The organism is Ilyobacter polytropus DSM 2926 (genome assembly GCF_000165505.1).
Lineage (GTDB): Bacteria > Fusobacteriota > Fusobacteriia > Fusobacteriales > Fusobacteriaceae > Ilyobacter > Ilyobacter polytropus.
In genome coordinates, this window is the sequence record NC_014632.1 from 922,743 (window position 1) to 980,413 (window position 57,671).

A 57,671-nucleotide genomic window follows, 5' to 3' on the forward strand; every position below is an offset into this window, starting at 1 on the left:
GTTTTTTGGAGGCCGTTATTTCCGAAAAGAAAGTTTTAAACTGAAAGAAAAAGACTCAGGAATTAAGAATTATCAGATAGTATACAAGGCTGTACCTGGAGAAAAAGTCTACTGGGACGGTGGGGATGTTCTGAATAAATATGAGCCTATCTTAGACAAGGAAATCTTAAATAGAATTAGTTCAAGGAATAGAAAAAATATTTTCCAAATAACACTGGATAAATCTCAAGGGGAAAACATGGGTAGTTATGGTCCTAGAGGATTTGGACGAACGCAGTTCCCGGCCCCAGCAGAACTATTTATAAATGGGATCCCGCAAACTATTGCAAGGTGGCCTAATAACGGAAGAGTACCCCTTGGTCAAGTTGTAGATACAGGAAGTACACCACGATGGGGAGATTCAACTTATAGAGGAGCAGTTTTCAAATATGAGATTTTTCGACCTGAATTATGGACTAAAGCCAAAGACATGTATATAGGAGGAATCTTCAGTGAGAGTTACGCAGATGACTCAATAAAGGTTTCTGAAATAGATATAAATAAAAAGACTATCAAAATGTCAGAACCGCATCTCTATGGATTTAACAACAAACCATATACAAGCTGGTATGCTTCAAATCTTCTTGAGGAGATAGATATTCCCAGAGAATATTATATAGATAAAGAAGCTAAAAAAATATATTTTTATCCTATTTCGGGTGATATTAAATTAATTCAACTTTCTCAGTTGGAAACCCCTTTGGTTGTTATGGAAAATGCATCATATATCAAGTTTGAAAATATTATTTTTGAAAATTCTAGAGGAAATGGAATAGAAATAAAAAACGGAAGAAATAATACAATAGCAGGATGTATCATAAGACAAATAGGGGGAATCGGTGCAGATGTATCCGGAGGGATGAATCACTCGATTATTAGCAGTGATATCTATTATACAGGAGCCGGAGGAGTATCTCTTTCAGGAGGAGACCGTAAATCTCTCACACCATCTAACCATATGGTAAAAAACAGTGATATTCATAATGTTAATAGATGGTATAAAACTTACAGACCTTGTGTGAATTTAAAAGGAGTAGGACAAAAAGTAATAAACAATCACCTACATGATGTTCCAGGCCAGGCAATTCTGTTTTATGGGAATGATCATTTGATAGAGTACAATGAGATAGATAACTGTGTGACAGATATGTCAGATATGGCTGCGATTTATACAGGAAGAGATCCGAGCGTAATGGGACATGTTATCAGGTATAATTTTTTCCATCATTTAGAGAATAAATTAGGATCAGGACACGGAGTCCAAGCTATATATTTTGATGATGATGACTTATACACAGGTATAATTTTCGGAAATGTTTTTTACAAAGCCGGAAGTAATGCAGTTATTCACTTTAACGGTGGTGGTAGTTCATCCATAGGAAACAATATTTTTATTGATTGTCCAAAAGTTATATGGGGAGGAGAGCGTGAACGGGTGCTTTCTGCCATCAGAAAGATGCATGATACAAGGTACAAAAATGTTCAAAAGAGAATATTTGAAAATGTAGATATAAGAAAAGAGCCTTTTAAAAGCAGATATCCTTACCTCTTGAAATCTTATGAAAGTGAATACAATATAGGAACCCCAATGTGGAATAATGTTGTGATATCAAGTGAAGAAAAAGAAAAGATGAGTCAGTTTGTAAATCCTGAAAAAATGAATTTCAAACTGAAGAAAAATTCTGAAATTTTAAAATTAAGATCAGAAAAAGTAGTAGATCCTGTTTATGGACTTGATAATGAGAAAATTAAATTTAAAGATATTCCTTTTGAAAAAATCGGGATCTATAAAGACAGGTATAGGGGTGCATTTATTTATTAGATTTATATCAATAACTTGTATATGTAAATTTTAAATCATTATAAAATTGAGAGGCTTGATTTGTTTCATTTGGTTTTAAAAACTTCGATGAATCTAAGCCTCTTTTTATATTATTTTATCAAAAGTTAGTAGTTTTAATTTTTTGGATATAAATCTGAATATTATTATAGAAGGATTTTAAAAAGAAAATTGGTAAGTTATCATTAAGTAATAATTTAAAAAAAATTGCTGAAGGTGATGTGAAATGCAAGATAATAATAAGAAAGAAAGAGAAAAAAATGAAATAAGAAAAGAAATTGACATGGTCGAGCTGTTTATGATTGTTAAACAAAACTGGAAAGTTCTTTTCAGGACAATTTTTATAATGGTGGCCTTGGGCTTTACCTATTCTTACTATAAGGCGGATACTTATAAGGCAGAAGTTATACTTATGGTTTCAGGTAGTAATCTTATATCACCAGATAGGTTGGAAAATTCTCAAGTTTCTTTGAATCAAAAGCTTGTTTCAACTTATACAGAAATTGCCCAGAGTTCTAGTATAATGCGTGATGTTGTACAAAAGTTAGATTTGAAAAATTCTCCAGAGTCTTTGGCAAGGAAAGTCGAAGTTGCGCCAGTGGGGATGACAGAATTGATAAAGATCAGCTATGAAGACGAAAATCCACAGAAGGCTGCTCTTATTGTAAATCATGTTTCAGAAGAGTTTATGATAAAAATCAAGTCAGTTATGCGTTTTGATAACCTAAAAATCATAGAAAGTTCTCGAGTTCCAGTAAATCCAGAGTCTAAAAAAACTAAATTGATAATTGCAATTTCAATGATTATAGGTATTCTTCTAGGAATTTTTGAAGTAATGTGGGGAGAATATTATCAAAATAAAATAAAAAATCCAGAAGATATAGAGAGGCTTTTGGATTGTCAGGTACTCGCAAATGTTCCAGATTATTCTACAGTAAAATTAGATAAAAAATCCAATGAATTAAAAAAAGTCAAAAAACGTTAAAATCAGGAGTTGAGTAAAATAACTTCTTGATTATTTACTAGATAGGAGGTTTTCCAATGAGGAGAAGAAAACTAGTATTTTTTGATAGAGATAAAGAACATATTGCAGAAGCAATTAGAATACTTAGAACCAACTTATATTTTACAGAATCTAAAGACAGAAAAGTAGTACTGGTGACAAGCTCTATACCAAAAGAGGGGAAAAGTACTATAGCAGCAAATTATGCCCTGAGTGTAGCCATAAGCGGCGAGAAAGTGATTTTAGTGGATTGTGATATAAGAAGACCAAGAGTAGTTGACAGTTTTGGGATAAAAGCCAATTATGGTCTTGAAGAGGTTTTAAGGGGAAAGAAAAATTTAGAAGATGTTATTTTACATAATGTGGAACGGAATTTAGATCTCCTCCCAGCAACAAGTTTTGGTGAGAATGTTACGGAACTATTTCTGGGGAAAAAAATAGTAGAGATTTTGGATGGACTAAAGGAAAAATACAATCTTATAGTTCTGGATACGCCTCCTCTTACTGTGGCAACTGACGCCGCACTTTTATCAACATATGCAGATGGAGTAGTATATGTAGTTGGCTATGATATGGTTTTTAAAAAAGAACTTCTAAGCGGAAAAAAATTACTTGAAAAAGCAGGAGCAAATATATACGGGGTAGTAGTAAATAAAGTAAGTATAAACGGTTATTCAATGGGAAACTATGGACACTATAGTTCTAATTACAAATATTATGACGAATATAAAAAGCGCTGAAATTAATTTTTTAATTGTTTAAAAAGAATATATTTTAATTTTACTTCAATAAAAGGATGTTTTTAACTGGGGAGTTTAAGGTAAGTTTAACTAACTTAAGGGAGGTAGGTATAATGAATAAAAAGAAATTTATTGTCGCAGCTCTACTTGCTGTTTTTGCAAGAGGTTACGCTGAAGATATGACTTTGAATGATGTGCTAGATAGATTAGAGAAAAGTAATCGAGAGATAATGGTACAGGATATGGAAATCGAATCATTAGATTTGCAGAAGAAAAAGCAGTTTAAAAATATGCTTCCAAGTGCTTCAATTGATTGGTCAAATGATTTTGTAGACGTTACCGATGAAGATCAGAATGACTTTGGAAGTGGGGATAGTACCTCTGAGGTAGGTGTCAGCATTCCGTTATTTCGAGGAGGAACTTTATACAATCAATATAAAAAATCAACTTTGGACAAAGAAAACTCCAAGTATGAAAGAAATCTTGTAAGTTATGAAGTTCAAGAAACTGCAATTGCTACTTATTTTGAAGTTTTGAATAAGAGAAAACAGGCGGAAATAAGCCGTATGGTACAAAATTCTCTAAGTAAACAAGAGGAAAGACTAAGATCTCTTTATAAAAGTAATAAAATGATTCCTAAATCTGAACTTTTAAAAGTTCAGGCAGATTTGATATTGACTAAATCTGAATTAACCAGAGAAATAAAAGAGCAAAGATCTGCTGAAGAGACTTTGTTAGTGTTGCTTGATATGCCATTTAATTCAGATGTTACTTTTACAGAGGATTTGTCTGAAGAGCTAAAAATAGATATGTTTGATATTGATGTAGACTTGGAAAGAGCCTTGAAATATGGAAGTAAAATAAAGCAAGAGGACATTATATTGGAGAATTCTGGTATTGATGTAAAAATAGCAAAAGGAGAGCTTTATCCTACCTTGGACGCTTCTGCTAGTTTTAGATTGGATAGCGTTGATGATGATGAGAGTGAATATCAAGTATCTCTTAGCGCCTCTTGGGAGATTTTTTCCTGGGGAAGTACTTTAGATGACATAAAACAAAAGAAAATCAATTATAATCAAGCAATGACTAACTATAAAAATGCAGTGGATACTATTGCATTAGAGGTTAGAAATCAATATAGGGAAATGGAAATATTAAGTGAGGAAGTTTATTCTCAAAAGATTAATTTGCAGTTGGAAGAGGAAAATATGAGAATCGATAAATTAAGATATGAGAATGGAATAATAAGTACATATGATTATTTAGATTCGGTAAGCGGACTTAGTACAGCTCAGGAAAGATATTATTCTCTACAGAGAGACCTGTTGCTGGCTATAAGAATATATGAAAATTTATTAAGATAGGGGAAGAGTTGTATGAAGAGGAAAAATTGGATAATACTCATAATAATTTTAATAATTCTTGCCACCAGGAATATGGATTTTGTAAAAGATATTAAAAATCTGAGTTTTCGTAAAAAAGATGATAAAAATATTGCTCCTGTTGTAAGAATAGAAAAATTAAAAAAAGGAAGTATGAATGGAGACCTCTTATTTCAAGGTGTCGTTGTGCCAAAAGAGACAATTCCTCTTTATGTTAATGTGCCTGTAACAGTTGAAAATATTTTAGTTAAAAGTGGTAGTCTTGTAAATTCAGGTGATTCGTTACTAGAATTCAGTGCTTCTATTAAAAGTGAGCTAGAAAGAAGTCTGGAAGAAGTAAATTTGGATTTGAACAACATAGATCTTGAATTAAGAGACTTGACATCGGGATCACTCAAATTGGAATTAGAAAATAAAACTTTAGAGATAAGAAGTTTGAAGGCAGAGATCAATGCCATGGAAAGAGCTCTTAAAGTTTTAAAATTTGAGTCGAGAACACTGAGAGAACAGGCAGATGCTAAGATGAGATTGTTTGAAAACGACGGAATATCATCAATAGAGGCAAATGCTGCGGAAACCAATGCAGATAAAAAAGAAGCCGAGTTTACAGATCAAATCTCTAGTCTTGATATTTCAAGACAACAATATGAACTTCTACTTTTGAGCTACGAAAGGCTTAAAAGAGAGTTGAATCTTAAAAGAATAACGCTTAAAAGTAGAAGAAGGAAAATTTTACTTGAAAAAAGGGACTTAGAGGCTAAATTAAATAATGTAAATGAACCTTTAAAGTCTCCAATCAATGGTTTAGTAGCTGAAATTTTTGTAGAAGAGGGAATTCCTGTTGCAAGAGGGAAAAAACTGATTTCAGTAGTACCAGAAGGCAGCTACATGATAAAAGTTGATGTGCCATTGTATATAGCCTCGATGATAGAAAAAGGACAAAAAGCTAAAGTGACCCTGAGTGACAATAAAAGTGATCAATCCTACGAAGGAGTAGTAGAAAAGGTTGCACAAGGAGCTAGTGTAGTTGAGACTAAAAACTATGAAGATAAAGTTGTGGAAGTTTATGTAGATGTAGAAAAAACTGAAGGATTAAAATTGGGTTATTATACTACAGTGAGTATAGAGGAAGGAAAGTCTGGAGATTTATTAACACTTAATTCTTTTTCAGTTTTAGAAGATGAAGGAAAACCTTTTGTATATATTTTTGAAGATGGAATGGCTAAAAAAAGATATATAAAAACAGGAAAAGTAGATTCTTTTAGAATTGAAGTTCTAGATTTACCAGAAGGGACGCCTATAGTGGTAAATCCCTTTGAAGTGTATGACAATAAAAAAATTGTTGCTGAAAATTAAGAGTTTATTTACAAGTTTAATATTTTTATTTATAAATAGATCCTTGGGATAATGTTTCTTTTGAAGGCATTAAACCAAGGGTCTATATTCTATAAATACAGCTTTTTGTTTGTACAATTTTGAGAGTAATATTTTTTGTTTTGAATATTCTCTTTGCATTGGGGTGAAAACAATGAAAAAATTATCTATAAATTATAATGCAAATAAAAGAATGGTTTTATTGTTGATCGTATTAATTATAACCAATTACTCTTTTAATCTAATATTTAATTACACATATCTTTTACCACTAAATTTGTTTATTTTAATGTTATTTTATATTTCAATGCATTTTTTATTTCCACATAAGTTTCAATTATTAAGGGAAGATATGTGTATGTTTGCAATAATTATATTTTGTTTAGCACATTCTATTATTTTCGAAACATATGATTATACTTTCCTGGTTTTGGGAATGTCTTTTATTCCATACTTTTTTTCAAGATTTATTGTATTAGAGGATAGAGACGTAGATTTTATCATCAAGATGTTATATGTTATAGGAATAATACTTTTAGGAGTATACTATCACTATGTTGGTTTACATGCTGTAGAAAATAGGTTTAGAGTCGACGGAAGACACCCTGTGGCTATTGCAGCAGATTTTGGATTAGCGGCCATTATTTTTTCATATGTTTTATTTACAACTAAAAATTTCTTTGTTAAGTTACTTAGTTTTTGTCTTTTAATTTCAACTTTTTACCTAACTGTATTTGTGCTAGCAACAAGAGGAGCCAGCTTTACAGGATTGATGGCTATAACCCTACTTTATTTTATGCTTAGCGACAAAAGTATTAAAGACAGGTTGAAAAGTATAATAATAATAGCAATAGTCATAGGATGTTTTATCTATACTATAAATCACGAGGCCTTTATAAAACAGTACCCTATGTTAGAAAGATTTACTTTAGAAGGAATGCTCAAAGACCCTTCACTTGTAGGAAGTAGAAGATATACAGGGAGAACAGATTTGATGGTTAAAAGCCTTAGGATGATAATGGAAAAACCATTCTTAGGGTACGGTCTAGGTTCAGTTTATTCCCATAACATTATTTTGGAATGGACGGCATCTTTAGGTTTAATTGGATTGTTTCCATTTCTTCTTTTTATTTTTTCAATATTTAGTAAATTATTTAGACGAATTAAATATAATCCCAGGTTTGCACTGTTTTTCACCTTAATGATTTACGTTTTTGTGCTTAGAATGGTCAGTTTTGCCATGGTTTCTCATAAAGCATTTTTTGCACTGGCAGGAGTTTTCTTGTCTTATCATGATACACCAAAAGAATAGTACGAGTAATCGTAAGATGAAAAATATTCTGAAGTGAATATAGTTTGAGAAAAGATGGCTTAATTAAGGAGGAATTTATATGAGTGACCTTTTAAAATATGAAAACAATTTTTCAAAAATAAATCATTTTGATTTAAAGTTATCTCATGGTGATTTAAATTATAATAAAACTCCATTGGTAACTATAGCAATTCCAACATATAAAAGGGCAAATCTTTTGAAACAAGCTTTAGATAGTGCCTTAAATCAAAAAGGTTTTTCAGATTATGAGGTTATCGTAATTGATGATGAAAATGATCCTGGTAATGAGACAGAAACTCAAAAACTTATTAAAAAATATAATGATCCTAAACTTTTATACTATAGATACGAAGGAAAGAGCACTCTTGGAATGGCAGGGGCTTGGAATAAGTGTCTTGAAATGGCAAGGGGTAAATGGTATTCAATGCTTCACGATGATGATCTACTTAAAGAAAACTTTTTAGATGAGATGATGCAGATTTTAAATTCCAACCCAAATATTTCTTTTTTAAAAGCTCAGCATGACCATATTGATGAAAGAGACTTGTCTGATTTGAATTATGAATACCGATCTGGCACTGTTGAGAAAATGTTTGAAAAAAAAGTGGAAAAATTTTCTGAGATAGACTACATTCTTTTGAATCCAATAGGAGGACCTGTTGGAATAATCTTAGATAGAGAAAAAGCTATTAAACTAGGTGGATTCAATGAAAAAACATATCCAGCAATTGATTATGCTTTTTTTACAAAATACTGTCTAGAATATGATACATATTATTATCATAAAAATCTTTGTTCATATAGAATAGCTCAAAATATCTCTTTAAAAAATGGAGTTTTGATGAATTGTGCAAAAATACATTATGATATAATAAATGATTTAATGTCAAAAAATATCCCAAGAAAAATATTTTTTAAAAAATATCCTGCATATTACTACCTGAAGGCAGCAAAGCATATAAAAGAATTTTGGGGAGTAGAAGTCACAGAAGAAGAGATTAAATTTTTAGAAAAAGACAAAAATTTGAGTATATTTTGGATGGGAACATATGGTGTTTTTAAAAGGTTGTGGAGGATAAAAAAAATGATCTTTAGCAAATACCCTGTTCAAGAAGTATGAGTTTTTATATTTATAATTTTGAATAATTAAATAAATAATTCCTTCTATAATGATTATTAGATATTTTTTTAATAAGATCAATAGAAGGAATTTTTTTATTGGTTGGTAAAATTTTGAGTTAATTCAAAAAATGATAAAATAATTTTTGAAAAAAATAACGTTAAAACTGCATATTTTGGTGGTTTTAAATCATCTTTAAAAAATAGAAAGAATAATTTTCTTCAAAAATTATTGACTTTGAATTTTTTTCTATGTAAAATATAAGTAGAAGGTAATATGATTACATTAAAATCAAAGCTGATAATTTATAAATCAAGATTGTTTCTTTTGTGTTATAGGAGGTAATAAAATGGGAAAATTAAAAATAACTGAGACCTGTCTGAGAGATGGACACCAGTCACTTATAGCTACAAGATTAAAAACATCAGAGATGCTACCGATATTAGAGAAAATGGATAAAGTAGGATATTATGCCCTTGAAATGTGGGGTGGAGCTACTTTTGACGCATGTATTAGATTTCTGAATGAGGATCCGTGGGAAAGACTAAGAGAGATCAGAAAAAGGGTTAAAAATACAAAGCTTCAGATGCTTCTTCGTGGTCAAAACCTTTTGGGCTATAGACACTATTCAGACGATGTGGTGGATAAGTTTATAGAAAAATCAATTAAAAACGGGATAGACATAATAAGAGTATTTGATGCCTTAAATGATTATAGAAATCTAGAGCAATCCATAAAATCAATAAACAAATATGGTGGTCACTGCCAAGGAGCGATAGCTTACACAACAAGTAAGATTCATACAGTAGAATATTATGTAGAGAAGGTAAAGGAACTTGAAAATCTAGGTGCTCATTCTATATGTATAAAAGATATGGCTGGAGTTCTACTCCCGGACGTTGCTTATGAACTTGTAGTGAAAATAAAGGAAGTTACAGACCTTCCTTTAGAACTGCATACACACTGTACGAGTGGGATAGCGTCTATGATGTACATGAAAGCTATAGAGGCAGGAGTGGATATAATAGATACGGCAATATCTCCGTTTTCAGGGGGAACAAGTCAGCCTGCAACAGAGGTTTTTTCGCATATTTTAAAAGGGGATAAGAGAGACCCTGAGCTTGATATGCAGCTTCTTTCAGAAATAGCAGATTATTTTAAACCAATCAAAGAAAAATACCGTTCAGAGGGAATACTGAAAGCCAAGGTAATGGATGTAGAACCTAAAACTTTAATTTATCAGGTACCAGGTGGAATGCTTTCAAATCTATTATCCCAGTTGGAGAGTCAAGGAGCAGCTCATAAGTATGATGAAGTATTAGCTGAAGTTCCAAAAGTAAGGGAAGATTTAGGATTTCCTCCGCTTGTAACTCCACTTTCCCAAATGGTTGGAACACAGGCAGTATTTAATGTACTTTTAGGAGAAAGATATAAAATAATTCCTACTGAAATAAAGAATTATGTGAAAGGGTTATATGGGCAGTCACCAGCCCCTATATCCAAAGAGATGCAGGAAAAAATTATAGGGGATATTGCTCCTATCACATATAGGCCTGCAGATGATATTTCTCCTGAATTTGACAAAATAAAAAAAGAGATAGGTAGTCTTGCAAAGTCTGATGAAGATGTGCTTATGTATGCACTTTTCCCAGAGAATGCGAAAAAATTCCTTCAGAATAGAGCAGAGGATGATATGGAAGATTGGACTATAGCTATTTAACTTTTAAATCATATTTAATGCCCCTGGAAACAGGGGTTTTTAAATTTATACTTTTCAAATTGTTAAAAAGATGGTTTAATAAGTAAAGTTTATTAGATATAAGGGGGGAAATAATGTTTAAAACCAATGATTATTTTGACGGGAAGGTAAAATCAGTAGCATTTGAATCAGAGAAAGGTCCTGCGACTATAGGGGTTATGGCAGTAGGAGAATATGCATTTGGTACTTCAAAAAAGGAATATATGACGGTGACAAGTGGGAAACTAACTGTAAAACTTCCAGGAAGTCAAGAATGGAAAGAGTATATGCCAAAAGAGACTTTTATTGTGGAAGCCAATCAAAAGTTTTTTGTAAAAACTGATGTGGAAAGTTCTTACCTTTGCATATATGAATAGTATTTTTTAAATAAAAATAAGAATTGAAATAAAAAGTCTCCTGAATTAATTTATTCAGGAGGCTTTTATGATATTTATAAATTATCAACTTCTTTTTACAAATATATTATTTTCATTGGCAAATTTCTCAAATCTTTGTAAATATTTTTCTGTTTTTTCTTTATCTTTATAAGAAAGAGAAAATATAATAGCGTTAATAAGGCACATAACAGCTGCTAAGTGGTCTACAAAAAATGACTTTCTCACAGGTATAATCAGTAAAATATCTGCAAATTCTGCAAGTGGTGATACTACACTGTCAGTTATAACAATAATTTTACAATTTTTTTCTTTTAGTATATTAGCGATAGTGACTACATTTTTTGGGTATCTAGGAAATCCAAAAAGTAGTGCCGTTGTATTTTCGTTTAGATCATTTAGGTAGTTGAACCATCTTTCATTCCATTCATCTACGATCTGTACATTCGAATGTATTTTACTTAAATTATATCCTGCATAACTCGAAAGACAAAAAGAACCTTTGAACCCGACAGTAAGTATGCTGTCTTTTTCGTAAAGGGCGTCCACTGCGGCATCGAAGGATTTTGCAGATATCTCATTTAGAGTGCTGTTTATGATCTCCACTTCAGATTCAAATATTTTTTCATAGGCAGTTCCATGACTGTCTACTTTTTCAATGGAAAATTTTTCCAAGGTAGAAAGTTCTATTTTGAGGAAGTCCCTAAGATCTTTTTGAAAGGCCGGGTATCCTTTGTAACCTAAAGACGAAGCAAATCTAATAACAGTAGATTCACTAACTTTAGCTGCGGATCCAAGAGCTGTAGATGTCATAAAGGCACACTGCTTTTGATTTTTTAGAATATAGTCTGCCAATTTTTTTTGTTTTGGAGGTAGCTCATTAACAATGTTCATTATTTTTTTAGTCAGATCAAAATCTGCTATTTTCATACTATTCACCTTCACAATATTAAACTTTATTCGTCGTATTAGGATATAATTTTTACAGACCTTTGTCAAGTATAGAAAGAAAACAAGGGAGTAAAATGGATGTCATATTTTTGAATTTCAAATGAAAGCAGAGTTTAAAGATTGTGAAAATGTTTTTTTAACCAAATTTTTAAAGAATTATTGTCGTCTATATAATTAAAAATAAGAGTACCTATGTTTTCGTTTACCTCTGAAGAGGTGAGAAAGATAATTATTCCCTCTATGGCAGATATGAATGATATACCGATTGTAAAATAAAAAAGAGTTTTGCTATAAATTCCTATAAAAAATGCATGTACAAGAAATAAATAAAGAATTACAGTAGAAAGTTTTGACAGATATAGATGTAGATTTGCAAATCGACCAAATTTTATGAAACCGATTAATAAAAAAGTTATGTATGCTCCTAATGTGATTAGAAAGACAAGTTTGTTGTCTGTAAAAATTTCAGGCATAAGCATTACTGTCCAGATGATTCCTGAAATAAGTAAAAAATTGTCAGCCCATGAATCTAAACGACTTCCTATTTCAGTGATTTGATTGAGTTTTCTAGCAAGAAATCCGTCTAAAAAATCTGTGATTCCGCATAATATAAGTCCAAAAGCCAAATAATAAGTGGGTTTTTCCTGAAAAACTCCAAGCCACATGAGAAACAAAAATAAAAATCTTAAAAGTGTTATTTGATTTGAAATTTTCTTGAGATCACTCCACATATATTTCACCTCTCTGTAAAAACTATAATCTGACTTATATATTATTATGGTCTGTTACTTAGTAAGATACCATTTTTTTTATAAAATCCTAGTAAACCAAGGGTAAAAATATTAGAATATATGAGAATCTACAAAAAATAAAACAGACTTACAGAGAGGAAACAAGGAATTAAAGAAAATTTGAGAATAATTAATTGGTAATTTGAATTTTTACAAATGAGTATAGAGGTGATAGATTGAATGTTATTATTACAGGGGCTAGCAGTGGGATAGGAAGAGAGCTCCTAAAAATTTTTGTTGATAACGGTCATTTTGTAATAGCCGTCGCAAGGCGTAAGGAAAAACTAGAGAAGATAAAAAAAGAATTTGATGAAAAAGTTGAAATTATTTGTACAGATATATCCAAGCTTGAAAATATAAGAGAACTTCATGAAGAAATAAAAAAAATGAATATAGATGTGGATCTTCTCATAAACAATGCGGGAACAGGGGAATACGGTTTTTTTTATGAGACTGATATAAAATCTCATATAAAAACATTGGATTTAAACATAAGAGGATTAACTTACCTGACCAGAATTTTTGCAGAGGAGATGTTTAAAAAAGGAAGTGGTGGAATAATAAATGTAGCCTCTACAGCATCGTTTCAGAGCGGGGGGCCTTTAATGGGAGTGTACTACGCCTCTAAAGCTTATGTATTGTCCTTTACAGAGGCTTTAGTCGAGGAGATGGAGTATAGGGGGGTAAGGATAATGGCTCTTTGTCCTGGGCCTACCTCTACGGATTTCAAAGGGATTAGTTCTGAAAGAAAAGGAATGGAAAAGTTTTATGTGACAACTCCGAGACAGGTAGCCGAAAGCTGCTATAAAGATTACTTTAATGATAAAAACATTTGTATACCAGGGATATTAAATAAAATTCTAGTCTTTATAACTAGGTTTATTCCAAGAAAAGTTCAGAGAAAAATAGTCAGAAAAATTCAGGAAAAGAAAAAGAGGCTTTTATGAGCCTCATTTGATTTTTTTTGAAAGTCTCCATCTGTCGTGAAACCACATCCATTGCTCTGGATATTGGGAGATAACTTTCTCCATCTTATTTATTAAAAGTTGTGTGTTGGCTTGGACATCTTTTTTGAAATTTCCAGTTTTTATCATCTGGACTTCTTCTACTATTTTTGTTGTACATGAGTTGTCAGGATTTAGAATATTAAATCCCCAGATAAGTGGAACATCATTTCTAAGAGCTAAAAATACTGCACCAGTTGGAGAGATAGTTGTTTCGCCAAAGAAATTTACAGTTGCTCCTTTGTCTCTGTGGTCACTAAATAGGGCTATTATATTTTTTTTCTTTATAGATTCCATGAGTTCTCGGGAAGTTCTTTTACTCTTTTTCAAAAGGGTTATATTTACTCTTTCCCTGTTTTTGGTTATAAGTTTATCTAAATAAGGATTTCTCTGTTTTTTAGCTACGGTGACTATATGATATTTTTGAGCAACCTTGAGGGAAGCTTCCATGTTTCCCATATGAATACATGCAACTATCACACCTTTTCCTTTAGAGTAAGCTTTGTCTAAGATCTCCATGTTTTCAACAGTCACTTTACCTTCTTCGTTTAAGTAATCTTCAAACCAAAGTGATGACAAAAAAGCCTTAGACATTATTTTATAAGAATCCAGAGCTATTCTTTCAATTTCTTCCTGTGGTTTATCAGGGAAAGCCATTTTTAAGTTAGCTAGGGTGATAGTTCTTCTTTTTTTTATAAATTTATAGCCAGCTACAGCAAAAAATTCAGCAATTTTAAATCTTGTTTTTTCAGGTAAAATACAGAGAATTTTTATAAAAAAAAGTATAATTAAGTATTCGAGTTTGTGTTTCATAGAACCTCCAAAAATTTTAGATTTAATTCAAGTAAAATGATATGTTTCCAAATTATTCTATCATATGACTATGTATAGAACAAGAAAATATAGTGATGTACAATAATAGTTAATAAAATTAAAAAGAATTTGACAGAACATAAAAAATACTATATAAAAATAAAAAAGTATTATAGGGAGAGAAGATACTTATGAGAGATTTGGATTATTTAAAACTTTTATCGAAACAGTACCCTAGCGTTGCAGATGTAGCAAATGAGATTATAAACCTTAAGGCGATACTAAATTTGCCTAAGGGGACAGAACATTTCCTAACAGATATGCACGGAGAATATGAGGCATTTTCATATCATCTAAGAAGTGCTTCAGGTGTTTTAAAATTTAAGATAGATGATATTTTTGGACATACACTGACTATGGATGAAAAAAAGAATCTGGCAACTTTGATAATATATCCTGAAAAGCGTCTTAAATATGTTAAAACTTCTTACAGCGGTTCTATGACTGAATGGTATAAGGTAACTATTTACAGACTTATTACTATCTGCAAAGTTGTCTCATCAAAATATACTCGTTCTAAAGTAAAAAAAGCCTTACCCTCTGATTTTAATTATATTCTTGATGAACTTCTTAATATTGAAAGTAAACAACTGAATAAGGAAAAATACTATAATGAAATAGTTGACACGATAGTAGAATTAGAGAGAGCCGACAGGTTTATAGTGGCTATATGTGGATTGGTACAGAAGTTAGCAGTAGATATACTTCATATCATGGGAGATATATATGACAGAGGTCCCGGTCCCCATCTTATAATGGATGAGCTTATGAAGCATTCAAATGTCGACATTCAATGGGGAAACCATGATATTTTATGGATGGGAGCCGCTTTAGGACACCAGACAATGATAGCAGAGGTCTTGAGAATAGCTCTTAGATACAGCAATGTAGAATGTTTAGAGGAGGGGTACGGAATAAATCTCCTTCCTTTGGGCTCTTTGGCTATGACAGTATATAAAGATGATCCCTGCAAAGAATTCATGCCAAAGGTAAGCAACGAACAGTTTTACGAAGAAAAGGACAAGCTTTTGATTGCTAGAATGCATAAAGCGATAGCAATAATACAATTTAAGCTAGAGGGACAGTTAATCAAGAGAAAAGAAGAATTTAAGAGGACAGACAGGCTACTTTTGGACATGGTAGACTATGAACGTGGAGTTCTAACAATAGACGGGGTCGAGTACCCTCTAACTAGCTGTAATTTTCCTACAATTGATTCTAATAATCCATATGTACTTACAAAATATGAAAAAGAAGTAATTGATAAGTTGTCTTCTTATTTTAAAAACAGTGAAAAACTGCAAAAACACATATATTATTTTTATACAAATGGAAGTCTTTACTTGAAATATAACGGGAATTTATTGTATCACGGGTGTATACTCTTAGATGAAAAAGGAGACTACCTCAATGCTTTTATAGAGGGTAAAAAGTATAAAGGTGTGGAACTTTTAGATAAATATGAAGAGTTGGCCAGAAGGGCATATTTTACAAGAAAAGAAAGTGATATAGACTGGTTGTGGTATTTATGGACTGGTAGAAAGTCGCCTATGTTCGCCAAGGAAAAAATGGCAACTTTTGAAAGGTATTTTACTACAGACAAAAAACTTCATGAAGAAAAACTAAATCCATATTTCAAATACAGAGAAGATGAATCCATCTGCAGAAAAATACTTGAAAGTTTTGATCTCGATCCTGATAGTGGACATATAATAACTGGTCATACTCCTGTGAAGGTGAAAAAAGGAGAGAGCCCTCTAAAGGCTAATGGAAAACTTTTGGTTATAGATGGTGGTATGTCTAGAGCATACCAAAATACCACGGGAATCGCTGGGTATACTCTGATGTATAATTCTTGGGGACTGAGACTGGTATCCCATCACCCTTTCACATCTGAAGATGAAATAGTAAGAGAAGGGGTAAAAATTAATTCTAATATCGATGTTTTACAAAAGACAAATAGAAAAACAGTGGGAGACACTGATATAGGTAGAAAATTACTTTCTCAGATTGATGATCTAAAAGAACTTATGACGGTATACAGAAGTGGTCAGATACAAGAGCGAAGAAAAAAGTTATAAAGCCGCTGTTTTCAGCGGTTTTTTTCTTTTATGATTAAAAGTAAGAATCCGATTTCAGAAGGAATATTCATTTCCAGCTTTAATATAAATATGATGGAGGTGAATTGTAATGAAAATAAAAGTCGCCTATTATACAGGTATAGGAAACACAAGGGAAAATAATGAAGATTCAATATTAATCTATGACAATGTATATTCAGAATCAAATTTTGAGGATTTCAAATTAAGAGAGATAGACGTGGACGAAGGATTTTTCTCTGTTGCAGATGGTCTCGGTGGCCATGCAGGGGGGGAGATAGCAAGTGCTAGTGTACTCAAATGTTTAAAAAACTGCAGAGTTGGAGGAAATAAAGAACTAAAAAAAATATTTAAAATGGCCAATGACAAACTAGGGAATCTGGCAAATAAAACAATAGAACTTTACGGTATGGGGACTGTCTTGACGGGGGTTTACTTAAAAAGAGATAAAGCTATTATTTTTAATATAGGAGATAGCAGGACTTATTTTATGAGAAAGAATCTCATAAGGATGACAGATGACCATTCTCTAGTGTGGGAACTAGCTAAAAAAGAGGAGTTTGAAAATGAGGCCGAAATGCACAACTGGATAAGAAAACACCCTAGGAAAAATATTGTCACTTCTGCATTGATTGCTGGTTCAGATGAATTTGAATCTTCTGTCGAAGAGTTAGAGATAAAAAAAAGAGATAAATTTTTTATCTCAAGTGACGGTGTGTGGGAGGAGTTGTCATTTAATGAAATTGAAGATTTTCTTTCTGAGGAGTTGAACACAGCAGCAGAGCTTATACTGGAAAAATGTAAAATAAGGGGAAAAGACAATATCTCCTTTGTAATAGTTGAAATTATTTATGTTTAGGAGTAAACTATGGAAAGTAATAAAAATATTGGGAGGTATGAATTGATTATATTAAAGAGCGAAAAAGAGATTGAAATCATGAGAGAGGCAGGAAGAATAGTAGCTGAATGCCACGGACTAATCAAAAAAATGATAAAACCTGGGGTTACAACCCTTGAAATAGATGAAATGGTTGAAAAATATATAAGGGAAAAAGGAGCTATCCCAAGTTTTAAAGGTTACCACGGATTTCCTTTTTCCACCTGTGCAGCTCCTAACGATGTAATATGTCACGGGATGCCAAATAACGTGCCTCTAAAAGAAGGGGACGTTATAACCATTGATATAGGGGCTTTGTACAATGGTTTTCACGGAGATTCGGCATGGTCTTATGCTGTTGGAGAAGTCAGACAAGAGATAAAGGACCTTATGGAGACAACCTTAGAGGCACTTCACAAAGGTATTGAACAGGCTGTAGAGGGGAATTGTATAGGGGATATAGGAAATGCAATTGAGAAATATGTGAGACCTAAAGGTTATGGTATAGTAGTTGGATTTGCAGGGCATGGAGTTGGAAGTACTCTTTGGGAAGAGCCTGAAATACTACATGTGGGAGAAGCAAAAACAGGTCCTAAATTAAAAAACGGGATGACTATAGCAATAGAACCGATGATTACCTTAGGACATTGGAAGGCTAAAATAGATTCTGATGGATGGACTGCTAGAACAATAGATGGAAGTGTATGTGTACAGTATGAACACTCTATAGCAATTACTCCTGAGGGTCCAAAGATACTGACAACTTTATAGAAAAATTAGGCAAATAAAAAAACCGGATATCCGGTTTTTTTATTTGCTTAAAATGAAAAACTATTTTTAAGTTCCACTTTTTCTTTTTTAAATAGAAGGTCTATTGCCTTAAACATAGCGGATTTTCTAGAACTTACATCATAGGAACTGGCCGATGCAGTTTTACTTATGATATATGAATCCATCTCTTTATTTTGTGCAGTTATAGATAGATTAATAAAGGCTTCAAATCTCTCTTTGGTAATAGGTTTGTTGTTATATAAAATAGGTTCCTTTTTGTCGATAACATATGAGTTAACATTAATGTTGAAAATTGTATTTACATTTTCATCCATATCATTTACTATGGCAAGTTTTTTTGACGAGGTTTGAAAAATTTCTGTTATCAGATCATCGGCTTTGTTTTTTATATAGTCATAAGATTCGCTGGGAAAGTCTCCTGTAATAGATACAAAAACTATTCTAGGGGCATCTAATATGTTGTTTACATTGTTAAGTTGATTTCTTAACTGGGCCTTTGTGTACTGAATGGAAAATACTTTTTCACTTCCAAGTATAGAGGCCATATTTTTATAATTATCATATAGTTCAAAATCAGAGATGCTTTTTTCTAAAAGTTCCTTTTTTTGAAGTAGGCTGTCAGTTTTTTCAACTTTTGATATATTTAAATATATCTCATTTTTGAGAGCAGATACTTTATTTTCATATAATGGAAGTTTTTTATCACTTATAGATGCACGTACTCTATATTTTTTTCTTAGGAAATATTTTTTAACCTTATATTCAACTCCTAAAAGTTCATTTTTAGAAAAAAGATTTACATTGTTTTTTAGATTTTTTTCCATTTCTCCATTTTTTAATGTTTTTTCACTGGAGTAGTTGCTTTCTACTGTAACCCTTATCTGTTGAGAAAGATTGTTTAGAGCGTTTTCCCTGGCTTCTTTTTCAGTAGAACCATATCCTGTGCCGACTATGTCACTAGCTAAAGCTAGAGTAAATAAGGCTATGCTAAAAATAAAAATTAAAATTTTTTTCATTGGAATCATCCTTTCAGATAAATTAAATTGATATTTGTAGGGCTTAATTATTAAAAGGGCCTAACGGCCCCTATACTAATTGAAAAAGTTTTCTAATTCTTGATGTAGTCTGTCTCCAGCTTCATCAGCCTTTAATTTTATAAGTTCCGGATTTGTGGAGGTATCAATATTATTTACAGCTTTTTCAGCTGATCGTATTATATCTTCATTGTCAACGACCATCAATACATAGAGTTCTCCTTGAGGATTTTCCCAAGCCTCGATAATCCGTGAATTGAAAAGGTCTTGACTAACAATATCCTCATAAACTTCTTCTACCATCTTATCAATTGCGGCATTGTCGCCTATCCCGGCCTTGGTAGTATAAGATTTTAAAGTAGAATTAACTTTGAGTCCTATCTGCTTGGCAAGATCAGCCCTTGCATTAGCCATAGCTTCCTTTCTGGCAAAATCAAATCCTAACTCTGTGATCTTAGATGAACCTACACCGGCAATTCCTTTTTTGTAGCTTGGTCTAAGCACCCAATCTGGATATTTCTTGTTTTCAGAATAATCCACACTAGAACATGCAACAGCAAGAAAAAGTATGGCTATCGAAAAAATAAGTTTTTTCATAAGACTCTCCTCCCTTCTTATGGGAAGTATACTTTTTACCAAATACAAAGTCAATAAAATCCCCATAATAATTGCTTAAAGGTATGGTATATGTTATACTTTTTTTGAAAAATTCTGTTGAAAAACAATGAAATTTAGAAGAAAAAAATTAAGAAAACGGAGGAAAAAAATTGATCGGAATAATAGGAGCAATGAACGAAGAGATTATAGAATTAAAAGAAGTTATGGAAAATATTCAGGAGGAAAAAAAAGTAAATCTGACTTTTTATAGAGGTAAATTAAAAGGTAAAGATGTAGTGCTTGTAGAATGCGGAATAGGAAAGGTAAATGCTGCAATCTGTACCACTCTTCTTATAGACCACTATAAGGTTGATAAAATAATATTTACAGGTGTTGCCGGAGGAGTCAATCCTGATATAGAGGTGGGAGATATAGTAGTTTCTACAGAACTCATTCAGCATGACTTTGACACCACAGCCTTTGGAACTGACCATGGAGTTATACCTAGAATGGAAAATTCTGTTTTCACGGCAGATGTGACTCTTAAAAACATTGCTGAAGAGGTAGCCGTTCAGAAATTTGGAAAAGAAAAAGTGTGGACAGGAAGAATTCTGAGCGGAGATCAGTTTGTTGCTTCTATAGACAAGATCAAGTGGCTTAGAGATACTTTCAACGGAGAATGTACCGAGATGGAAGGAGCAGCTGTGGCACATGTGTGTTATTTATTTAATACTCCTTTTTTGATTTTAAGATCTATTTCAGATAAGGCAAATCATGATGCAGATGTTGATTTCGCTGAATTTGTACATTTAGCTGCAAAGAACTCAAAGGAGATTTTAGAAGGGATACTAGAAAGGATCTAAAGGAAGGGAAATTATGGATACAAATAAAATACTCGACGAACTTTATTCCTATTCAATGTTTGGCATAAAGCTCGGACTTGAAAACATCGAGAGAATGTGTGAGGCTCTCGGAAACCCACAGGACAAATACAGGGTCATACACATAGCAGGTACAAATGGGAAAGGCTCTACAGCGACAACTATAGAGGCAGGGCTTATAGAAGCAGGATACAGAGTAGGGAAGTTTACCTCACCTCATATAATACGGTTCAATGAAAGAATACAGTTTGGTGGGAATGAAATAGAGGATCAAGAGATTTGCAGTTACTACCTTAAGGTAAAAGAGGTTGTAGAAGAAAAAAGGATTAAGGCGACTTTTTTTGAAATGACAACCGCTATGATGTTTTTGTATTTTGCAGATAAAAAAGCTGAATTTGTAGTTTTAGAAACAGGAATGGGCGGAAGATATGATGCCACCAATGTTGTAAATTCTGAAATAGCTGTCATTACAAATGTAAGCTTAGACCATGTAGGTTTTTTAGGGGATAATATATATGATATTTCCAAAGAAAAAGCAGGGATAATTAAGAAGAAGTGCATAGTTGTGGTAGGAGATGACAATTTAGATTTTATAAAAGCCATAAGAAATGAGACAGAGAACTTTGTGAATATAAAGAGTAAGTATAAAAATATAGAGTATACTCTTGATAAGGAAAATTTTCTTACAGAGATAAATATAGAAAATAAAAAATACTCTTTTTCTCTATTTGGAGAGTACCAGGTGGGGAATTTTTTATGTGCCTATGAAACATTAAAAATATTGGGCATAGAAAGTGAAGTAATACAAAGGGCTGCAGCAAAAGTAAGGTGGCCTGGAAGATTTGAAGTTTATAGCAAAACTCCTTTGGTAATACTAGATGGAGCTCACAATGCTGATGCTGCTGAAAAGCTGAGAGAAAATTTAAATCTTTCATTTTCTCCTGAAGAGGTTGTAGCGGTAGTTTCAGTTTTAGACGATAAGGATATTCCAAATATAATGAGAGAGATTAGAGGTTTTTCTGATACTATTATCCTTACTTCTCTTGAGATGTTTAAAAGAGGTCTGAAAGGAGAGGAACTTTCTGTATATACAGATTCCTTTAAATTATCCCTCATAGAAAATGATATAAAAGAAGCCTATAAAAAGGCATTTTTTATGGATAAAAAAGTAATAGTAATATGCGGCTCTTTTTATCTTTTAAGCAGATTTAAGCAGGAGGCTTAATTTTGAAGAAAAGAATAGTTTTTTTTAGACTTATGTTGTTGCTATTTTTGATAGCTGCTCCGTTGTATCTATTTAGGATAGTTTATTTTCATTGCAAGGTTCATGTTTTAGAGCGGTCAGTTAGAAAAGAGAATTTGATCAGTAAAATACGAGAAAACTCTCTGACAAGAAATGAAGATTTTTTGGAAAATAAAAACTATAGAATTGCCCTTGAAAAATTAGAAAAAGAAAAACTACAAGTGGAAGGAGTTGTGATAGTTGAACAATAGAATAATTACTCATAAATCGATATCTATAAGAGAGATTATATCAGAATTCGATCTAGAAGTTGTATGTGAGGGAAATCTAGACTATGAAATGACAACCCCAAATATAAATAGGTCAGGCCCTGAATTAACTGGTTTTTTTGATGAGAATTCAGATATTTTAGACTCATATATTCAGGTTTTCGGGAATGAAGAAATGACTTATTTAAAAAGATTAGAGGTCGATAAAAGAGTTGAAATTTTAAATAAATATTTTTCTTATGCTTTTCCAGCAATAATACTGTGTGACATAGATACAATCGATGAAAAATTTCTTGAAATAGCTGAAAAAAACAATAAAAGTCTTCTCAGAAAAAAACAAAGAGCCAGTGTATTTATAAGGGATATCAAATACTTTCTCCAGAAAAAACTTGCTTCAGAGATGATGCTAAATGATCATATACTCTTAGAGATTTTTGGTATCGGAATTCTGATCACAGGAGATGTAGATGCAAAACAAGGTGTTACCATAGAGCTTATCGAAAGAGGGCATAAATTTATAACAGATAATAATGCTATTCTGAAAAAAACTGGAGATGACAAACTTGTAGGTGAAAACAGGTTTGATAAATCATCAGATTCTGAACACTTTTTTTTAGTTCATAAAGGTGGTGGGAAGATAGATCTAACTGATACCTTTGGATTGGGATCCACAAGAAAGGAAAAGCAGATAAACCTTCTTGTAAATCTTGAAAGATGGAATGAGAGAAAATTTTATGACAGACTTGGTTTAGATCAGGTTTTTGAAGATTTTCTAGGGATAAAAATTCAAAGGCTGACTCTTCCTGTACGTAAGGGAAGAAATCTGGCGGTTATTTTGGAAACAGCTGCAATAAATCACAGGTTGAAAAAATCTGGAGTTAATTCAGCAGAGTATTTTTTAAATGAAACTAAGAAATTAATATTAGAAAATAAAATGAGAAATCAGGGAGAAGAAGGTATGAAAAACCATATATCTTTATCAGTCAATGATTTAAAGAAAAAGTTTAATTTAGAAGTATTATGTGGCGAGGACAAGTTAGAATCTGCTTTTATTTATAAAACCAGTATTCATCGACCTGCTCTGGCTCTGTCAGGATATTATGACATGATAGATGAGGATGGATCGGATAGGCTGCAGGTTTTTTCTGAAGGAGAGTTTAGATACTTAGAAAGTTTGGATGAAGAAACAAGAAAGAAAAATCTCGAGACTTATTTAGATTACAATTTTCCAGCTATAATTCTTTCTAAAATAGATGATATACCAAAATATTTTATAGATGCCATAAAGGAAAAAGGAAGAATACTTCTCAGATATAATAAGAGCAAAACCAGTCAGATTATAGCCGATTTCAACTCGTTTCTTGAGACTTATTTTGCACCTTCTATTACACTACACGGTGTATTTGTAGAGATGTACGGTTTTGGGGTCTTACTAACAGGTAAAAGTGGAATAGGTAAAAGTGAAACTGCTCTTGAGCTTATACACAGGGGACACAGGCTTATAGCAGACGACATGGTTAAGTTTATAAAGCACCCTAGTGGAGATATTTTGGGAAGAGCGGCTAAACTACCTCATTTCATGGAAATAAGAGGACTCGGTATTATTGACATAAAGGCTCTTTATGGTTTGGGGTCCGTGAGACTTACAAAAAGACTAGATGCCATACTGGAATTGAGGGAGTTAAAATCTGATGAATACCTTACTTCTACGAAGTACTCTGGAGGATCAATAGAACTCCTTGAAAGTTCAGTACATAAGGCAGAATTATATATTTCATCAGGACGTAATGCTGCCGCTATGGTTGAGGTAGCGACTATGAATCTAATGGCAAAAAAATTGGGGCATGATCCTGAGAAAGCTTATGAAGAGAGTTACGGTAGATTTACAGAGGAAGAAAAAAGAATCCTGGATTTTCAGGAAAATTAAAGGTTAAATCAGAAAGGGAAAATAATGAAAAGAAAGAGAAAAAGAAAAAGTATTTTCTTAGATTATTTTATAGTTAATCTAGGTTCTTTGATTACAGCAGCCGGCATAGCTTTTTTTCTAGCACCAGCGAGGATAGCTCCAGGAGGTGTCTCGGGACTTGCAATTATAATAAATTCTATATGGGGAACTTCTGTAGGTGTAACCATGCTTTTTTTGAATGTACCTATATTTCTTATAGGACTTAAGATATTTGGAAAAGCTTATGGGTTTAAAACCTTCTTAGGAACTGTATTACTCTCTATTTATGTGGATCTTCTAAATTATTTATTTCCGAATATAGATACACTTATCGATTTTGCAAAGGGCGGAAACCTGTTTTTGGCAACAATATATGGTGGCCTTCTTGTGGGACTCGGTGTGGGTATGATAATGAAATTTGGTGGGAGTACAGGAGGAACAGATATCCTGGCTCAGGTTATTAATAAATATTTAAAACTTTCAATGGGATATTCCATGATGGTTGTTGATTTTATTATTGTTTCGATCGCAGCATTAGTTTTTGGTTTTGAAAAGGCTCTTTACGCCATAATAACTCTTTATGCTATTGGAGTGGTAATTAACAAGGTATTTGAAGGTGTAAGTTACAGTAAGATGGTATACATAATTAGCGATAAATATGAAGAGATAAGGAATATAATAATAACAGAATTAGATAGTACAGGAAACGGCTTGGATATAGAGGGGTTATATACAAGTAAAGAGAGAAAAATGATAATGACTGTAATGAGAAATAAGAAGATACATGATTTGAGAGAACATATAAAAGCAGTAGACCCTGAAGCCTTTGTTATAATATCAGAAGTATATGAAGTTTTGGGTGAGGGATTTACTCCAATAAAATAATGGAAGTGGTAAGATGGATAAAATAATAATAAAAAATATGGCTTTTTACGGATATCACGGAGTTTTATCAGAAGAGACGACCCTGGGTCAAAAGTTTTTTATTGACATGGAGATAAGTAAACCTTTGAAAGAAGCCGGAATTACAGATGACCTCACGAAAAGTGTAAGCTATGCAGATATTTATGAGAGGGTAGAGAATATTGCCAGGGGAAAAAGTTATAAGCTTATAGAGGCACTGGCAGAAGCTGTCGCTGGGGATATTCTAAAGAACTTTGATATAAATAAGATAAAAGTAAGAATAAAAAAACCAGAAGCCCCTATACCTGGTCATTTTGATTATGTAGGTGTAGAAATAGAGAGAAGTAAAAATGACTAAAGAAAGGCTGGCCTACCTCAGCCTCGGCTCTAATATGGGAAATAAACTTTATTATATTGTTTCTGCGATTCAAAGGATAAATATCACTAATGGAGTAAAAGTAAGTAAAATATCCTCTTTTTATGAGACAGCTCCCTGGGGAGTAACAGAACAGGATAGTTTTTACAATATAGCCTTGGAGATAAAAACAACGCTTCTTCCCTTTGAGCTTTTGAGAAATCTGCAGAGGATAGAAATAGAGCTTAGCAGAATAAGAGAACTGAGGTGGGGTCCTAGGACGATAGATATAGATATAATTTTTTATGATGATTTAAAGATTGATATACAAGAATTAACTATCCCACATCCTAGGTACATAGACAGAAATTTTGTATTAAAGCCTATGTATGAAATTCATCCTCATAATGAACTTCTCCTAAAATACATGAAAAGGGACAATTCAGAAATCAAAAAAATTAATCCTAAAATTCTTGTAAGCTCATGTCTTTTAGGTGAAAACTGTAATTATAAGGGCGGCAACAATAAAAGTAGTTTGCTAGAAAAACTTGAAAACAGCGTGTTATATATAAAAATTTGTCCAGAAGTAATGGGTGGCTTAGAAACTCCTAGAGTTCCAGCAGAGATAAAAAATAACAGAGTAATAAACAAAGAAAATACAGATGTAACAGAGAAATTTAATAAAGGAGCTTATTTGGCTCTTGAAAAAGCATTAGCAAACAACTGCTCACTTGCCCTAATGAAAGGGAAAAGCCCATCCTGTGGCTATGGTAAAATTTACAGTGGTGATTTCACAGGCAAATTGGTAGAAGGTGACGGTGTTACAGCAAAACTTTTAATAAAAAACAAAATAGATATTATACCAATTTAGGGGTTGTTATCCCAAAAATTTAGGAGGATAAATGAGTAATTATACCGAAATAATTGACAAAATAAAAAATTCTGAAAGAATTCTTCTGACGTCTCATATAAATCCAGATGGAGATGCCCTAGGATCTGGACTTGCACTTTTTCTGGCATTGAACAGATATAATAGGATTCAAAGTCAGTTAGATGAGAACTATATGGACAAAGTTGTGAGATTTGTATTAGAAGACAATGTTCCAGGGAATCTTAAATTTCTCAAAGGAACCGAAATGATTGAAAATATAAAAAATGTTAATAGCAAATATAATTTTGATCTCGTTATCTGTCTTGATTCTGCCAACAAGGAGAGGATAGGGAGTGTAGAAAAACTTATAGGGGATGACAGTTTCGTTATAAATATAGATCATCATACAAGCAATACCAGATATGGAGATATAGACTGCATAGAAAATATATCTTCGACTTCTGAGATAATGTATAAATTTATTAAAGAAATGGGAATAGAAATAGATACACTTATAGGCGAGGCAATTTATACAGGAGTTGTAAATGACACTGGAAATTTTGCCCACTCAAATGTTACAACAAATACATTCTTACTAGCAAGTGATCTATTAGAAAAGGGAGTAGATAATTCTAAAATTGTAAGGGAGTTTTATAACAGCAAAAGCATGTCAACTCTTAGGTTAATGGGAAAAGCTTTGGAAGATATGGTGTATGTTCCTGAAAAAAAACTTGTTCATCTGTTTATATCTATCGAAACTCTCAAAGAGCTAGATGCTAAAAAAGAGGAATCAGAAGGTCTGGTGGAATTAATCAATTCCTATGAAGGTTCTGAAGTATCTCTGTTCTTAAGGGAAGAGGAAAAAGGTAAGATAAAAGGAAGTATGAGAAGTAAGCATGACAAAGATGTTAATGCCATTGCAAAATTATTTGGTGGCGGAGGACATATAAAGGCGGCAGGTTTCACAAGTAGTTTATCAGCAGAGGAGATAATAGAAAAAGTAAAAGCAATGCTTTAAGGGGGAAAAATCATGAAAAAAATATTTGCGTTTTTTCTAATATTACTTACAATAACAGCTTGCAGTAAGACTACAAGTACTGTAAAAAAGGATGACAAAATTCAAAAGCTAAGGGAGTATGATGAATCTAAGGAACAGGCTGGACCTAAGAGAAAGATAGTCATAGGCAAAGTCAAAAATGAAACAAGATTTGGAAATAAAAGACTTGGAGATATAGCAAAGGATGTTTTGATAGCTGAATTTTCCAAGACCAATAAGTTTATCGTTTTGGAAAGAGAAGATCTTGATGCTGTAATGGAGGAAACCGAGTTTTCCAATGCACTTGGACAGGGTATTATTTCCGGTCAGCAGCAGTTTTTAGATGCGGAATATGTAATTGTCGGTTCAATTACAAAATATGCAGTAAATACGACAGGTTCAAGTAAAATAATTTCTAAATCAAAGGAACAGAGAGCAGAAGTGGCAATTGATATCAAAGTTATTGATGTTAGAACTGGTAAAGTTTGGAGTGAACTTGGAGAAGGTTATTCTACTGTAAAATATGGAACAACTTTTGGTGTAGGAACTTCAGGAGGGTATGATGAAAGTCTTGAGCAGGAGGCTTTTAGAGCTGCCACGATTGATTCTATGGAAAATATTATCGAGAGAATTGATAAGACACCGTGGAGTGCAAAAGTAGCAAAAGCATATTCAAATAAAATAATAATTAACTCAGGGAAAATAAGTAATCTAAAATTAGGGACTAAGCTAGATGTTTTTAAACAGGGAGAAAAAATAGAATTTGAAGGAGAATTTTTAGGGTATATAGAAGAAAAGAAGGGAACAGCCAAAATAATTGATTATATGGGTGAAGACGCAGCCATTGCAGTTTTTGACGGTGAAAAATTTGACCTTCCGGCAGTAGTAAAAATTAAAAGATAGGGTGTTTTTATGAGAAGAGGAGTAATAACAACTATCCTTCTCCTGATTTTTTTTACAGGATGCAGCAGCAGAAGAATGGTGCGACAGAGTGAGACAAATGTTTCTCCTGCAAAACTTGCTATTTTACCTATAGACAACCTGACAAATGATGTATCAGGGGCAGAGGTTCTAAGGGAGGTTATCTATGCAGCTTTTATTGAAAATCCCAAAGGCTACGAGGTTCAGCCTATGCAAAAGACAGATGAACTTTTGCTCAATGAGGGTATAACTGATGGGGGGCAGCTTTCACTTGTTCATCCTATAGAACTTTCTGAAATTTTAGGAACAGACGGACTTCTTTATATAAAACTCGAAGAACTTTCTCTTATAACTTTGCCTTTTTATCATGTTCGAAAAATAGATATGACTTACAGAATGTATAATATGGGAAAGCTTTACATCGAAGAACCTCTTGTTGTTGCCAATAGATTTTTAGATATAAACGGTATTTTAAAAACTATAGATGATCCTTCAAACGGACTAGCTTATGCTGGACAAGGGATTGCTATACACCAAGGTCTTAGATTTATAACAGCAGGTCTAGGAAAGCATGAGTTAAGACCTGAGATGGGAATGATCTCATTAAAATTATTAAAAACACTGCCTATTGGTTTAGCAGGCAGTGAAGAATATATACAAGAGGTTGAAAAAGAGATATTGAAACTCAGGGAGAAATTTAAGAATAATGAAAATATTCTTCCTGATAATCTGGAAAATGAATATATTGAGAAAAAAATCATAGAAGATGGTATTCAATTAATAAATTAAATTATGTCTTCCCTTGTATTTTCCCAATAAAAATATTAATATATAAAATAAGAACTATGTATTAAAAGGAGACAGCCTATGAATTTCGATATAGTATTTCTAAAACCAGAAAAATTTGAGGAATGTATGAGTATAGTAGAGCACATTAAAAAAGAGAGAATAGTTCATATTAACCTTTCAAAATTGGATGCAAAAAATTCTCAGAGAGTATTGGACTTTGTCAGTGGAGCAGTTTATATTCAAGAAGCACAGATAATCCAGCCTGGAGAACAAGTATTTTGCTCAGTCCCAAAAGGCAAGAGCTATTTTATGGATGGGAAAGAAAAGGCCCTTAAAGGTGATACAGAACTTATTGATCTTAGATATGATGAAGAAGAGGAGATAAAGCCCAAGTTTGGTTGATAAAATTTTAATAGGATTGACAAAAAACAGCTGTTTGGATAATGCTGTTTTTTTATTTTTGAAGAAAAAATAAGAGGATTTTTTCAATCTGCATCATAAAACATATATATGAATGTACTTATAATTAATAGTCATATTTTGGTCTAGATTTTGCATATAATCTATTTTTGATGGAAAGCTTATCGACTGTAAATTATAAAGGAGGAGAAAATCCATGGAATTAATTGAAATGTTGACAAGTCAATTGGGGGTAACTGAAGAGCAAGCAAAAGGTGGTTCAGGTCTTATATTTAAAATGGCAAAGGACAAACTCCAGGGAGAAGAATTTAGTCAGGTAGCTGATGCAGTCCCTGATATAGAGGGGATGATTTCATCAGCTCCAAAAGCTGGAGTTATAGGTGGATTGACTTCTTTGCTAGGTGGTAAAGCGGGACATCTTGCAGGTCTAGCTAGTGGATTTAAACACCTTGATCTAGGTGGAGATATGGTAGGTAAATTTGTTCCTGTTATACTCTCTTTTGTACAGTCAAAAGGTGGAGAAGGGGTAAAAAACATACTTGAAAAAGTTATGAAATAGGTAAAAAGTAATAAAAAGAGGGACTCTAATAAATAAGAGCCCCTCTTTTTATTATAGTTATCTTGTCACTCGAGTTTAGAAAAACTTCTGCTTTCTTCAATCTCTTCCACCAATTCCCCTATACTTATCCCTGGACAATTGGCAGACATTGCCACAAGAGCCCCCTCCACTATAGGTGCATCTGCTATTACTATTTTATCTTGCTGTTCAGGTTCTAAAAATTCTAAAGACATCTGAGCATTCATAACAGCACTTCCTAGATCGCATAGAATTACCGCTCCATCACCCTCATCAGCTTCTTTAATAGCCTCAAGGATGATATTTGGTTCAGTTCCATAGTAGTCCCCTGAAGTACCGCTTCCATTCACAACTTTAAATGGATAACTTTTCATTTCAGAAGTCAAGTTGATTATTTCTTCTCCTAAATTTCTATTGTGGGATACAATGATGAGTCCTATCATGAATTCCTCCTAATTATAAAACTTCTAAGATCGCCTCTAAAATCAATTTGGTAGATGTAGCACCAGGATCAGCATGCCCAATACTTCTGTCTCCTAAGTAACTTGCTCTTCCCTTGGTAGCTTTAATAGTCTTTGTATACTCCACTCCGTCTCTTGCAGCTATTACTGCCTGCTCTAAAGCCTTTGTTCCAGACTCTTCATCACTGAGGGATTTCTCATAGGCTTCATATGCAGGGATAAGAGAATCGAGTATTGTTTTTTCACCTTTTACGGCTTTTCCCCTCATTTGGATGCCGTCTATAGAAGCTTTGAGTATGCTCAAAAAAGCTTTGGAGTCGATGGATTCCATTCCTTTTACTGCAGCGGCACTTTTCATAAAAGCTGTTCCATACAGAGGTCCAGAAGCTCCTCCGACTGTTGAAATAAGAGTCATAGCGACAGTATTTAAAATTGTAGTACAGTCTTTACCTTCGAGGTCCTTTAGTTTATCTTTTACATTTGTAAAACCTCTTGACATATTAATGCCGTGGTCTCCGTCTCCAATCGCAGTATCGAGGTCATTCAAAACCATTTTATTTTCTATTATACGATCCCCTATATTATTAAGAACATCTAAAAGTTTTTTGTTGTCAATCATAGTATTATCTCCTTTAGAATTGTTTGAATGCAGGTGTATCAGCTTTTGCATTTAAAAGTTTTTTAAGTTCGTCGTCTAATTTAAGGATGCTTATAGAGAATCCAGGCATCTCAAGAGAGGTCATAAAATTACCGACAAAAGTGTTTGCTATTTTGATTTCTTTTGCTTTCATAATTTCTGCTACTTTTCTGTTTACAATGTAAAGTTCCATGAGAGGAGTAGCCCCTAGACCGTTTACCATTACAGCTACCTCTTCTCCCTTTTCTATTTGGATATCCTCTAATATTTTATTCATAAGTTCTTCAGTATGTTCATCTGCAGTTTTTATTTTTTCTTTAGAAACTCCAGGTTCTCCGTGAATTCCAAGACCTATCTCCACTTCGTCTGCTTCTAATATAAAACCTTTTTTACCAGCAGCAGGAACGATACATGCATCTAGTGACATTCCCATACTTCTCACATTTTCTATTACTTTCTCAGCAACTTTTTTTACCTCAGAAAGGTCTCTTCCCTCTTCAGCTGCTGCCCCGGCTATTTTATGGATAAATACTGTTCCGGCGACTCCTCTTCTACCAGCAGTATATGTACTGTTTTCTACTGCAACATCATCATTGACAACAACTTTTTCTACTTTTATGTTGTCCATGGCAGCCATTTCAGCAGCCATCTCAAAATTCATTACATCTCCTGTATAATTTTTAATAACAAGAAGAACTCCTTTTCCTCCATCTACAGCTTTTATAGCTTCAAGGACCTGATCTGGAGTAGGTGATGTAAAGACCTCTCCTGCTACGGCACCATTTAGCATACCTGTACCTACATATCCTCCGTGTGAAGGTTCGTGTCCACTCCCTCCTCCACTTACGAGAGCTACCTTCCCTTTGATTGGTGAATCTTTTCTAACAAGGACATGAAACCCATCTAATTTTTTCAGGTATTCAGGGTGTGCTTCTACAACACCCTCTAACATTTCAGTTACTACATTTTCAGGGTTATTGATTATTTTTTTCATACATCTCCTCCTCGATTATTTTTATGTTAAAATCAAATTTCAACTCTAATTAATATTTTAGAAAAACTTATGTATATTTCCTTTATTGTTTTAATATTTACATATGCTGTAAACAAAAAAGGAAACCCAAAGATTGGCAGCCAGATAGCTGTCTGTCTTGTGTAGTCTCTCTAATTCTCCGCTACATATTTTAAGTTTTAAAATCATTTATAAATCTTTTTGTGCTTATTTACTACAATTTAATGATATTTCATTTTTAAAACAAAGTCAACAAAGGTATACTATATTTGTTTTCACATTTTGTTAAAAGGAAGAGCTTAAAATTTCAGAAAACTAAATTGAGGTTAGATATGTTTATAAAAAGAATTTAAGAATACTTTTTATTACGAGAGGTTACAGGTGAATTTATTAGAAAAATTTTAGGAGGGGAAAATTGAAGATATTTGGACACAGAGGAGCATCAGGTTATGCACCACAAAATACTATATCGTCAGTAAGACTGGCTTTAGATCAGGGAAGTGACGGGGTAGAAATTGATGTACAGCTTACTAAAGACAATGAGGTTGTGGTTTGTCATGATTGGATTATAGATAATGTCTCTGATGGAAAGGGTAAAGTTAGTGATTTTGCATTGGTTGAGATCAAAAAAAATGACTTTGGATCTTATTTTTTAGAGGATTTTAAAGGGGAAAAAATTCCGACTTTAAGTGAAGTTTTAGAATTTTTTCCAAAAGATATTATTCTAAATATAGAGCTCAAAATCAAAGGAAAAAGCAGGGATCTTGTTGCTGAAAAAGTGGCAGATTTATTGCTGTTTCATGAAAGAATTGAAAACACCATTGTATCTTCATTTAATCATTCTTCACTGAAAAAAATTAAAAAATTAATTCCGGAAATTAAAATAGCATTTCTATACAAAAGATGTATTTCTACTATTAATAAAGATATATCCGACTTTGGAATGGATATATACAGTATTCACATTAATGCAAAGTGTGCAAACAAGGAAATTATAAAAGAGATCCATAATCATAATAAGAAGGTATATGTATGGAATTCTAATGATATTGAGACTACGAAAAAATTATACGACATGGAAGCTGATGGTATTATGACTGATTTTCCAATTGATATGAAAAATGCCCTTTGGAAATATATAACAAATAAATCTAAAAATTAAATTTTTAAAAAGCAAAAAAAAATAAAAAAAAGCTGTCTTTTAAGACAGCTTTAATTATTTAATTAAACAGTTTTGATGTTAGAAGCTTGAGGACCTTTTTGCCCTTGAGTGATTTCAAAAGTTACTTGCTCTCCCTCTTCTAAAGTTTTGAATCCGTCTTTTTGAATTTCAGAGAAATGTGCGAATACATCTGTTCCCTCTTCAGAAGTGATGAATCCGAATCCTTTTTCTCCATTAAACCATTTTACAGTTCCCTTTACCATTTGTAATACCTCCATAAATTTTGTTTTGAAATTTAGAACAATTTTTAACTACATCATCACAAAACTTATAAAGTATTGAACGAAAATTAGAAATAAATTTTATTCTTAATAACTGAGTACAGTCTAACATATATAACAAAAATAGTAAAGGAAATATTTTAAAGACAATTCTTTCTTGTAGATTTAATATCTTATCTAGGACATAAAATTATATGTATTAATGAAATTTAATGAGGTTTTAGTGTCTAAATAATTCAAAGTATTTTATCAATAAATTGTTTTAATAAATTAAAAAAGAGGGCTTGTTTACCAAGCCCTCCCACAGTGAAACATCACTTTGTTTATTTAATACTTACTAAGAAACCTAAACCTTTAAATACCTAACTGTTGATTTAAATGACTTTTAAACAGTTAATGGTGCTTCAAATCTAAAACTAAATGTCTTCTTGAAATTCTTAAAAAAACTAACATGGTATTTATGATGCCGTCTTACTTGAAAATCCCTTCGGACATCACGTTCGAAACAGAATAACTTAAACATTAAATCAAATTAATACGTGGATATTACCTACTTAAAACTTTAATCTTCTAAACCAGTCACTTAATCAACCTATCGATGCTCACTGTGAAGATAGAATACGCCACAAATATTAATAATAACTTAAAATGAAATTAATATAATTTCATTTTAAAATTGAATAGCGATATTTGAGATAATAATTACCGTATTTTAAATTTGAAAATTAGAAACTTGTGATATAATTAGACTGATAATTATAAAAAAAGAAATTTAGGTGAAAAAATATGAAAATAAAGAAACTACATCATATATGTATTCAGACTGATTGCTATGAAAAATCTAAAAAATTTTATATTGAAGTTTTGGGATTTGAGCTTGTAAAAGAAACTACTGGTTTTCATCAGAGAGATTATAATACTTGGATGAAATTGGATGATTTTATGATAGAGCTTCAGACACCGAAATCAGGAACAAAATTTTCTAAATGGAGTTCTATGAATTCAGGTCCAGTACATCTATCCTTTTTAGTAGAAAATGTTCAAAAAGCTTATAATAAAATAAAAGCCCAGGGACATACAGATTTTAAGGTAAAAAATGGAAAAGAAATTTATAAGGTGGAAAATGGCTATCTTTTTAAAGTAAAAGCTCCTGAAGGAACTGAAATAGAAGTAAGGGACGATGCAGACATAAATTAAAATAAAAACCCTCTTCAGGAATTACTGTAGAGGGCTTTTATTGATATAAAAATCTTTAAATAATGCTTTTAAAATCCTTTAAAACCTTCAAGAGCAACTCCCAAGATTTTTTTGTAGAAGAGATGGAGAGCTTTTCCTGAGGAGTGTGAGCATTTAGTATATCAGGTCCAAAAGAAATAATATCTACATCGGGCAGTTTGTATTTTAAAATACCACATTCAAGTCCAGCGTGTATAGCTTTTATTTGTGGAGTTTTGCCGAATAAATCGATGAAGGAAGACACCATATATTCTCTGAGCTTAGAAGTTTCAAGATAATTCCATGATGGGTATCTAGCACCTGCCTCAAATGAGCCTTCTGAAACTTCTGCTAGTGCCATGAGCTCTTCTGCAATATAATCTAGTTTATGTTCCTGAGAACTTCTAATGAGTGATTCTAAAATCATATTTTTATTCTCTAGTCTTATTCTGCCTAAATTCAAAGAGGATTCTACAAAATTATCAATATTTGAACTTAGAGAATCTATACCATTTGGATGAAGAAGGATAGTGTTTATGAGTCGTTTGGTGGAAGGTTTGTCTAGCACAGTCTTGTAGTAATTGGCAGTTATTTTTTCTATACTTACCTGTATATCTGGGTCAGTTGTGTAGAATGCTTTTCGTAACTGAGTATTAATAGTTTTTATTGTATTTTCCAATGATACATAGTCAGGGTTTTCTATATAAAGAACAGCTTCAGCCTCTCTTGGAATAGCATTTTCTTTTGAACCACCTGTGAGATCAACTAGATATATTGTATTTTCAAAAGATAATTTTTTTAAGACTTTTCCCAAAGTTTTAATGGCGTTTGCCCTTTGAAAAATAATGTCGGCACCAGAATGTCCTCCTGTTAGACCGTATATTTTTATCTTAAAAAAATTATTTTTCTCAATTGATATTGTCTGAAATGGTATAGACACTTTGAACCTTAATCCTCCTGCACAGCTCACATAAAAAGCTCCTTCTTCCTCTGTATCTATATTTATAAGATATTTACCATTTAGTAAACTTCCGTCTAAGAATTTGGCCCCTGTCATACCTGTTTCTTCATCAGATGTGATAAGGATCTCTAAATAAGGATGGGGAATATCTTCTGAATCTAAAAGTGCAAGGCAAAACGCCAGAGCTATTCCATTATCAGCACCTAGAGTTGTTTTATCAGCAGATATCCAGTCATTTTCAGCTATTAATTTTATTCCCTGAGATTCAAAATCAAAGTCAGTTTCCTGATTTTTTTCCCATACCATGTCCATATGCCCCTGTAGAATAATACCAGGTAAGGTTTCATAGCCTTGACTAGCTTGTTTTTTTATTATGACATTAAGTGCTTTATCTTGTATTACTTCTAGGCCTTTATCCTTAGCAAAGTTTACCAGATAATTACTTATTTTTTCCTCTTTTTTAGAACCTCTTGGAATAGAGCTGATTTCCTCAAAATATTGAAAAACTTTCTTTGGTTCAATATTATTTAAATTAGACAATTGAATTTCCTCCTGTGATATTTATAAGATATTTTATCATTAAACTTTCAAATAAATATATTATTTTTTTAGTTTATAATAAAACTTATTGTATGAAAAAAGTATATTTGGTATATTATAATTAAGAATTATACAACTTCTGCTGATTGCCATTGGTAAAAAATACCGAAGTAAGTCAAATCAGTTTGAACTTGAGGGAGGAACATTATCAATGAATTACGAAGACAAGGCTCTGTTGAGCTATTTAGGAAAAGAAAAAGGATTTGAATGGTATAAAAAATCTTTTGCCAAACATGATGCAAAAAAGGGGAAATTTGCGTGGAGCTGGTCATTTTGGGCATTTATAGGGGGAGGATGGTACTTTATTTATAGAAGGATGTTTGTAGAAGGAGTCTGTCTGCTTGCTTTAGGTGTATTTCTAGCAACGACATATCCGGCTATGATGTTATCTCTAAAAATATCAATGGGTGGAATAGCACCTTATATGTTATATGTAAGGTATAAAAATACTAAAAATGATGTTGAAAGCAAATATAAAAAAGAGAAAGGAAGATTAGAAGCTCTTAGAGAAAGAGGCGGCTACTTTCAACCGGCAATATATTTGGCTGTGGGAGTTTATCTTCTAGCAATATTATTTCTAATTTATGCATATGTTACAGCAGCATAAATCATAAATAAGTATAACAAAATCCCGATATATTTATCGGGATTTTTAAATTTATAGCAAAATTTCTTTTATTTTTTTAACAACACCATTTTGATTGTTGGTTTCTGCTATAAAGTTTGCTTCTTTTTTTAGAAGAGGATGTGCATTTTCCATTGCAAAGCTGTATTTTGCATTTTTTACCATTTCCAGATCATTTAGGTAATCTCCAAAAACCATGGTCTCACACGGAGTTATTTGAAAAAATTCCTGTATTTTTTTAATGGCAGCTCCTTTATTTGCTTTATTATGTATAATATCGAGCCATAATTTCCCAGAGACAGCTATATTAAACTTATCTTCATAGTTTATAAAGTGTTTGTGGCTGTTTTCTTCAGAACCTTTAAAGTCGCATAGAGTGATTTTTAAAATATCATCCTCAATCTTAGTGACATCTTCCACTACTTCAAAACGGGAATAATATCTAGACACTTCTGATACAAGTTTCTCATCACTGTTTTCAATATAAGCAGATTTCTTTCCGCAAATAACTATATGGGCACCCTCTATACCCCGCCCTATCTCTATGAGTTCTATGGCATCTTTTTTATCGATGGTTACAGAAAAAAACTCTATCCCATTTTTCACTACATATGTGCCATTTTCTGCTATAAAAAGCATATCATCCTTTATAGAATCAAATTTTTCTAAGAGATTATAATACTGTCTTCCACTGGCTGCAGAAAATATAATATTTTTCTTTCTGATCTCTTTAAAAACTTCCCAAAATTCATCATCAATTTTATGGTCATCATTGAGTAGACTTCCGTCCATATCTGTTGCGATTAGTTTAATCATTGAACCTCCTTTATAGCTGATTGTGATTTATTTATTAATATTATTTTATAAAATATGGTAACGTTCTTAAGATATAAAGTCAATATCAAATATTAATTTTTCTGTAAAAAGCTTTTAAAGATAGCTAAATTTTAGGAGGAATTTTATTATAAAACCTGAATATGCAGATAAATAAATCAAAAAAAATTTTAGGAGGTTTCTATGAAATTTGTAAAATTTGATAACTCTCTTGTGAGGACAGATGCCATTATAGTCCTTAGAATAAAATTCAGAAATAGCTTTAAAGAATCGGTATGGAATGTAGAAATTTTTATGGAAGATATTTTGTTAGAAGACGAAAAAAATTATTTTTTTGAAAGTTATAAAAGCAAGGAAGAGGCCAAAGAAAGGCTAGAGGAGATAGTGGCGAAAATAGGTATAGAGGTTATTTAAATATTTGCTTTGTAATTTTTAATTGTTACAGACTTTAAACTTTGTTATTTTTGCTTTGAAAACAATAAAAATCAGAGAGCTGTCTTAATACAGCTCTCTGATTTTTATTGTAATTAGATTCCTGCACATACAAATATTAGAAAGGAAATTCGTCATCATCTTCAAATGATTCTGTTTCTGGCTTAGAAGGTGTAGGAGCCTTTGGTTTTGAAGGTTTTGAGTAAGAATTAGAATATCCACCTTGAGAATTGCTGTTGTCATGAGATGATTCGCTGTTTCTTCCCTCTAAAAACTCGATATTATCTACAATAACATCATAAGTAGTTCTTTTTTCACCTTCCACTTCATATCTATTCATCTGAAGTCTTCCCTGTACACCAGTTTTTCTACCTTTTCTTAGGTATTCTCCTATTAATTCTGCAGTTTTTCCAAAAGCTACACAATTGATGAAATCAGCTTCACCTTTTTGGAATGGTCTGTCCACAGCTAGTGAAAATCTACAGTATGCTTTTCCGCTTTGTCCATACTTTAATTCAGGATCTCTTGTGAGCCTTCCCGTTAATACTACTAAATTCAATATAATCACCGTCCTAGATAAGTTTATTATTTAAAGTCGATATAAAATATTGTAGAAAATCAACATTTCAAATCATTAAGTATCTATTTTCTGTAGGGTATGGGATACCCAAAATATATAGACAAAAGAATTATATCATAAAAAATCTGAAAACAAAATTTTAAATTTAACTATTGGCAGAGTCTGAAAAAAGGTAGTCATAGAGTAAATTTTAAAATATAAGAGCCTGCATATTAATTATTTTGAATTGTTAAAATATTACTCGCCAATAATTTAAAGTAGATGAAAAACTGATTTTTTAGGAATCAATATCAGCAATTGATTTAAGGAATCTAACAAAAACATAACGAGGATTAATATGCAGGCAATTTAATTATATCCCCATTTTACCCAAAATAAAATAGTATAAAAATACAATTACTCATAAAAATTTTTTTTCTCTTGGAAATCATCATTTAGTAAAATAATGTTCATTTTTGATCCTTTATAAATTAGTATTACATGTAAATAAGGACTAGATTTTTTTATTTGATGACAAGAATAAAATACAACTAGATTATGAAAAATAAAAATAAAAAGGTTAAAAAAAAATAGTCATAGAGTTTAGAATGATGAGAAAGTTATGCTATAATAGAGAATGAAAAATAAAAAAAGGGGGGAAGGTTGTTGATTTTAAAAAAACGTACACATAAAACAAAAGGAGAATTGAAAAGAACATTAACTTTTTACAGAATAATTGTTGTTCTGCTTATTACTTATATTTTAGGATCACACCTTGGAGTATTTTAAATACTATACTGATTTAGAGTGTTCCAATAATTAAGTCACATCTATAATTAGGAGATTAAAAATGAAAAATAAGTTTGCTTTAATTTTTTTAGTTTGTTTGCTTTTTTCTGCAACTGCCAAGGGAGAAAATGAAAATAAAATTACACTTTCTGTCGGAGCAGGTGCTATTACACAAAATAGTATCTACCAGTCAGAGGATAAGTATGAGACTTTTTCAGTGCCAGCTGTAAATTTGAGATATGATAATTTTTATATCAATTACGATGAAATCGGATATGACCTATATAACCAAGACGGTATGAAATTAGGTCTTATTGGGAAAATCCACTTAGGTTACGATTCTGATGATCTGAAAGATGAATATGAGGCTATGGAGGACAGAGATTTTGATTTTCACCTTGGACTGAAAACTACGTATAATTATGAAAATTTTAAATTTGTTACCTTTGCAACTGGTGACATAAGCGGAAAAAGTGACGGTAAAACCCTTGGGTTTGAAGGGAGTTCAAGATATATGCTGATTAACAGGAGACTTTATTTTATACCTGCAGCAGGAATTACCTATGTTGATGGAAATTATGTAGATTATTTCTACGGAGTAAAGGGAAGCGAAGCAGTCTCTGGAGGAATAAACGGCGGATCAGAGTATAGAGGTGCCGGAGATTTGATATATGGATTAAAAGGAACCTTTAGTTTTATCTATAGCAGAGATCTTTCTTTTCAATGGATAAACGGTGTGAAACTATACGGTGGGAATATAAACAATTCTCCCATAGTTAGAAAGGACTATTCTGTTTATACAGGTTTGGTTGTGACGTACAGATTTCTATAGGGGCTCTAGGGCCTCTTTTTTTTTAATAATGATTTAAATATTAAATATTAAAAGATTTACAGACAAACTACTTTTAGTAAATACTTATTTAACACTAGAATGTTAGACTTGCTTCGGAACAAGGGGAATAGAGTTTATGAAATTTTACAAAAGGAGAGGATTGAGAAAATGAAAAAAAAAATTGCATTGTTACTGGCGGGACTATCAATTGTATCAGGTACAGCTTTAGGAGCATCTTTTAAATTAACAGATGAGATTAAGATCAATGACGAAACAAACTACAGATCAGATGAAAGAACCAAGACAGAATGGACTATAGCTAAAGGTGAATACAAGGCTGACAATGGCTTAAAATTAAAATTTGATGTTGATAGAGATGATATTAATTACGACGCATCTGGTTATGAGGATCATGAAGGCTGGGATACATATTTTGCAGCATACTACCCACTTGCATCTGTTGAATTGGGTGGCCTTACATTTAAAAACGAAATAGGTGCAGAGATGTACTATGACCAAGAGGATTCTTATGATAAAAACGGGTCTGATCAAACAGAAAAAGAAGAAACAGAATTAGGGCTTGCTCTTAAAACTAAGACCAAACTAAACGATACTACAACTTGGTCAACTAAGTTATGGGCTAGAAATATTGATTATGAAAAAGGAACAACTGATGAGGATGAGGTGTTATATGGAATAGAAACTTCAATGGGAATGGATTTCAACAGAAACTGGTCGGCTGAAGTGGAAGTTGACGGTTTCTGGGGAGGATACAGTGACAGCGCTAACACATTTGCAGGTGACGGAATTGATTCATTCAACTATGAGGTCTTTGCATACTTAGACTATGCTCAAGATTTATATAAGACAGATAATTTCAAATTATTCTTTTCAACAGAGTTTGCCATGGAATTCTATGCTCAAGGAGATGACTATAAGGACGCAGAAGAAGATTACTCTGAATATTACATACAGCCTGGGCTCGGGTTCAAATATGGTGTGACAGAATCTGTAGCCCTTCACGGTTGGACAGGCTACAAGGTGTTAGGAGAAACAGCCAACGGCGACGGAACAGTAGATGATAACAATGAGTGGGAATCGGTAGTAGGATTTAAGGTAGCTATGTAATCTGATTTTTATTTAACTCTCCCCGAGTTAAATATAGATTAAGCCCGACTTTTAGCCGGGCTTTTGACTTTAGAATAAATAATCACCTAGATTCATTTACAGTTTCTAAATATCTCTGACAGTGGGAACATTTGACCTTGTTTCCTTCCCTTATAAACTCTATAGGCTCACAGCTTATTTGTTTATTACAGTAAGGGCACTCCTGGGTGCAGAAAAGATAAGAAATTTTTCTTTTGATGGATTCAAAAATTTTATAAAAATTAAAATCATACATAAAAAATCACCTCAAAAATATGTATTCGGCATATAGATAAAATCCTTTTTTTATCTTTTATACTATCATTATAACCTTAAACAGATAAAAAATGTAGAAAATTTAAAAGAATTAAAGGAAATATTCTTGGAATATGTAAATATCACATTAGGGGGGGATGTTAATGAAGCGATTTTTATTATTAGCAATAATGTTGTTGAGCTTCTCTTTTTCTTATAGCTCTAGTAGCTACACAGCTGAGAAGGGGATAGTGCAATCATTACTGGAAAAAACAGGTATAAAAAAAGATCGGAGCAAGGATTTCAAAGTAGACGATATAAAAGTTTTTACTGAAAAAAAAGATTATAGAAGGATAAACATAGATATAAAGAATGTTGGATCTGAGAATTATGAGTCAGTTACCTTTTCAATTTTGTTGGGAAAGACAGAGGAATCAATGTCAGAAGTATATACTTTTACTATTTATGACTTTGATTCTGGTAAAAAATATAAATTCGACTCTAAGGTATATGTGGGAGATGTAAGAGGCAGAAATGCAGAAGTTAGATTTATAGGGGGAAAAGCTGAATAGCTTTTCCTCTTTTGTTTTGCAGAGGAAGTTTAGCTGTGTTATAATAAGGCGAAAAATCCGAAAAAAAGGGAGATCTGAAATATGAAAAGAGCTGTGCTTTTGGATGTAAGTGCAATTATGTATAGAGCATTTTTTGCTCATATGAATTTTAAGACAAAAAATGAACCTACAGGAGCAGTATTTGGTTTTACAAATACGCTGTTGTCAATTATTGATGAGTTTTCCCCTGATTATATAGGGGCTGCCTTTGACGTCAAAAGATCAACTCTGAAAAGAAGTGAAAAGTATAAAGATTATAAATCTGCCAGAAAACCAATACCTGAAGACCTAGTAACTCAAATTCCAAGGATAGAGGACCTTTTGGATTGTTTTGGTATAGAAAAATTTAAAATAGACGGTCACGAGGCAGATGATGTTATAGGGGCCTTGGCCAAGAAACTCTCTGCAGACAATATTGAAGTCTATATAATAACAGGAGATAAAGACCTTTCTCAGCTTGTTGATGACAACATAAACATAGCTCTTTTGGGAAAAGGTGAGGGAAAAGAAAGGTTCAAAATACTCAGAACCGAAGAAGATGTGGTAGAACAGTTAGGAGTAAAACCTAATGATATACCTGATTTATTTGGACTTATAGGGGATGCCAGTGACGGTATTCCAGGAGTTCGTAAGATAGGGTCTAAAAAAGCTTTGGTAATGCTACAAAAGTATAAGAATCTAGAAGGAGTCTATAATCACATTGATGAACTATCTGATCTTCCGGGAATAGGAAAGGGCCTCGTAAAGAATATAGAGGAAGATAAAGACCTTGCATTTCTGAGCAGAGATTTGGCAACAATAGATTTAGAGATACCTGTAGATTATGATCCTCATAAACTTCAGCACGGTATAGAAAAGAATAGGCTTTATAACCTCTTTAAAAATCTAGAGTTCAAGGCTCTTATAAAAAAGTTAAACCTGAAAGAACAAGAGCCGGAAAAAGAAGCTTTAGAAGAGCATAAAAAGAATTCTTCAAAGGAAAATAAACAAATGAGTCTTTTCGGAGGGAAAGTTTCAGAAGAGATCGTTGTTGAAAGAGAAAATAAAATAATTACAACTGAAGATATGTTTGAAGATATGCTTAAAAAAGCAAAGTCTGAAAAAATTGCAGCTATTTTATATGGAGATTGTGGAATATCTGTAACCTTAAAAAGTGGGAATTATTATATGCCTCTTAGTCATGACTATATAGGGTCTGAGAATAACAGCATAGAACTTTTGAAAAAATTCTTATCTGCTGATATAGAATTTATCTCATATAAGTTTAAGGATATTTTAAATGAAGGATATGAGATAAAAAACATTCATTTTGATGTCATGATAGCGTATTTTCTTCTAACTGCCCAGACTAAAGAGAGTATAGAGGTTGTTCTTCATAATGAAACTGGGGATGATTTTCCTCTGTATAAAGATATTTTCGGGAAAGAAGACCCATCAAAACTTCCAGTAGAAGAATACGGAGAATTTATGATGAAAAGAAGTGAATCTCTATATGATATATATAAAGATCTGAAAAATAGAATCGAACTAGAGGATATGCATGATCTTTTTTATAATGTAGAGATGAAACTAATTTTAATTCTTTCTAAGATGGAACAAGAGGGGATAGCCATAGACCCTGAATATTTTCGAGAATTTAGTTTAGAACTTTCCGATAAACTTCAAGAGTTGAAAAAAAATATATTCAAGATATCTGAAGAGGAATTTAACCTGAATTCACCAAAACAACTTGCAGAAATACTTTTTATGAAGCTCAATATTGAGCCAGTTAGTAAGACTAAGACCGGTTTTTCTACAAATGTAGATGTGTTAGAGACACTTAGAGACAGAGGAGAGAAAATAGCTGAATATATATTAGACTACAGGAAACTTACAAAACTTCAGAGCACATATGTAGACGCCCTTCCCAAACTGGCAGATGAAAGAAACAGGCTTCATACAACTTTTAATCAGACAGGTGCGGCCACAGGAAGGCTGTCATCTTCAAACCCAAATCTTCAGAATATACCTGTAAAAAGTGACGAGGGAATAAAAATAAGACGTGGTTTTATATCTGATAAAGGGAATACCCTTTTGGCAATTGATTATTCTCAGATAGAACTCCGAGTACTAGCAGAACTTTCAAAAGATGAGACTCTCATAAAAGCTTACTCAGACGGACTAGACCTTCATGATCTTACGGCAAAAAAAATATTTGATATAGACACAGATGTAACAAGAAGTCAAAGAACCATGGCAAAAATAGTTAATTTTAGTATTATTTACGGTAAAACCCCTTTTGGACTTTCTAAAGAGTTGGGAATAAGTCAAAAAGACGCTAAAGAGTATATAAAAAGATATTTTGAACAATATCCGAGAGTCAAAGAACTTGAAGAGAAAATTATAAAAAATGCAGAAGAAACTGGATATGTAAAAACTTATTTTGGAAGAAAAAGATCAGTAGACGGGATCAGTTCAAAGAACGGGAATATAAAAAAACAGGCTGACAGAATGGCTGTAAATACTGTTATTCAGGGAACAGCAGCTGATATTCTAAAAAAAGTGATGATAGAGATAGATAAAAAGATCAAAGATAAAAACGATATTAAAATGAATCTTCAAGTTCATGATGAACTAATTTTTGAAGTTAAAGATGAGAGCGTAGAAAAATATGCAGATCTAATAAAAAATATAATGGAAAACAGCATAAAATTCAAAAATGTTAAACTAGAGGCAAATGTTGCCCAAGGAAAAAACTGGGCAGAAGCCAAATAAAGGGGTGGGGAGATGTCATATACTCACATGGTAAAAGAGGAGGTCTTAAAAAAAGAGATTAGTTCTCCTTTGGAAAAATTTTTAGAGATATATTCTTTTTTAAAGGGTAAAAATTCAATTTTAGAAGACAGGATAGAGATAAAACTTGAGAATAGAGAGATAGCAGAGAGAGTATATGAATTTTTAAAAGAGATTACTCAGATGAAGATTTTTATAAAGTATTCTGTGAGCAGAAGGTTAGGGGAGCATAATGTTTATACCATAAGCCTTCCTAAACAAAAAGGCTACACTGATTTTATACGCAAGCTTAACAGATATGATAATATCGAACTTGCTGCTTATGATGAAAAATTCAAGGGTTTTTTAAGGGGGCTTTTTCTTAGCTGTGGATACATAAAATCACCTGATAAAGAGTATGCAATGGATTTTTTTATCGATAGTGAAGAAATCGGAGAAAAACTTTATAAGACTTTGAAAAAGAAGAACAAAAGAGTATTTAAAACTAAAAAAAGAAATAAAGCTCTTATTTATCTCAGAAATTCTGAAGATATTATGGATATAATGGTCAACGTGGGAGCTATCACAGAGTTTTTCAAATATGAAGAAGTAACTATGATGAGAGATTTGAAAAATAAAACCATTAGAGAGATCAATTGGGAAGTGGCCAATGAAACTAAGACTCTAGACACTGGAAAAAAACAGATAAAAATGATAAAATACATTGGCAAGAAAATTGGATTAAATAATCTGACTGGTGTTCTTGAAGAAGTAGCTTTTTTAAGACTTCATAATCCTGAAAGTTCTCTTACAGAACTTGCAGAGATGGTGGGAATATCCAAATCTGGAATAAGAAATAGATTTCGTAGAATAGAACAGGTTTACAATGAGTTGATAGAAAAAGAAAAAACAGGAGACAAACAAGAGTGAGGGGCTATGAAAATAATAGAAAATATATTTACAACAGAGGAAAAGTTCCCAAATACATATGTAGCTATTGGTTCTTTTGACGGAATACATTCGGGACATAAAGAGGTTATATGTTCTGCAGTCAAAAGAGCAAAGGAAAAAAACGGCAAGTCGGTTGTATTTACCTTTGCCAATCATCCCATGGAGGTTGTGGACAAAAACAGAGCTCCAAAACTTATAAATTCAAAAGAGGAGAAGATCCATATTCTAGAGGACATGGGAGTTGACTATATAATTTTCCAACCCTTTGACAATGAGTTTTCTACAATGGCTCCTTTCGATTTTGTAGAAGAGGTACTTAAAGAAAAATTAAGTGCTAAGGAGATTTTTGTCGGTTTTAACTTTTCCTTTGGTGAAGGTGGAGTTGCTAAGACTGATGATCTCATAGAATTGGGTAAGGCAGTGAATATAAAAGTAAATAAGATACCTCCTGTAAAAATAGATGACCGTGTAATAAGTTCTACCCTTATAAGAAAACTTATTACTAAGGGTGATTTAGATAGAGTTAAAGAATATCTGGGATACCCGGTTTTTATAATAGGAGAAGTAATTCACGGTAAAAAATACGGAAGGAAAATGGGCTTTCCCACAGCAAATCTGAGTATATTGAATAAGGTGTATCCGCCTTTTGGTATATACGGAGCCTCTGTGAAAATAGAGGGAGACGAAAAAGAACATGATGCAGTGGTAAATATAGGAAGAAATCCCACTTTAAAGCCTGGAGAGCAGAGTATAGAGGTTCATATCCTTGATTTTGATGAATACATCTATGGGAAAAAGCTTTATGTAAAACTTGTAAAGTTTTTAAGAGAGGAAAAAAGATTTTCGTCTATGGATGAGCTAAAAAAAGTAATAAGAAATGATGTCATGACATGGAAAAATTATTTAGAAGAGGGACCTTATGAATAATGTAACTCTTAAAATTGACAATTTTGAGGGACCGTTGGACCTTTTACTTCATCTAATTGATAAAAAAGAGTTAGAGATTGCTAAAATAAAGATATCTCAGCTTATAGATGAGTATCTTAGTTTTTTATCAAATCTAAAAAGAGAAAATTTAAGTATTAAAGTTGAGTTTCTCATAATAGCTAGTGAACTCCTTGAAATAAAAGCTCTTTCTATACTGAATATGAGAGAGAGAGAAAAACGGGAAGAAGAACTAGGAAAAAGACTACAGGAATATAAATTTTATAAAGATATAACAGTTAAAATAAGGGAATTGGAAAATGAATTTAATATCCCCTATACCAGAGAGGAAGGTAAAAGAATAAAAAAAATTCCTTCCCAGGAGTTTGATCTTAGTAAACTTTCAATAATTGATATATTTAAGGCCTATAGCAATTACATTGAAGAAAATGTGAGAGAAACTCTGGAAATAAATACAGATCAAAAGTATTATCTCCAGGAAGAGATGGAAAAAATAAAAGAATTTTCTTCTGAAGAAAAAATTAATTTAAATAAAATCTTTGAAAATGCAGAAAACAAGATACATCTTGTATATATTCTTCTTGCCATTTTAGAATTATACAAAGTAAATTTAATAGAAATAGAAGGGGAAACCCTGAAAGTTTTAAAATAAGTGACAAGGTTCTTGTCACTTTTTATATGATTACTATAAAAGATGATGGTGATGAAATGTTTAGAAGTGGAATATTGGTAATGTTAATAACAATGGCAAGTAGAATTTTAGGTCTGGTCAGAACGGCATTGATAGCCTATTATTTTGGAGCTACTAAATTTACAGATGCTTATTTTAGTGCATTTAAAATAAGTAACTTATTCAGACAGCTTCTAGGAGAGGGGGCCTTAGGGACTGTTTTTATCCCTATCTATAACGAAAGAGTTGTCAAACACGGTGAAAACTCAGGGAAACAGCTTATTTTTTCAATACTAAATCTTCTCTTTATAGGAACATCTATTATCACTTTATGTATGATTGTTTTTTCTAATCAGATTATAGACATGATAGTAATGGGGTATCCTCTAGAAACTAAAATTATAGCATCTAGACTTCTAAAAATTATGTCGGTTTATCTCGTATTTATAGGAATGTCCGGAATGATATGTGCCGTCTTAAATAATTTTAAACAATTTGCAGTACCTGCTTCGACTTCCCTTCTTTTTAATATTGCGATAATTATATCTGCTGTATTTTGGGGTAAATCAGTTGGAATTGACGCATTGGCAATTGGTGTTGTTGTAGGTGGTTTGCTCCAGCTTTTTATAGTATTGCCTAGTTTTTTTAAAATTATAAAGAAATATAAATTTTCTATAGATCTGAAAGATCCGTCACTGAAAAGAGTTTTTTATCTTATTTTGCCAATGCTTTTAGGAATATTTGCAAAGCAGATCAATAGTGTAGTGGATCAATTTTTTGCTTCTTATTTAAAATCCGGGGGAGTAACAGCTTTAGAAAATGCAACGAGACTCTACAATTTACCCTTAGGGGTCTTTGGAATATCGATTGCTACAGTTATCTACCCCAGTATGTCTAAATCAATAGAGAGAAAAGATTTTGATGATGTGAAAAAGAGTCTTGGCAAGGGTTTAAATGTCCTTTTATTTCTTATAATTCCCTCTATGGCAGTACTTACCATATACTCTAAAGATGTTATATCTCTTGTGTTTTCATACGGGAAATACAGCGAAAATGCAGTGATGATAACTTCTCAGTCATTATTTTATTATTCTGTAGGTCTTTATTTTTATACTGCTATCCATCTTCTCAGCAGAGCTTTCTACGGCATGAAAAATACAAAAGACCCGGTAAAATTTTCTATTTTTTCTATAATAATCAATATAATTTTTAATGCACTTCTTATACAAAAACTTCAGCACAGAGGACTGGCTCTTGCTACTTCTATTGCTTCAGGAGTCAACTTTTTTCTCCTAATATATTATTTTAGAAAGAAATATATAGGGGTAGATCTAAAAAAGATGGGCGGATTTTTATTGAAAATTTTGGCTTCAACAATAATAGCTATATTTTCAAGTTATTTTATAGATATAATTTTTATCAAACTTTTGGTTTTTTCAATTGTTTATCTTGTTCCTTGGGCAATACCTCTTAAAAGGAGGGGAATAGATGTATTCTAATGAACTCTCTACATCAACTAATTATAAAGTTTATACCCCGAAAAAGATAGCTGATGAAATGGTAGATAAATCCTTGGAATTTTATTTTGAAGGAGAGTATTCAAAAGAAAAAATAGATAAACTTCGAATTGCAGATATATCCTGTGGTACGGGAAACTTACTCTTAGCTGTTCTTGAAAAGATGATGGAGATTTCAAAAGAAGTATACGGAGAGTATAAATACAATCCCAAATGGATAGAGGGCTACGATATTGATATAGAGGCTCTAGAAAAACTCAGAATTCGAAGCCAAATATTATTAAAAAAATATGGTGTGACAGGAGAGATATCGACATTTTGTAAAAATTCTATAATATATTCCAATGAAAAAAAGTATAAAATTATATTGGGAAATCCACCTTATTTCGGAGAAAAAAATAATAAAGAGATATTTCAGGAATTAAAAAAAAATGATTTCGGAAGTCGATATTACGAGGGTAAGATGGATTATTTTTATTACTTTATTGAGAAAGGAATTGACCTTTTAGAAAATAAAGGTATATTATCCTATATAACAACAAATTACTGGCTTAAAGCAGACCATGCCACCAAACTGCGGGAGAAAATTAAAACTGAGACAGACTTCAAATATGTAAATAATTATAATATTTCAGTTTTTAAAAATGCACCTGGACAACATAATTTTGTTTTTTCTCTCCAAAAGTCAAAAGGAAATGATGAATTTGAAGTTATAGATGAAAACAAAAAATATATTTCAAGAAATTCACTTATTTATAATGGCATTGGGAAAATAATATTGGCTTCACAAGAGGAATTGAAAAATCTAAAAAAAATATATAATAACCGAACTCACACACTAGGTGAATTACTAAATATAAATCAAGGTATCGTTAGCGGGTGTGATAAAGCATTCGTATTTAAAGAGTATCAGGAAAATTTTTCTGAGTATTTAAAACCCTTTTATAAAAACAAAGATATTCATAAATATGTGGTTGAAGAATATAGCAAATTTTGGATACTTTATATTGATAGAGATACTAAAGTTAATGAGAGAGTTTTAGATCATTTGGAAAAACACAGAGAAAAATTGGAGTCTAGAAGAGAGGCTAAAAATAAAAAAATCAACTGGTGGGAACTTCAGTGGGCACGGGATAATAAAATTTTTGGACAACCAAAAATAGTCGGACGTCAAAGAAGCAGATATAATAAATTTGCATATACGGAAAAAGAATTTCACGGAAGTGCAGACATCTATTATCTAACTAAAAAATCTAAAAAGATAAATCTTTTATATATTTTAGGCTATCTTAATTCAAGTTCTTTTTATAGTTGGTTTAGATATAACGGCAAAGTAAAAGGATATAATCTTGAATTATATTCTACTCCATTAAAAGAAACACCTATTTATTACCCAGATGATCCAAATAAAATTAACTATATTGAAACCTTGGTAAAACAGCAAATAGTAAATTATGACGAAAAAATTCAAACTAAGATAGACGAATATTTTAAAAATACATATTAAAGGGGTGCCTAGGCACCCCTTTAATATTTTTAAGATATTTTAACTCCCTTGATATCGTCTAAGTCAAATTTTAATGAGAAGAAAATTTGAGATTTATCGGAACATCCTCTTTCACTTGCTTGTTTGATATCCTCTATATCCATATCTAGAATATCACCCTTTTCAAAACTTCTTAACTTACAATTCCTACACTTTTCCAGTGCAGGATCATAACATCCGTATCCTTCTAAAAGAAGATTATTTTTTTCAATAAAATATACAATTTTTGCTTCCCGATCAAAATCTCGTGGAAAATTGATGCTTAAAACCATTTGTCCCTCCTTAATCATATAACCTAAAGATATTTACTCCATAAACTGAACTTTCCTTCATTTTTGACAACTTTTTTTTTGAGAATATCGACCCAAGGACAGTTAAAAATCTCTTTGGAAAATAAGATACTTAAACAAACATAAGATGCCAAATCATCAGCGTGAATAAGACAACAAACATTTATTTAGTGTGGAAGTAGGAAAGACTAATATCGTTCAACAATAATTGAGTAATAAGATTTTTTAGTCTCACCTGTTGCTATGTCTAGTATCTCAGGTTCATGTTCTGTAACTTTAAATTTAAGAAGATGTTCTTTTATATCTTCAGCTTCGAAGATATGGGGCTCTAATTCAACTTTATCATCACTTTTGAACCGTATGATAATCTCTTTATTGTTCACCATACACCTTTTGGATTCTGGATCTAATAACTCATATCCAAATCTTTCAAGCTGATTAATCAACTCATCTATTAAAGCCATATTGAACACCTCCTCTTATATATTTTTTCTTCATGAAGATTAATTTTCCTTTAAAAAAATAAAAAACCTGTCTAAAAAAAATAGAAAGGTTTTTTTATAATTAGATTATTCATTTCTAAGGGCATCAATGGGGTTCATACGAGCTGCCTGATTGGCAGGATAAACTCCAAATATAAGTCCTATAAGTGTAGAAATCACTACAGATATTGTCATAACATTAACTGAGAATATAGGGGTAATTCCTGAAACAATTCCAAAGATCTCGGCAGCCAGAAAGCCCATAAAAATACCGATGGCCCCTCCTGATATGGATAATACAATGGCTTCGGTTAAAAACTGAAAGAGAATATCTCTGTTTTTTGCCCCTATAGCCTTCCTTATACCGATCTCCTTTATCCTTTCGGTGACACTGACCAGCATAATATTCATAACGCCTATACCACCTACTAAGAGGGATATAGAGGCCACAAATGTAACAAAGACATTCAATGTAGATAAGATTTCATTAAAGGAACTTCCACGGGAAACCTGTTCCTCATACTCATAAATATCTGTCACATTTTTATTCTCTAGCTCAGTCATTATATCTGTGAGCATTACCTGGGACATGGATGTATCAGAAGCTTTTACAAGTATAGAGGAATATTCATCTGTTTCGGTGATTCTTTCCATCAGAGGAAGAGAAATTCTTCCAAGTGCAGGTATAAATCTGCTTATTCCCAGTTCATTCATAGCAGCATCTGGATGCTGGAAAACACCTACTATTGTAAAGTTTTCTATTTTATTAAGTCCTCTAAAATCTATGGAAATTTTTTCTCCCAAAGGATTTTTATCCGGGAAGATTTTATTTGCAGTGATATGGTCTATAACTATAACGTGGGTTTTTTCTAAAAATTCATTTTCCAGAATAGGTCTTCCCATTATATAGGTGAGTTCATCTATAACCTCGAATCCAGGACTTGTCCCGAATAAGCCACCTCTTAAATTTTTATTGTTAGTATTTTTATAATCGACTCGTTGGAACATCCTAGGTGAGATTGCCTCTAAGTTGTCGTTGTCTTTTAGCAATGCTACGTCACCGCTGTTCAGAGCATAGGAGCTTCTGTAATTTTCGTGGTCTGTATCCACAGATATTTCGTATACCCCAAATCCACTTTTGGCAAGGGAACCGGTTATTTTTTTCTGACCTCCCTGTCCGATGGCAGACATTGCTATGACTGAGGATATACCTATTATAATACCAAGCATAGTCAGTAGAGATCGCAGCTTGTTGCCACTTAGACATTGAATTGCGCTTTTAAAAATCTCTATAAAATTCATAGTCAGTTACCTCGTCTTTTATTATTTTTCCGTCTCGGAAACGGATAATTCTCTTACAGTGAGTTGCTACATTGTCTTCATGGGTGACCATGACAATTGTAACACCTTTATTATTTAAGCCTTTAAAAATCTCCAGAACCTCCTCTTCAGATTTAGAATCAAGGTTACCTGTAGGTTCATCAGCTAAAATTATGCTGGGATTGGTTACAAGGGCTCTTGCCAGAGCAGCTCTTTGCCTCTGCCCTCCGGAAAGTTCATTTGGTTTGTGGTCAACCCTGTCGCCCAGACCGACACCTTCCAGGGCTTTAACTGCCCTTTTTTTTCTTTCATGGGCGTGAACTCCAGAATAGACAAGGGGCAGAGCCACATTTTCCCAAGCTTTTAATTTTGGCAGCAGATTAAAGGACTGAAATACAAAACCAATTTTATTATTTCTTATTCCAGCAAGCTGATTTTCATCTAGATCCTCTATACTTACCCCTGAGAGTTTATATTCTCCTTCTGTTGTGTGATCAAGACATCCTAGTATATTCATCATAGTAGATTTACCGCTTCCGCTAGGTCCCATTATGGCCACAAATTCCCCTTCTTTCACTACAAAGGAGACATTATCTAAGGCCTTTAGTGATATATCACCAGTAACATATGTTTTATTCAGATTATTTATTTCAATAACATTTTTTTTAGAAGAATAATTCATATTATCCACCTAGTCCTTTTTCTTTCTAGTAGGTCTATTTTCAGCGGTTTCTATTTTTACCGCTGTACCTTCGGTTAGTATCTGATCTGGATCTTTTAAAATCTTCATATTGTTCTCTAGCCCTTCTACCAATAGTACACTACTGTTGTTCATCTGAATTTCTATATATTTTTTTGTTATTGTAGAATCAGGGTTTAGTTGGAAGACATAGTATTTTTCGCCATCCTGAAGTATTGAAGTTCTTGGAACTGCTATGCTGTCTTTGTTTACAGAGGTGATAATTTCCACATCCACATTGAAGCCTGGTCTTAATTGTTCTGGTACATTTTCCATTGTTATTTCTACTTCTACATAAGCTTCAGTTTCAGCAGAAGATGAGTTATCAGAGCTTGTGGCTGTAGAAAGTGTGGATATTTTGCTTACGGTACCTTGAAAAGTCTTTTTGTATGACTCAGGAGATATTCTGACCTTTTGTCCAAGCTCTACTCCGTTTATGCTGTACTCAGGAACATCTGCCACTACTATAATGTCAGATAAATCTGCTATTTCAAAAAGTTCTACTTCTGTATTTACCCTGTAATTTTCTTCTGCAACCATAGATATAATTGTCCCGTTAAAGGGACTTTTTATCTCATCAAGCATTTTAGAAAGTTCCTCTTTATACTCTTCTATTTCTAAGAGTGAGGTTTCTATGTCAAATTCTAAATCCTCTACCTCTGTTTTGGAAGATCCTCCTATATCAAGGAGTTCCTTTGCATTTTTAAGGTCCCTTTTTAATTTTTTTAGATTTATTTCCTCTTTTTTTAGTTCTCTCTTTACGGTATTTTTATCTTCAGGATCAAAAGTCATGATGACATCGCCTTTTTCCACATAATCTCCTTCATCATAGTAAAGTTTGTCTACTTTCAAACTTTCGTCGGCGTATACAAGTTTAGTATCTCTTGCTTCCATTACGCCATCAGCCTCTACTATCTTTTCAAAGTCTGACTTTTCAACCTTGTATGCAGAATAGCTTCTGTTTATGTCTTCTGAGTGAAGGTTTTTTTTGTAGAGAAAAAAAGCTAAAACTGCGAGAAATATTATAACAATTATTAATATCATTTTTTTCGACTTCATTGTTACCTCCTGTATTTTATCTCATAGATGAGAGCATTGAGTTCATTGTTTTTTCGCTCTAAGGTTATAGAGTTTTCTACAAATTCATCATACTTTTCAATATAGTCAGTGTAGGATTCACTACCCTGCTCATATTTTAGTTTGTAAATTTCATATTTTTTTTCTAATATAATATTTTCCCTTTTTAAATTTGATACCTCTTTTAAAAGTGAGGAGTATTTATTTTCAAAATCTTTTCTGAGATTATTGACTTTATATAATGTTTTTTCCTTTTCTAATTCCAACTCATTAATTTCAACTTCGTAAAGTTGACTAGAGTCATCATATTCAAAAAGTGTTTTTTCTAATTCAAGGGAAACTACTACTTGACCATCTACAGTATCATAAAAAGCACCTGCGGTAATATCCGGCCACTTATTGTCAAATTTTGAATATTTATAATTTTCTTTGGATTTTTCCAAAAGTAAATCAGAATTTTCCAAATCTCTTTTTCCAATGTTTTCAAAAATTTCTTTTTCCAATTTTTCAGCAGGAGAAAAATATTCTATTTCTTCTCCAGATAAATCAATTTTATAAAGGTCATAAAAATCAGTTTTTAATTTTTTAATATCTTCTTTTAGTTGTATGATATCACTTGTGGAATTTTCTACCAGCATCTGAGAATACATATAATCAAATTCGGTTCCAGCACCAAGTTCAAACTCTTTTTTTAATTTTTCCATGTCACTTATAAGTCCGGGATGGAGTTTCTCCTTTAAGTCTAGCTCAAGCTTTGTATCCATATAAGTCTGATAAAGAGAAATGACAGCTAATATCTCTTCTTCAACTGTTTCATTTTCAAGGTTTAGCCTGTATTCTTTATCATATGAGAAAATATTTGTCTCATATTTTCTGTCACTAAAGAATATATCTTTGAGTTCTTTTTCTATTCCGATAAGTTCCTCATCTGTACTTCCTGTAGTATGGTCATATTCAGCAGAATATTTGAAAATGTCATATTGGGCAGAAAAAGTACTGTCAAATTCTTCACTTTCATTGTAGTAATCGGAATCGGCCTCTATATCCACTCCGTCTCGGTCAGTGAGGTTTACTTTTGTTTCCTCGATATTTAAACGATTTGTTTCAAATTTCTTGAAGTCATTGGAATAGCCTTTAGTCTGAATAACTTTTAGCATATCATCTAAAGTCATAGCATGAATTTGCAGTGTGAGAGAAAGGGATAAAAAAATTATATAAATTTTTTTCAAAGTATTACCTCCTTTAGATTATATTTTACATAAATTATAACAAAAAACTATGTCAAAAATATGACAAAAAAAAGTCAAATGTGATTTTAAACATAATCAGGGAAAGTTTAGAAAATGATATTTTAATCTGGAAATTTTATCTAAATTATTAGTTGTGACACCAACTAAGTTATGTAAATAAAACTCTAGCATAGTTTGGATGGTGAGTCAACAATTTAACTATTTAAAAATTCTTTTTAATAATTATTTTATAAAAAAAAGAGCCATTAGGCTCTTTATATAGAATAGTATATAGATAGGTAGTTCAATACACTTCCTCCAATGACGAACAGATGCCATATTACATGAGTAAACTTTATCTTTTTAAGGAGATAAAATATCGCTCCTACGGAGTATGTTATACCACTTGCTAAAAGAAAGTTCAGAGCTTCAGAGTTTAGATTTGCCTTGAGATTTTTAAAGACAAATATTATCATCCATCCCATGAAAAGATAAATAAGTGTGGAAACAAAGGTAAACCTGCCTGTAAATTTTATTTTGAAAATTATTCCCATCAGGGTGAGCATCCACTGTATAACTAATAGTACAATAGCAACTTGACCTTTGACTACTGTGAGTAGATATGGAGTATACGAGCTAGAAATAAGTATGTATATTGCAGAATGATCAAATATTTTAAAAAGTTTTTTTGCTTTTCCAGGCTGTAGAATATGATAGGTACCTGACATAGAATATAGCAGTACAAGTGCTGCTCCAAATATACTAAAACTTATAAGATGTGCTATAGTTCCAAAATTCAATGCCCTGAATATGAGAAGTACAAGACCGTATACTGCTGTAAGAGCACCGAGATAGTGCGTTATTGAATTCATATATTCCTCTAATTTATTATGATCTGTCATGGCTGATTCCTCCAATTAAATATTTATAAATTAATTATACCACATTCTTAACTAATTTAGTCAAGAATACATTAAAAAAAATATAAATTTTTTTTAATGTAAAATGACTAAATGTTTAAAAAAGGTTGAATATTATATATTTTTTTATTATAAACAATTTTATTAAACTGTAATGAATGAAATTATCCTTTTAAAGAGATTAATGTCATAATAAAAAAACATATGTTATTAAATGGTCAAAAGTCTAAAAACACCATAAAATAAAGGATAGAAACGGACTGGGGATTTTCTTATCAAATTGGTAAAGTTTGACATTTTTTTTAAAAGTATATATACTATTTTTAGGAAGGGTCTAACAAAATTTAAATCTGAGGAGGTATAAGGTGAAAGTTAGAATTAAAAAGATTCTAGAAGAAAAAGGTAGATCAATTTACTGGCTGGCAATCCAATGTAATGTTACATATAAAAGTATGTTCAACTTAGTGAATAATAAAACATCTTCTGTTAAATTTATGCTTTTAGAAAGAATATGCAATGTATTAGAAGTAACTCCTAATGATATCTTTGATTTTGAAAATTAAAAATGGGGCTTTTTAGCCCCATTAACTAAGATGCATACTCGAGAAAAATATTCCATTTGATCTTTTT

Annotated in this window: 59 protein-coding genes (2 of these 59 cut by a window edge); 39 read left to right on the forward strand and 20 right to left on the reverse strand. The window is 32.1% G+C overall.

All coding sequences use genetic code 11. The features are described 5' to 3' along the window. The 9 genes from ILYOP_RS04180 to ppnP all read left to right on the forward strand — a co-directional run. On the forward strand, positions 1–1,861 hold the 3' portion of the coding sequence (locus tag ILYOP_RS04180; RefSeq protein WP_013387275.1) for a right-handed parallel beta-helix repeat-containing protein. Its footprint begins 218 nt before the window's first position; the window shows 1,861 of its 2,079 coding nt (coding positions 219–2,079); its start codon lies beyond the left edge, outside the window; it ends in the stop codon at positions 1,859–1,861. A 244-nt stretch (positions 1,862–2,105) separates the two neighbouring features. After that, positions 2,106–2,864, forward strand: a complete 759-nt coding sequence (locus tag ILYOP_RS04185) for a YveK family protein (RefSeq protein ID WP_013387276.1) — start codon at positions 2,106–2,108, stop codon at positions 2,862–2,864. Positions 2,865–2,920: 56 nt separating this feature from the next. Further along, positions 2,921–3,622, forward strand: coding sequence for a CpsD/CapB family tyrosine-protein kinase (locus ILYOP_RS04190; RefSeq protein ID WP_013387277.1), 702 nt, complete (start codon positions 2,921–2,923; stop codon positions 3,620–3,622). A 113-nt stretch (positions 3,623–3,735) separates the two neighbouring features. Next, positions 3,736–4,986, forward strand: coding sequence for a TolC family protein (locus ILYOP_RS04195; protein ID WP_013387278.1), 1,251 nt, complete (start codon positions 3,736–3,738; stop codon positions 4,984–4,986). Positions 4,987–4,998: 12 nt separating this feature from the next. Beyond that, positions 4,999–6,360 (forward strand): efflux RND transporter periplasmic adaptor subunit, encoded by a 1,362-nt coding sequence (locus tag ILYOP_RS04200; protein WP_013387279.1) that lies wholly within the window; start codon positions 4,999–5,001, stop codon positions 6,358–6,360. A gap of 376 nt (positions 6,361–6,736) precedes the next feature. Then, entirely contained in the window at positions 6,737–7,690 is a 954-nt protein-coding gene (locus ILYOP_RS04205) for an O-antigen ligase family protein (protein ID WP_013387280.1), read from the forward strand. Between the two features lie 79 nt (positions 7,691–7,769). Further along, entirely contained in the window at positions 7,770–8,831 is a 1,062-nt protein-coding gene (locus tag ILYOP_RS15105) for a glycosyltransferase family 2 protein (RefSeq protein WP_013387281.1), read from the forward strand. Between the two features lie 349 nt (positions 8,832–9,180). After that, entirely contained in the window at positions 9,181–10,551 is a 1,371-nt protein-coding gene (locus ILYOP_RS04215) for an oxaloacetate decarboxylase subunit alpha (RefSeq protein WP_013387282.1), read from the forward strand. A 113-nt stretch (positions 10,552–10,664) separates the two neighbouring features. After that, the gene (gene ppnP, locus ILYOP_RS04220) at positions 10,665–10,946 is read left to right on the forward strand and encodes a pyrimidine/purine nucleoside phosphorylase (protein ID WP_013387283.1); all 282 of its coding nucleotides are present in this window, start codon (positions 10,665–10,667) and stop codon (positions 10,944–10,946) included. 84 nt (positions 10,947–11,030) lie between these two features. Here ppnP and ILYOP_RS04225 read toward each other — a convergent pair whose 3' ends face one another. Both ILYOP_RS04225 and ILYOP_RS04230 read right to left on the reverse strand, forming a co-directional pair. Then, the gene (locus ILYOP_RS04225; protein WP_013387284.1) at positions 11,031–11,894 is read right to left on the reverse strand and encodes a MurR/RpiR family transcriptional regulator; all 864 of its coding nucleotides are present in this window, start codon (positions 11,892–11,894) and stop codon (positions 11,031–11,033) included. 134 nt (positions 11,895–12,028) lie between these two features. Then, positions 12,029–12,646: a CDP-alcohol phosphatidyltransferase family protein gene (locus ILYOP_RS04230; RefSeq protein WP_013387285.1), complete on the reverse strand. Its 618-nt coding sequence runs from the start codon at positions 12,644–12,646 to the stop codon at positions 12,029–12,031. A 236-nt stretch (positions 12,647–12,882) separates the two neighbouring features. Between ILYOP_RS04230 and ILYOP_RS04235 the strand changes: the two genes are divergently transcribed. Beyond that, positions 12,883–13,653 (forward strand): SDR family NAD(P)-dependent oxidoreductase, encoded by a 771-nt coding sequence (locus ILYOP_RS04235; RefSeq protein ID WP_013387286.1) that lies wholly within the window; start codon positions 12,883–12,885, stop codon positions 13,651–13,653. A gap of 3 nt (positions 13,654–13,656) precedes the next feature. On the opposite strand, the gene ILYOP_RS04240 is transcribed toward ILYOP_RS04235, so the two are convergent. Next, positions 13,657–14,523, reverse strand: a complete 867-nt coding sequence (locus tag ILYOP_RS04240; RefSeq protein ID WP_013387287.1) for a lysophospholipid acyltransferase family protein — start codon at positions 14,521–14,523, stop codon at positions 13,657–13,659. Positions 14,524–14,714: 191 nt separating this feature from the next. Here ILYOP_RS04240 and ILYOP_RS04245 point away from each other — a divergent pair, with 191 nt between their 5' ends. From ILYOP_RS04245 to map, 3 genes are all read left to right on the forward strand, one after another. Further along, entirely contained in the window at positions 14,715–16,664 is a 1,950-nt protein-coding gene (locus ILYOP_RS04245) for a fructose-bisphosphatase class III (RefSeq protein WP_013387288.1), read from the forward strand. Positions 16,665–16,773: 109 nt separating this feature from the next. After that, entirely contained in the window at positions 16,774–17,541 is a 768-nt protein-coding gene (locus tag ILYOP_RS04250) for a PP2C family protein-serine/threonine phosphatase (RefSeq protein WP_013387289.1), read from the forward strand. A 9-nt stretch (positions 17,542–17,550) separates the two neighbouring features. Next, entirely contained in the window at positions 17,551–18,330 is a 780-nt protein-coding gene (gene map / locus ILYOP_RS04255) for a type I methionyl aminopeptidase (protein ID WP_013387290.1), read from the forward strand. A gap of 47 nt (positions 18,331–18,377) precedes the next feature. On the opposite strand, the gene ILYOP_RS04260 is transcribed toward map, so the two are convergent. Both ILYOP_RS04260 and ILYOP_RS04265 read right to left on the reverse strand, forming a co-directional pair. Beyond that, positions 18,378–19,367, reverse strand: a complete 990-nt coding sequence (locus ILYOP_RS04260; RefSeq protein WP_013387291.1) for an LPP20 family lipoprotein — start codon at positions 19,365–19,367, stop codon at positions 18,378–18,380. Positions 19,368–19,442: 75 nt separating this feature from the next. Further along, the gene (locus ILYOP_RS04265) at positions 19,443–19,982 is read right to left on the reverse strand and encodes an LPP20 family lipoprotein (protein WP_013387292.1); all 540 of its coding nucleotides are present in this window, start codon (positions 19,980–19,982) and stop codon (positions 19,443–19,445) included. 170 nt (positions 19,983–20,152) lie between these two features. Between ILYOP_RS04265 and ILYOP_RS04270 the strand changes: the two genes are divergently transcribed. The 12 genes from ILYOP_RS04270 to ILYOP_RS04330 all read left to right on the forward strand — a co-directional run bounded on the left by ILYOP_RS04270 (position 20,153) and on the right by ILYOP_RS04330 (position 30,174). Then, positions 20,153–20,845, forward strand: coding sequence for a 5'-methylthioadenosine/adenosylhomocysteine nucleosidase (locus tag ILYOP_RS04270; protein ID WP_013387293.1), 693 nt, complete (start codon positions 20,153–20,155; stop codon positions 20,843–20,845). A 13-nt stretch (positions 20,846–20,858) separates the two neighbouring features. Next, positions 20,859–22,088 (forward strand): bifunctional folylpolyglutamate synthase/dihydrofolate synthase, encoded by a 1,230-nt coding sequence (locus ILYOP_RS04275; protein WP_013387294.1) that lies wholly within the window; start codon positions 20,859–20,861, stop codon positions 22,086–22,088. Positions 22,089–22,090: 2 nt separating this feature from the next. Beyond that, positions 22,091–22,357 (forward strand): hypothetical protein, encoded by a 267-nt coding sequence (locus ILYOP_RS04280; protein ID WP_013387295.1) that lies wholly within the window; start codon positions 22,091–22,093, stop codon positions 22,355–22,357. After that, positions 22,347–24,302 (forward strand): HPr(Ser) kinase/phosphatase, encoded by a 1,956-nt coding sequence (hprK, locus tag ILYOP_RS04285; RefSeq protein ID WP_013387296.1) that lies wholly within the window; start codon positions 22,347–22,349, stop codon positions 24,300–24,302. Before ILYOP_RS04280 ends, hprK begins: the two co-directional genes overlap by 11 nt. Positions 24,303–24,326: 24 nt before the next feature. Next, positions 24,327–25,205: a YitT family protein gene (locus ILYOP_RS04290; RefSeq protein WP_013387297.1), complete on the forward strand. Its 879-nt coding sequence runs from the start codon at positions 24,327–24,329 to the stop codon at positions 25,203–25,205. A gap of 13 nt (positions 25,206–25,218) precedes the next feature. Next, positions 25,219–25,581 (forward strand): dihydroneopterin aldolase, encoded by a 363-nt coding sequence (folB, locus tag ILYOP_RS04295; protein ID WP_013387298.1) that lies wholly within the window; start codon positions 25,219–25,221, stop codon positions 25,579–25,581. Beyond that, positions 25,574–26,449, forward strand: a complete 876-nt coding sequence (folK, locus tag ILYOP_RS15485; protein ID WP_013387299.1) for a 2-amino-4-hydroxy-6-hydroxymethyldihydropteridine diphosphokinase — start codon at positions 25,574–25,576, stop codon at positions 26,447–26,449. Before folB ends, folK begins: the two co-directional genes overlap by 8 nt. A gap of 31 nt (positions 26,450–26,480) precedes the next feature. Continuing rightward, positions 26,481–27,467, forward strand: coding sequence for a DHH family phosphoesterase (locus tag ILYOP_RS04310; protein WP_013387300.1), 987 nt, complete (start codon positions 26,481–26,483; stop codon positions 27,465–27,467). A gap of 12 nt (positions 27,468–27,479) precedes the next feature. Beyond that, complete coding sequence (locus ILYOP_RS04315) at positions 27,480–28,388, forward strand: CsgG/HfaB family protein (RefSeq protein ID WP_013387301.1); 909 nt, start codon at positions 27,480–27,482, stop codon at positions 28,386–28,388. A gap of 9 nt (positions 28,389–28,397) precedes the next feature. Next, on the forward strand, positions 28,398–29,195 hold the full coding sequence (locus ILYOP_RS04320) for a GNA1162 family protein (RefSeq protein WP_013387302.1): 798 nt from the start codon (positions 28,398–28,400) through the stop codon (positions 29,193–29,195). 78 nt (positions 29,196–29,273) lie between these two features. Next, on the forward strand, positions 29,274–29,597 hold the full coding sequence (locus tag ILYOP_RS04325; RefSeq protein WP_013387303.1) for a cell division protein SepF: 324 nt from the start codon (positions 29,274–29,276) through the stop codon (positions 29,595–29,597). A 214-nt stretch (positions 29,598–29,811) separates the two neighbouring features. Next, the gene (locus tag ILYOP_RS04330) at positions 29,812–30,174 is read left to right on the forward strand and encodes a DUF2780 domain-containing protein (protein ID WP_013387304.1); all 363 of its coding nucleotides are present in this window, start codon (positions 29,812–29,814) and stop codon (positions 30,172–30,174) included. A 65-nt stretch (positions 30,175–30,239) separates the two neighbouring features. Here ILYOP_RS04330 and dhaM read toward each other — a convergent pair whose 3' ends face one another. The 3 genes from dhaM to dhaK are packed head-to-tail and all read right to left on the reverse strand — an operon-like array spanning position 30,240 to position 32,284. Further along, positions 30,240–30,635 carry a dihydroxyacetone kinase phosphoryl donor subunit DhaM gene (dhaM, locus tag ILYOP_RS04335; protein WP_013387305.1) on the reverse strand — a complete coding sequence of 132 codons (396 nt, stop codon included), beginning with the start codon at positions 30,633–30,635 and terminating at the stop codon, positions 30,240–30,242. A 13-nt stretch (positions 30,636–30,648) separates the two neighbouring features. Then, complete coding sequence (gene dhaL / locus ILYOP_RS04340; RefSeq protein ID WP_013387306.1) at positions 30,649–31,272, reverse strand: dihydroxyacetone kinase subunit DhaL; 624 nt, start codon at positions 31,270–31,272, stop codon at positions 30,649–30,651. A 13-nt stretch (positions 31,273–31,285) separates the two neighbouring features. After that, on the reverse strand, positions 31,286–32,284 hold the full coding sequence (gene dhaK, locus ILYOP_RS04345) for a dihydroxyacetone kinase subunit DhaK (protein ID WP_013387307.1): 999 nt from the start codon (positions 32,282–32,284) through the stop codon (positions 31,286–31,288). Between the two features lie 433 nt (positions 32,285–32,717). Between dhaK and ILYOP_RS04350 the strand changes: the two genes are divergently transcribed. After that, on the forward strand, positions 32,718–33,464 hold the full coding sequence (locus tag ILYOP_RS04350; protein WP_013387308.1) for a glycerophosphodiester phosphodiesterase: 747 nt from the start codon (positions 32,718–32,720) through the stop codon (positions 33,462–33,464). A gap of 62 nt (positions 33,465–33,526) precedes the next feature. Here ILYOP_RS04350 and ILYOP_RS04355 read toward each other — a convergent pair whose 3' ends face one another. Next, positions 33,527–33,727: a cold-shock protein gene (locus ILYOP_RS04355; RefSeq protein ID WP_013387309.1), complete on the reverse strand. Its 201-nt coding sequence runs from the start codon at positions 33,725–33,727 to the stop codon at positions 33,527–33,529. A gap of 804 nt (positions 33,728–34,531) precedes the next feature. On the opposite strand from ILYOP_RS04355, the gene ILYOP_RS04360 reads away from it, so the two are divergent. Next, positions 34,532–34,942: a VOC family protein gene (locus ILYOP_RS04360; protein WP_013387310.1), complete on the forward strand. Its 411-nt coding sequence runs from the start codon at positions 34,532–34,534 to the stop codon at positions 34,940–34,942. Positions 34,943–34,997: 55 nt separating this feature from the next. On the opposite strand, the gene ILYOP_RS04365 is transcribed toward ILYOP_RS04360, so the two are convergent. Then, positions 34,998–36,461: an aminoacyl-histidine dipeptidase gene (locus ILYOP_RS04365; protein WP_013387311.1), complete on the reverse strand. Its 1,464-nt coding sequence runs from the start codon at positions 36,459–36,461 to the stop codon at positions 34,998–35,000. 211 nt (positions 36,462–36,672) lie between these two features. Here ILYOP_RS04365 and ILYOP_RS04370 point away from each other — a divergent pair, with 211 nt between their 5' ends. Next, the gene (locus ILYOP_RS04370) at positions 36,673–37,128 is read left to right on the forward strand and encodes a DUF2628 domain-containing protein (RefSeq protein ID WP_013387312.1); all 456 of its coding nucleotides are present in this window, start codon (positions 36,673–36,675) and stop codon (positions 37,126–37,128) included. Positions 37,129–37,179: 51 nt separating this feature from the next. On the opposite strand, the gene ILYOP_RS04375 is transcribed toward ILYOP_RS04370, so the two are convergent. After that, positions 37,180–37,962 (reverse strand): Cof-type HAD-IIB family hydrolase, encoded by a 783-nt coding sequence (locus ILYOP_RS04375; protein WP_013387313.1) that lies wholly within the window; start codon positions 37,960–37,962, stop codon positions 37,180–37,182. A 201-nt stretch (positions 37,963–38,163) separates the two neighbouring features. Between ILYOP_RS04375 and ILYOP_RS04380 the strand changes: the two genes are divergently transcribed. After that, positions 38,164–38,394 carry a hypothetical protein gene (locus ILYOP_RS04380; protein ID WP_013387314.1) on the forward strand — a complete coding sequence of 77 codons (231 nt, stop codon included), beginning with the start codon at positions 38,164–38,166 and terminating at the stop codon, positions 38,392–38,394. 136 nt (positions 38,395–38,530) lie between these two features. Here the strand turns inward: ILYOP_RS04380 and ILYOP_RS04385 are convergent, their stop codons facing one another. After that, positions 38,531–38,971: a single-stranded DNA-binding protein gene (locus ILYOP_RS04385; RefSeq protein ID WP_013387315.1), complete on the reverse strand. Its 441-nt coding sequence runs from the start codon at positions 38,969–38,971 to the stop codon at positions 38,531–38,533. Positions 38,972–39,821: 850 nt separating this feature from the next. On the opposite strand from ILYOP_RS04385, the gene ILYOP_RS04390 reads away from it, so the two are divergent. The 9 genes from ILYOP_RS04390 to ILYOP_RS04435 all read left to right on the forward strand — a co-directional run bounded on the left by ILYOP_RS04390 (position 39,822) and on the right by ILYOP_RS04435 (position 50,945). Then, positions 39,822–40,592: a MipA/OmpV family protein gene (locus ILYOP_RS04390; RefSeq protein WP_013387316.1), complete on the forward strand. Its 771-nt coding sequence runs from the start codon at positions 39,822–39,824 to the stop codon at positions 40,590–40,592. Positions 40,593–40,760: 168 nt separating this feature from the next. Further along, positions 40,761–41,720 carry a hypothetical protein gene (locus ILYOP_RS04395; RefSeq protein WP_013387317.1) on the forward strand — a complete coding sequence of 320 codons (960 nt, stop codon included), beginning with the start codon at positions 40,761–40,763 and terminating at the stop codon, positions 41,718–41,720. Positions 41,721–42,157: 437 nt separating this feature from the next. Further along, positions 42,158–42,565, forward strand: coding sequence for a hypothetical protein (locus tag ILYOP_RS04405; RefSeq protein WP_013387318.1), 408 nt, complete (start codon positions 42,158–42,160; stop codon positions 42,563–42,565). A gap of 81 nt (positions 42,566–42,646) precedes the next feature. Continuing rightward, positions 42,647–45,358 carry a DNA polymerase I gene (gene polA / locus ILYOP_RS04410; RefSeq protein ID WP_013387319.1) on the forward strand — a complete coding sequence of 904 codons (2,712 nt, stop codon included), beginning with the start codon at positions 42,647–42,649 and terminating at the stop codon, positions 45,356–45,358. A 12-nt stretch (positions 45,359–45,370) separates the two neighbouring features. Beyond that, on the forward strand, positions 45,371–46,285 hold the full coding sequence (gene whiA / locus ILYOP_RS04415) for a DNA-binding protein WhiA (protein WP_013387320.1): 915 nt from the start codon (positions 45,371–45,373) through the stop codon (positions 46,283–46,285). Between the two features lie 6 nt (positions 46,286–46,291). Further along, positions 46,292–47,233, forward strand: coding sequence for a bifunctional riboflavin kinase/FAD synthetase (locus tag ILYOP_RS04420; RefSeq protein ID WP_013387321.1), 942 nt, complete (start codon positions 46,292–46,294; stop codon positions 47,231–47,233). Then, on the forward strand, positions 47,226–47,903 hold the full coding sequence (locus ILYOP_RS04425) for a segregation and condensation protein A (RefSeq protein ID WP_013387322.1): 678 nt from the start codon (positions 47,226–47,228) through the stop codon (positions 47,901–47,903). Before ILYOP_RS04420 ends, ILYOP_RS04425 begins: the two co-directional genes overlap by 8 nt. Positions 47,904–47,959: 56 nt before the next feature. After that, a complete protein-coding gene (gene murJ, locus ILYOP_RS04430) occupies positions 47,960–49,420 on the forward strand; it encodes a murein biosynthesis integral membrane protein MurJ (RefSeq protein ID WP_041921138.1) in 1,461 nt (486 codons plus the stop codon). Continuing rightward, positions 49,410–50,945, forward strand: a complete 1,536-nt coding sequence (locus ILYOP_RS04435; RefSeq protein WP_013387324.1) for an Eco57I restriction-modification methylase domain-containing protein — start codon at positions 49,410–49,412, stop codon at positions 50,943–50,945. Before murJ ends, ILYOP_RS04435 begins: the two co-directional genes overlap by 11 nt. Positions 50,946–50,974: 29 nt before the next feature. On the opposite strand, the gene ILYOP_RS04440 is transcribed toward ILYOP_RS04435, so the two are convergent. The 7 genes from ILYOP_RS04440 to trhA form a co-directional block, all read right to left on the reverse strand. Further along, complete coding sequence (locus ILYOP_RS04440; RefSeq protein WP_013387325.1) at positions 50,975–51,256, reverse strand: hypothetical protein; 282 nt, start codon at positions 51,254–51,256, stop codon at positions 50,975–50,977. A gap of 206 nt (positions 51,257–51,462) precedes the next feature. Continuing rightward, complete coding sequence (locus tag ILYOP_RS04445; protein ID WP_013387326.1) at positions 51,463–51,738, reverse strand: hypothetical protein; 276 nt, start codon at positions 51,736–51,738, stop codon at positions 51,463–51,465. Between the two features lie 105 nt (positions 51,739–51,843). Further along, complete coding sequence (locus tag ILYOP_RS04450) at positions 51,844–52,986, reverse strand: ABC transporter permease (protein WP_222838868.1); 1,143 nt, start codon at positions 52,984–52,986, stop codon at positions 51,844–51,846. Positions 52,987–53,035: 49 nt separating this feature from the next. Further along, positions 53,036–53,758, reverse strand: a complete 723-nt coding sequence (locus ILYOP_RS04455; protein WP_013387328.1) for an ABC transporter ATP-binding protein — start codon at positions 53,756–53,758, stop codon at positions 53,036–53,038. A gap of 9 nt (positions 53,759–53,767) precedes the next feature. Continuing rightward, positions 53,768–54,874, reverse strand: a complete 1,107-nt coding sequence (locus ILYOP_RS04460) for an efflux RND transporter periplasmic adaptor subunit (protein WP_013387329.1) — start codon at positions 54,872–54,874, stop codon at positions 53,768–53,770. 2 nt (positions 54,875–54,876) lie between these two features. Further along, the gene (locus tag ILYOP_RS04465) at positions 54,877–56,121 is read right to left on the reverse strand and encodes a TolC family protein (protein ID WP_013387330.1); all 1,245 of its coding nucleotides are present in this window, start codon (positions 56,119–56,121) and stop codon (positions 54,877–54,879) included. Positions 56,122–56,396: 275 nt separating this feature from the next. After that, positions 56,397–57,023 carry a PAQR family membrane homeostasis protein TrhA gene (gene trhA / locus ILYOP_RS04470; protein WP_013387331.1) on the reverse strand — a complete coding sequence of 209 codons (627 nt, stop codon included), beginning with the start codon at positions 57,021–57,023 and terminating at the stop codon, positions 56,397–56,399. Between the two features lie 383 nt (positions 57,024–57,406). On the opposite strand from trhA, the gene ILYOP_RS04475 reads away from it, so the two are divergent. Next, the gene (locus tag ILYOP_RS04475; RefSeq protein WP_013387332.1) at positions 57,407–57,604 is read left to right on the forward strand and encodes a helix-turn-helix domain-containing protein; all 198 of its coding nucleotides are present in this window, start codon (positions 57,407–57,409) and stop codon (positions 57,602–57,604) included. A 21-nt stretch (positions 57,605–57,625) separates the two neighbouring features. On the opposite strand, the gene ILYOP_RS15730 is transcribed toward ILYOP_RS04475, so the two are convergent. Continuing rightward, positions 57,626–57,671, reverse strand: partial view of a hypothetical protein gene (locus ILYOP_RS15730; protein WP_013387333.1) — the end only. Its footprint extends 116 nt past the window's final position; 46 of the gene's 162 nt are visible here — the last part of the coding sequence; its start codon lies off the right edge, out of view; its stop codon occupies positions 57,626–57,628.

Coding starts and splice junctions, on each gene's coding strand:
- ILYOP_RS04275 (WP_013387294.1), top strand. CDS start 20,859: ATGGATACAAATAAAATACTCGACGAACTTTATTCCTATTCAATGTTT.
- ILYOP_RS04310 (WP_013387300.1), top strand. CDS start 26,481: ATGAGTAATTATACCGAAATAATTGACAAAATAAAAAATTCTGAAAGA.
- ILYOP_RS04370 (WP_013387312.1), top strand. CDS start 36,673: ATGAATTACGAAGACAAGGCTCTGTTGAGCTATTTAGGAAAAGAAAAA.
- ILYOP_RS04320 (WP_013387302.1), top strand. CDS start 28,398: ATGAGAAGAGGAGTAATAACAACTATCCTTCTCCTGATTTTTTTTACA.
- ILYOP_RS04290 (WP_013387297.1), top strand. CDS start 24,327: ATGAAAAGAAAGAGAAAAAGAAAAAGTATTTTCTTAGATTATTTTATA.
- dhaL (WP_013387306.1), bottom strand. CDS start 31,272: ATGATTGACAACAAAAAACTTTTAGATGTTCTTAATAATATAGGGGAT.
- ILYOP_RS04185 (WP_013387276.1), top strand. CDS start 2,106: ATGCAAGATAATAATAAGAAAGAAAGAGAAAAAAATGAAATAAGAAAA.
- ILYOP_RS04205 (WP_013387280.1), top strand. CDS start 6,737: ATGTTTGCAATAATTATATTTTGTTTAGCACATTCTATTATTTTCGAA.
- ILYOP_RS04195 (WP_013387278.1), top strand. CDS start 3,736: ATGAATAAAAAGAAATTTATTGTCGCAGCTCTACTTGCTGTTTTTGCA.
- ILYOP_RS04265 (WP_013387292.1), bottom strand. CDS start 19,982: ATGAAAAAACTTATTTTTTCGATAGCCATACTTTTTCTTGCTGTTGCA.
- ILYOP_RS04200 (WP_013387279.1), top strand. CDS start 4,999: ATGAAGAGGAAAAATTGGATAATACTCATAATAATTTTAATAATTCTT.
- ILYOP_RS04260 (WP_013387291.1), bottom strand. CDS start 19,367: ATGAAAAAAATTTTAATTTTTATTTTTAGCATAGCCTTATTTACTCTA.
- ILYOP_RS04380 (WP_013387314.1), top strand. CDS start 38,164: ATGAAATTTGTAAAATTTGATAACTCTCTTGTGAGGACAGATGCCATT.
- ILYOP_RS15105 (WP_013387281.1), top strand. CDS start 7,770: ATGAGTGACCTTTTAAAATATGAAAACAATTTTTCAAAAATAAATCAT.
- ILYOP_RS04315 (WP_013387301.1), top strand. CDS start 27,480: ATGAAAAAAATATTTGCGTTTTTTCTAATATTACTTACAATAACAGCT.
- ILYOP_RS04360 (WP_013387310.1), top strand. CDS start 34,532: ATGAAAATAAAGAAACTACATCATATATGTATTCAGACTGATTGCTAT.
- ILYOP_RS04395 (WP_013387317.1), top strand. CDS start 40,761: ATGAAAAAAAAAATTGCATTGTTACTGGCGGGACTATCAATTGTATCA.
- ILYOP_RS04190 (WP_013387277.1), top strand. CDS start 2,921: ATGAGGAGAAGAAAACTAGTATTTTTTGATAGAGATAAAGAACATATT.
- dhaM (WP_013387305.1), bottom strand. CDS start 30,635: ATGATAGGACTCATCATTGTATCCCACAATAGAAATTTAGGAGAAGAA.
- ILYOP_RS04215 (WP_013387282.1), top strand. CDS start 9,181: ATGGGAAAATTAAAAATAACTGAGACCTGTCTGAGAGATGGACACCAG.
- ILYOP_RS04355 (WP_013387309.1), bottom strand. CDS start 33,727: ATGGTAAAGGGAACTGTAAAATGGTTTAATGGAGAAAAAGGATTCGGA.
- ILYOP_RS04375 (WP_013387313.1), bottom strand. CDS start 37,962: ATGATTAAACTAATCGCAACAGATATGGACGGAAGTCTACTCAATGAT.
- ILYOP_RS04330 (WP_013387304.1), top strand. CDS start 29,812: ATGGAATTAATTGAAATGTTGACAAGTCAATTGGGGGTAACTGAAGAG.
- ILYOP_RS04460 (WP_013387329.1), bottom strand. CDS start 54,874: ATGAAGTCGAAAAAAATGATATTAATAATTGTTATAATATTTCTCGCA.
- ILYOP_RS04450 (WP_222838868.1), bottom strand. CDS start 52,986: ATGCTTGGTATTATAATAGGTATATCCTCAGTCATAGCAATGTCTGCC.
- ILYOP_RS04245 (WP_013387288.1), top strand. CDS start 14,715: ATGAGAGATTTGGATTATTTAAAACTTTTATCGAAACAGTACCCTAGC.
- folK (WP_013387299.1), top strand. CDS start 25,574: ATGACTAAAGAAAGGCTGGCCTACCTCAGCCTCGGCTCTAATATGGGA.
- polA (WP_013387319.1), top strand. CDS start 42,647: ATGAAAAGAGCTGTGCTTTTGGATGTAAGTGCAATTATGTATAGAGCA.
- dhaK (WP_013387307.1), bottom strand. CDS start 32,284: ATGAAAAAAATAATCAATAACCCTGAAAATGTAGTAACTGAAATGTTA.
- folB (WP_013387298.1), top strand. CDS start 25,219: ATGGATAAAATAATAATAAAAAATATGGCTTTTTACGGATATCACGGA.
- ILYOP_RS04425 (WP_013387322.1), top strand. CDS start 47,226: ATGAATAATGTAACTCTTAAAATTGACAATTTTGAGGGACCGTTGGAC.
- map (WP_013387290.1), top strand. CDS start 17,551: ATGGAAAGTAATAAAAATATTGGGAGGTATGAATTGATTATATTAAAG.
- ILYOP_RS04445 (WP_013387326.1), bottom strand. CDS start 51,738: ATGGCTTTAATAGATGAGTTGATTAATCAGCTTGAAAGATTTGGATAT.
- murJ (WP_041921138.1), top strand. CDS start 47,960: ATGTTTAGAAGTGGAATATTGGTAATGTTAATAACAATGGCAAGTAGA.
- ILYOP_RS04420 (WP_013387321.1), top strand. CDS start 46,292: ATGAAAATAATAGAAAATATATTTACAACAGAGGAAAAGTTCCCAAAT.
- whiA (WP_013387320.1), top strand. CDS start 45,371: ATGTCATATACTCACATGGTAAAAGAGGAGGTCTTAAAAAAAGAGATT.
- ILYOP_RS04435 (WP_013387324.1), top strand. CDS start 49,410: ATGTATTCTAATGAACTCTCTACATCAACTAATTATAAAGTTTATACC.
- ppnP (WP_013387283.1), top strand. CDS start 10,665: ATGTTTAAAACCAATGATTATTTTGACGGGAAGGTAAAATCAGTAGCA.
- ILYOP_RS04455 (WP_013387328.1), bottom strand. CDS start 53,758: ATGAATTATTCTTCTAAAAAAAATGTTATTGAAATAAATAATCTGAAT.
- ILYOP_RS04440 (WP_013387325.1), bottom strand. CDS start 51,256: ATGGTTTTAAGCATCAATTTTCCACGAGATTTTGATCGGGAAGCAAAA.
- ILYOP_RS04250 (WP_013387289.1), top strand. CDS start 16,774: ATGAAAATAAAAGTCGCCTATTATACAGGTATAGGAAACACAAGGGAA.
- ILYOP_RS04240 (WP_013387287.1), bottom strand. CDS start 14,523: ATGAAACACAAACTCGAATACTTAATTATACTTTTTTTTATAAAAATT.
- trhA (WP_013387331.1), bottom strand. CDS start 57,023: ATGACAGATCATAATAAATTAGAGGAATATATGAATTCAATAACGCAC.
- ILYOP_RS04225 (WP_013387284.1), bottom strand. CDS start 11,894: ATGAAAATAGCAGATTTTGATCTGACTAAAAAAATAATGAACATTGTT.
- ILYOP_RS04325 (WP_013387303.1), top strand. CDS start 29,274: ATGAATTTCGATATAGTATTTCTAAAACCAGAAAAATTTGAGGAATGT.
- ILYOP_RS04405 (WP_013387318.1), top strand. CDS start 42,158: ATGAAGCGATTTTTATTATTAGCAATAATGTTGTTGAGCTTCTCTTTT.
- ILYOP_RS04230 (WP_013387285.1), bottom strand. CDS start 12,646: ATGTGGAGTGATCTCAAGAAAATTTCAAATCAAATAACACTTTTAAGA.
- ILYOP_RS04390 (WP_013387316.1), top strand. CDS start 39,822: ATGAAAAATAAGTTTGCTTTAATTTTTTTAGTTTGTTTGCTTTTTTCT.